General features: G+C 72.1%; 50 protein-coding genes and 2 riboswitches (2 of these 52 only partly in view). Of the genes, 28 read left to right on the top strand and 22 right to left on the bottom strand.

The window, feature by feature from the left end:
* Positions 1-183 carry the 5' portion of a C40 family peptidase gene (locus C6N31_RS02505; protein ID WP_306664929.1) on the bottom strand. 870 nt of this gene lie to the left of the window's left edge, so 183 of the gene's 1,053 nt are visible here — the first part of the coding sequence; it begins with the start codon at positions 181-183; its stop codon lies beyond the left edge, outside the window.
* Positions 182-346, bottom strand: a riboswitch (cyclic di-AMP (ydaO/yuaA leader). (Overlaps the previous gene by 2 nt.)
* A 203-nt stretch (positions 347-549) precedes the next feature.
* The gene (locus tag C6N31_RS02500; RefSeq protein ID WP_198357073.1) at positions 550-1,704 is read right to left on the bottom strand and encodes a C40 family peptidase; all 1,155 of its coding nucleotides are present in this window, start codon (positions 1,702-1,704) and stop codon (positions 550-552) included.
* Between the two features lie 6 nt (positions 1,705-1,710).
* Positions 1,711-1,884, bottom strand: a riboswitch (cyclic di-AMP (ydaO/yuaA leader).
* Between the two features lie 233 nt (positions 1,885-2,117).
* On the opposite strand from C6N31_RS02500, the gene pcrA reads away from it, so the two are divergent.
* On the top strand, positions 2,118-4,571 hold the full coding sequence (gene pcrA, locus C6N31_RS02495; protein ID WP_138352973.1) for a DNA helicase PcrA: 2,454 nt from the start codon (positions 2,118-2,120) through the stop codon (positions 4,569-4,571).
* 54 nt (positions 4,572-4,625) lie between these two features.
* Here the strand turns inward: pcrA and C6N31_RS45870 are convergent, their stop codons facing one another.
* A complete protein-coding gene (locus C6N31_RS45870) occupies positions 4,626-6,161 on the bottom strand; it encodes a M23 family metallopeptidase (protein WP_198357072.1) in 1,536 nt (511 codons plus the stop codon).
* Positions 6,162-6,289: 128 nt separating this feature from the next.
* Complete coding sequence (locus C6N31_RS02485) at positions 6,290-7,183, bottom strand: esterase/lipase family protein (RefSeq protein WP_164294976.1); 894 nt, start codon at positions 7,181-7,183, stop codon at positions 6,290-6,292.
* Positions 7,184-7,485: 302 nt separating this feature from the next.
* On the opposite strand from C6N31_RS02485, the gene icmB reads away from it, so the two are divergent.
* Positions 7,486-7,899 (top strand): coenzyme B12-dependent isobutyryl CoA mutase small subunit, encoded by a 414-nt coding sequence (icmB, locus tag C6N31_RS02480; RefSeq protein WP_138352976.1) that lies wholly within the window; start codon positions 7,486-7,488, stop codon positions 7,897-7,899.
* Positions 7,900-7,966: 67 nt separating this feature from the next.
* Here icmB and C6N31_RS02475 read toward each other — a convergent pair whose 3' ends face one another.
* Together C6N31_RS02475 and C6N31_RS02470 are read right to left on the bottom strand one after the other, a co-directional pair.
* Positions 7,967-9,583: a DUF5691 domain-containing protein gene (locus tag C6N31_RS02475; protein WP_138352977.1), complete on the bottom strand. Its 1,617-nt coding sequence runs from the start codon at positions 9,581-9,583 to the stop codon at positions 7,967-7,969.
* A 54-nt stretch (positions 9,584-9,637) separates the two neighbouring features.
* On the bottom strand, positions 9,638-10,954 hold the full coding sequence (locus C6N31_RS02470; protein ID WP_198357071.1) for an SWIM zinc finger family protein: 1,317 nt from the start codon (positions 10,952-10,954) through the stop codon (positions 9,638-9,640).
* Between the two features lie 127 nt (positions 10,955-11,081).
* Here C6N31_RS02470 and C6N31_RS02465 point away from each other — a divergent pair, with 127 nt between their 5' ends.
* From C6N31_RS02465 to sucD, 5 genes are all read left to right on the top strand, one after another.
* Complete coding sequence (locus C6N31_RS02465) at positions 11,082-12,224, top strand: ATP-binding protein (RefSeq protein WP_138352979.1); 1,143 nt, start codon at positions 11,082-11,084, stop codon at positions 12,222-12,224.
* The gene (locus C6N31_RS02460) at positions 12,221-14,701 is read left to right on the top strand and encodes a DUF5682 family protein (RefSeq protein WP_381585520.1); all 2,481 of its coding nucleotides are present in this window, start codon (positions 12,221-12,223) and stop codon (positions 14,699-14,701) included. Before C6N31_RS02465 ends, C6N31_RS02460 begins: the two co-directional genes overlap by 4 nt.
* Positions 14,698-15,873 (top strand): VWA domain-containing protein, encoded by a 1,176-nt coding sequence (locus tag C6N31_RS02455; protein ID WP_198357070.1) that lies wholly within the window; start codon positions 14,698-14,700, stop codon positions 15,871-15,873. Before C6N31_RS02460 ends, C6N31_RS02455 begins: the two co-directional genes overlap by 4 nt.
* A 210-nt stretch (positions 15,874-16,083) precedes the next feature.
* The gene (sucC, locus tag C6N31_RS02450) at positions 16,084-17,259 is read left to right on the top strand and encodes an ADP-forming succinate--CoA ligase subunit beta (protein WP_138352981.1); all 1,176 of its coding nucleotides are present in this window, start codon (positions 16,084-16,086) and stop codon (positions 17,257-17,259) included.
* A 19-nt stretch (positions 17,260-17,278) separates the two neighbouring features.
* Entirely contained in the window at positions 17,279-18,163 is an 885-nt protein-coding gene (sucD, locus tag C6N31_RS02445) for a succinate--CoA ligase subunit alpha (protein ID WP_138352982.1), read from the top strand.
* 131 nt (positions 18,164-18,294) lie between these two features.
* Here the strand turns inward: sucD and C6N31_RS02440 are convergent, their stop codons facing one another.
* Entirely contained in the window at positions 18,295-19,167 is an 873-nt protein-coding gene (locus C6N31_RS02440) for a SigE family RNA polymerase sigma factor (protein ID WP_138352983.1), read from the bottom strand.
* A 779-nt stretch (positions 19,168-19,946) separates the two neighbouring features.
* Here C6N31_RS02440 and C6N31_RS02435 point away from each other — a divergent pair.
* Entirely contained in the window at positions 19,947-21,425 is a 1,479-nt protein-coding gene (locus C6N31_RS02435) for a cell division protein PerM (RefSeq protein WP_232484752.1), read from the top strand.
* A 582-nt stretch (positions 21,426-22,007) separates the two neighbouring features.
* Here C6N31_RS02435 and C6N31_RS02430 read toward each other — a convergent pair.
* Entirely contained in the window at positions 22,008-22,733 is a 726-nt protein-coding gene (locus C6N31_RS02430) for a hypothetical protein (RefSeq protein ID WP_232484672.1), read from the bottom strand.
* Between the two features lie 241 nt (positions 22,734-22,974).
* On the opposite strand from C6N31_RS02430, the gene purN reads away from it, so the two are divergent.
* Both purN and purH read left to right on the top strand, forming a co-directional pair.
* Positions 22,975-23,598: a phosphoribosylglycinamide formyltransferase gene (purN, locus tag C6N31_RS02425; protein WP_138359403.1), complete on the top strand. Its 624-nt coding sequence runs from the start codon at positions 22,975-22,977 to the stop codon at positions 23,596-23,598.
* Complete coding sequence (gene purH, locus C6N31_RS02420; RefSeq protein ID WP_198357068.1) at positions 23,595-25,157, top strand: bifunctional phosphoribosylaminoimidazolecarboxamide formyltransferase/IMP cyclohydrolase; 1,563 nt, start codon at positions 23,595-23,597, stop codon at positions 25,155-25,157. Before purN ends, purH begins: the two co-directional genes overlap by 4 nt.
* A 58-nt stretch (positions 25,158-25,215) precedes the next feature.
* On the opposite strand, the gene C6N31_RS02415 is transcribed toward purH, so the two are convergent.
* Positions 25,216-25,848, bottom strand: a complete 633-nt coding sequence (locus C6N31_RS02415) for an RDD family protein (RefSeq protein ID WP_138359407.1) — start codon at positions 25,846-25,848, stop codon at positions 25,216-25,218.
* Positions 25,849-26,054: 206 nt separating this feature from the next.
* On the opposite strand from C6N31_RS02415, the gene C6N31_RS02410 reads away from it, so the two are divergent.
* The 5 genes from C6N31_RS02410 (at position 26,055) to C6N31_RS02390 (ending at position 30,071) form a co-directional block, all read left to right on the top strand.
* Entirely contained in the window at positions 26,055-26,921 is an 867-nt protein-coding gene (locus tag C6N31_RS02410; protein WP_138359409.1) for a bifunctional methylenetetrahydrofolate dehydrogenase/methenyltetrahydrofolate cyclohydrolase, read from the top strand.
* Positions 26,911-27,348 carry a DUF3017 domain-containing protein gene (locus tag C6N31_RS02405; RefSeq protein ID WP_138359411.1) on the top strand — a complete coding sequence of 146 codons (438 nt, stop codon included), beginning with the start codon at positions 26,911-26,913 and terminating at the stop codon, positions 27,346-27,348. Before C6N31_RS02410 ends, C6N31_RS02405 begins: the two co-directional genes overlap by 11 nt.
* 181 nt (positions 27,349-27,529) lie before the next feature.
* Positions 27,530-28,519 carry a malate dehydrogenase gene (locus C6N31_RS02400; protein ID WP_138359413.1) on the top strand — a complete coding sequence of 330 codons (990 nt, stop codon included), beginning with the start codon at positions 27,530-27,532 and terminating at the stop codon, positions 28,517-28,519.
* 183 nt (positions 28,520-28,702) lie between these two features.
* On the top strand, positions 28,703-29,068 hold the full coding sequence (locus tag C6N31_RS02395) for a hypothetical protein (RefSeq protein ID WP_138359415.1): 366 nt from the start codon (positions 28,703-28,705) through the stop codon (positions 29,066-29,068).
* A gap of 13 nt (positions 29,069-29,081) precedes the next feature.
* Positions 29,082-30,071, top strand: a complete 990-nt coding sequence (locus tag C6N31_RS02390; protein WP_198357067.1) for a serine/threonine kinase C-terminal domain-containing protein — start codon at positions 29,082-29,084, stop codon at positions 30,069-30,071.
* Here the strand turns inward: C6N31_RS02390 and pdxR are convergent, their stop codons facing one another.
* Positions 30,072-31,523 carry a MocR-like pyridoxine biosynthesis transcription factor PdxR gene (gene pdxR / locus C6N31_RS02385; protein WP_198357066.1) on the bottom strand — a complete coding sequence of 484 codons (1,452 nt, stop codon included), beginning with the start codon at positions 31,521-31,523 and terminating at the stop codon, positions 30,072-30,074.
* Between the two features lie 49 nt (positions 31,524-31,572).
* On the opposite strand from pdxR, the gene C6N31_RS02380 reads away from it, so the two are divergent.
* A complete protein-coding gene (locus C6N31_RS02380; RefSeq protein ID WP_138352266.1) occupies positions 31,573-32,046 on the top strand; it encodes a carboxymuconolactone decarboxylase family protein in 474 nt (157 codons plus the stop codon).
* On the opposite strand, the gene C6N31_RS02375 is transcribed toward C6N31_RS02380, so the two are convergent.
* Together C6N31_RS02375 and rocD are read right to left on the bottom strand one after the other, a co-directional pair.
* The gene (locus tag C6N31_RS02375) at positions 32,043-32,888 is read right to left on the bottom strand and encodes a DMT family protein (RefSeq protein ID WP_187144986.1); all 846 of its coding nucleotides are present in this window, start codon (positions 32,886-32,888) and stop codon (positions 32,043-32,045) included. The two genes, C6N31_RS02380 and C6N31_RS02375, sit on opposite strands and share 4 nt — an antisense overlap.
* Positions 32,889-33,158: 270 nt before the next feature.
* Positions 33,159-34,364 (bottom strand): ornithine--oxo-acid transaminase, encoded by a 1,206-nt coding sequence (gene rocD / locus C6N31_RS02370; protein WP_138352265.1) that lies wholly within the window; start codon positions 34,362-34,364, stop codon positions 33,159-33,161.
* 179 nt (positions 34,365-34,543) lie between these two features.
* On the opposite strand from rocD, the gene trpS reads away from it, so the two are divergent.
* Both trpS and C6N31_RS02360 read left to right on the top strand, forming a co-directional pair.
* On the top strand, positions 34,544-35,611 hold the full coding sequence (gene trpS / locus C6N31_RS02365; RefSeq protein WP_138352264.1) for a tryptophan--tRNA ligase: 1,068 nt from the start codon (positions 34,544-34,546) through the stop codon (positions 35,609-35,611).
* A 184-nt stretch (positions 35,612-35,795) separates the two neighbouring features.
* Positions 35,796-36,380 (top strand): 2'-5' RNA ligase family protein, encoded by a 585-nt coding sequence (locus C6N31_RS02360; protein ID WP_138352263.1) that lies wholly within the window; start codon positions 35,796-35,798, stop codon positions 36,378-36,380.
* A gap of 62 nt (positions 36,381-36,442) precedes the next feature.
* On the opposite strand, the gene dprE2 is transcribed toward C6N31_RS02360, so the two are convergent.
* Together dprE2 and dprE1 are read right to left on the bottom strand one after the other, a co-directional pair.
* A complete protein-coding gene (gene dprE2, locus C6N31_RS02355; RefSeq protein WP_138352262.1) occupies positions 36,443-37,198 on the bottom strand; it encodes a decaprenylphospho-beta-D-erythro-pentofuranosid-2-ulose 2-reductase in 756 nt (251 codons plus the stop codon).
* Between the two features lie 84 nt (positions 37,199-37,282).
* Positions 37,283-38,647, bottom strand: coding sequence for a decaprenylphosphoryl-beta-D-ribose oxidase (dprE1, locus tag C6N31_RS02350; RefSeq protein WP_198357065.1), 1,365 nt, complete (start codon positions 38,645-38,647; stop codon positions 37,283-37,285).
* A gap of 161 nt (positions 38,648-38,808) precedes the next feature.
* On the opposite strand from dprE1, the gene C6N31_RS02345 reads away from it, so the two are divergent.
* Genes C6N31_RS02345 through C6N31_RS02330 form a run of 4 tightly spaced genes read left to right on the top strand, consistent with a single transcriptional unit; the run spans position 38,809 to position 41,791 of the window.
* Positions 38,809-39,369, top strand: a complete 561-nt coding sequence (locus C6N31_RS02345; protein ID WP_244809356.1) for a phosphatase PAP2 family protein — start codon at positions 38,809-38,811, stop codon at positions 39,367-39,369.
* Positions 39,362-40,333 carry a decaprenyl-phosphate phosphoribosyltransferase gene (locus C6N31_RS02340; RefSeq protein ID WP_138352259.1) on the top strand — a complete coding sequence of 324 codons (972 nt, stop codon included), beginning with the start codon at positions 39,362-39,364 and terminating at the stop codon, positions 40,331-40,333. The genes C6N31_RS02345 and C6N31_RS02340 overlap by 8 nt, the downstream gene beginning before the upstream one ends.
* 56 nt (positions 40,334-40,389) lie before the next feature.
* On the top strand, positions 40,390-40,830 hold the full coding sequence (locus tag C6N31_RS02335; RefSeq protein ID WP_232484747.1) for a GtrA family protein: 441 nt from the start codon (positions 40,390-40,392) through the stop codon (positions 40,828-40,830).
* A gap of 34 nt (positions 40,831-40,864) precedes the next feature.
* A complete protein-coding gene (locus C6N31_RS02330) occupies positions 40,865-41,791 on the top strand; it encodes a YihY/virulence factor BrkB family protein (RefSeq protein ID WP_138352258.1) in 927 nt (308 codons plus the stop codon).
* A gap of 24 nt (positions 41,792-41,815) precedes the next feature.
* Here the strand turns inward: C6N31_RS02330 and C6N31_RS02325 are convergent, their stop codons facing one another.
* Positions 41,816-43,090, bottom strand: coding sequence for a D-alanyl-D-alanine carboxypeptidase family protein (locus C6N31_RS02325; RefSeq protein WP_244809358.1), 1,275 nt, complete (start codon positions 43,088-43,090; stop codon positions 41,816-41,818).
* Between the two features lie 138 nt (positions 43,091-43,228).
* On the opposite strand from C6N31_RS02325, the gene C6N31_RS02320 reads away from it, so the two are divergent.
* Both C6N31_RS02320 and C6N31_RS02315 read left to right on the top strand, forming a co-directional pair.
* On the top strand, positions 43,229-43,573 hold the full coding sequence (locus C6N31_RS02320; protein ID WP_232484671.1) for an SCO4848 family membrane protein: 345 nt from the start codon (positions 43,229-43,231) through the stop codon (positions 43,571-43,573).
* Positions 43,573-44,847 carry a metallophosphoesterase gene (locus tag C6N31_RS02315; RefSeq protein ID WP_198357063.1) on the top strand — a complete coding sequence of 425 codons (1,275 nt, stop codon included), beginning with the start codon at positions 43,573-43,575 and terminating at the stop codon, positions 44,845-44,847. The genes C6N31_RS02320 and C6N31_RS02315 overlap by 1 nt, the downstream gene beginning before the upstream one ends.
* On the opposite strand, the gene C6N31_RS02310 is transcribed toward C6N31_RS02315, so the two are convergent.
* The 4 genes from C6N31_RS02310 to C6N31_RS02295 all read right to left on the bottom strand — a co-directional run bounded on the left by C6N31_RS02310 (position 44,833) and on the right by C6N31_RS02295 (position 49,718).
* Positions 44,833-45,747, bottom strand: a complete 915-nt coding sequence (locus C6N31_RS02310) for a TetR/AcrR family transcriptional regulator (RefSeq protein WP_244809360.1) — start codon at positions 45,745-45,747, stop codon at positions 44,833-44,835. The two genes, C6N31_RS02315 and C6N31_RS02310, sit on opposite strands and share 15 nt — an antisense overlap.
* A gap of 10 nt (positions 45,748-45,757) precedes the next feature.
* On the bottom strand, positions 45,758-46,387 hold the full coding sequence (locus tag C6N31_RS02305) for a thiol-disulfide oxidoreductase DCC family protein (RefSeq protein WP_138352254.1): 630 nt from the start codon (positions 46,385-46,387) through the stop codon (positions 45,758-45,760).
* A gap of 5 nt (positions 46,388-46,392) precedes the next feature.
* Positions 46,393-46,803 carry a hypothetical protein gene (locus C6N31_RS02300; RefSeq protein ID WP_138352253.1) on the bottom strand — a complete coding sequence of 137 codons (411 nt, stop codon included), beginning with the start codon at positions 46,801-46,803 and terminating at the stop codon, positions 46,393-46,395.
* Positions 46,804-46,997: 194 nt separating this feature from the next.
* On the bottom strand, positions 46,998-49,718 hold the full coding sequence (locus tag C6N31_RS02295; RefSeq protein WP_198357062.1) for an MMPL family transporter: 2,721 nt from the start codon (positions 49,716-49,718) through the stop codon (positions 46,998-47,000).
* Positions 49,719-49,889: 171 nt separating this feature from the next.
* On the opposite strand from C6N31_RS02295, the gene C6N31_RS02290 reads away from it, so the two are divergent.
* Positions 49,890-50,591 carry a response regulator transcription factor gene (locus C6N31_RS02290; RefSeq protein ID WP_138352252.1) on the top strand — a complete coding sequence of 234 codons (702 nt, stop codon included), beginning with the start codon at positions 49,890-49,892 and terminating at the stop codon, positions 50,589-50,591.
* Here C6N31_RS02290 and C6N31_RS02285 read toward each other — a convergent pair.
* The gene (locus C6N31_RS02285) at positions 50,567-50,749 is read right to left on the bottom strand and encodes a hypothetical protein (RefSeq protein ID WP_187144988.1); all 183 of its coding nucleotides are present in this window, start codon (positions 50,747-50,749) and stop codon (positions 50,567-50,569) included. The genes C6N31_RS02290 and C6N31_RS02285 overlap by 25 nt on opposite strands.
* 75 nt (positions 50,750-50,824) lie before the next feature.
* On the opposite strand from C6N31_RS02285, the gene C6N31_RS02280 reads away from it, so the two are divergent.
* On the top strand, positions 50,825-52,270 hold the full coding sequence (locus C6N31_RS02280) for a sensor histidine kinase (RefSeq protein WP_138352251.1): 1,446 nt from the start codon (positions 50,825-50,827) through the stop codon (positions 52,268-52,270).
* Positions 52,271-52,297: 27 nt separating this feature from the next.
* Here C6N31_RS02280 and C6N31_RS02275 read toward each other — a convergent pair whose 3' ends face one another.
* Positions 52,298-53,551, bottom strand: coding sequence for an MFS transporter (locus tag C6N31_RS02275; RefSeq protein ID WP_187145317.1), 1,254 nt, complete (start codon positions 53,549-53,551; stop codon positions 52,298-52,300).
* Positions 53,552-53,619: 68 nt separating this feature from the next.
* Here C6N31_RS02275 and C6N31_RS02270 point away from each other — a divergent pair, with 68 nt between their 5' ends.
* Together C6N31_RS02270 and C6N31_RS02265 are read left to right on the top strand one after the other, a co-directional pair.
* Entirely contained in the window at positions 53,620-54,159 is a 540-nt protein-coding gene (locus C6N31_RS02270) for a MarR family winged helix-turn-helix transcriptional regulator (protein WP_138352249.1), read from the top strand.
* A 29-nt stretch (positions 54,160-54,188) separates the two neighbouring features.
* Complete coding sequence (locus tag C6N31_RS02265) at positions 54,189-55,040, top strand: carboxymuconolactone decarboxylase family protein (RefSeq protein ID WP_138352248.1); 852 nt, start codon at positions 54,189-54,191, stop codon at positions 55,038-55,040.
* 112 nt (positions 55,041-55,152) lie between these two features.
* On the opposite strand, the gene C6N31_RS02260 is transcribed toward C6N31_RS02265, so the two are convergent.
* On the bottom strand, positions 55,153-56,792 hold the 3' portion of the coding sequence (locus tag C6N31_RS02260) for a M4 family metallopeptidase (RefSeq protein ID WP_198357061.1). Its footprint extends 505 nt past the window's final position; only the last 1,640 of its 2,145 coding nucleotides appear in the window; its start codon lies beyond the right edge, outside the window; it ends in the stop codon at positions 55,153-55,155.

The raw sequence follows: 56,792 nt of genomic DNA, 5'->3' as shown, positions 1-56,792 counted from the left end.
GCGGAGGTCGTCGACCTGCGCCTTGACCTCGGTGATGGAGGGCTTCGCGGGCGCGGCGCTCGCGGACTCGCTCAGCAGAGTCACAGTGGCCAGCGCCACCGTCGTCAGGCCCACCACGGCACGCGGGCCGGTGGAGGCGAGTATTCGCGGGCGCGGTTTGCGGTGCGACGCCAAGGCAGACATTCCTTCCGTGGACCGCTTACCGGGTTAGCTGACGGGTTCGGGCGATGGAAGGCCGCCCTACGGTGCTCGCGTCCGTTGTGCGGACGTTCGCCCCGATTCACCCCAAGTCGTGCGCGTGGGTCCCCGGTTCCGGCCTTGCGGTCGGATTCAGCGGAGGCAGCTCGCCGTCGGCACTGCGCCGGCTTGTGGAACGAGCTGCCTAGCGGGCCACCGTAGTCAACTTGAGTGACTCTTGGGAAGTTTCCATCAGAAGGTGAGCGAAATCGCTTCGTTACCTTACCTATTGTGACCGTCCGTCCGAATGGCGGGCCGACAGCCGGGACCTGTCGGTCCGTCTGTCGATCCGTGACATTCGGGACGGGGGACTCAGGAAGGGCGGGAAGCGCCGTAAACCGGCATTTGGGTGATCGGTGCGATCTTGACGACCGTGCCGGTGTGCGGGGCGTGGATCATGTTGCCGCCGCCTATGTAGAGGCCGACATGGCTGATGTCGTCGTAGAAGAAGATCAGGTCGCCGGGCCGCAGGTCCGACATCGAGACGCGCTCGCCGGCCTTCACCTGGTCCCAGGTGGTGCGCGGCAGGGAGACGCCGGCCGCCTTCCAGGCCGCTTGGGTGAGCCCTGAGCAGTCGTACGAGTTCGGACCCGTCGCGCCCCACACGTACGGCTTGCCGATCGCGTTGCGGGCGAAGGCGATGGCCTTCTCCGCCTGCGACGCGGTGCTGTGCGAACCGGTTCCGCCGGTCCCCGGCGTCGTCCCGGAGCCGGTCTTCGCGGCCTCCTTGGCGGCGGCGTCCCGTGCGGCCTTCTCCTTCGCGGCGATCGCCGCGGCGCGCTTGCGGTCCTCCTCCGCCTTCTTGGCCGCCAGCGCCGCCAGCCGCGCCTTCTCCTGCGTGGTGAGGGTGTTGAGGAGGGTCTGCGCCGCCGCGAGCTTCTCCTTGACGGTCTCCTTCTCCGTCGCCAGCTTCGTCCGCGACGCGTTCAGCGCGTCGAGGCCCTTCACGGCCTCGGAGCGCTTCTGCGTCGTCGTGGCCTGCTGGGTGCGGAAGTTCTCGACGGCTTCCTTCTGGTTGCTGGTCATCCGCTTCATCTGGTGCGTCTGGTCGAAGAACTGCTGCGGATCGGCGGAGAGCAGGAACGTACTCGTCGTGTCGACGCCGCCGCTGCGGTACTGGGCGGCCGCGTACTGGCCCAGGACGCGCCGCGCGTCGTTGAGCGACTCGGTCCGCTGCGCGACCTGGCTCAGCAGCGCCTCGACCTTGGAGCTCTGCTGGTCGGCCTGCTCCTTCGCGCCGTTGTAGCGCTCGGTGGCGACCTCGGCGTCGTGGTTGAGCGCGTCGACCTTCGCCTGGACCTCTTCGATGGAGGGCGGCTGCGGCTGCGCGGGTGCCGCGCTCGCGGTCTCGCCGAGCAGGGTGACGGTGGCCAGTGGCGCCGCCGTGAGACCGACGGCCGCGCGGGGGCCGGTCGTGGTGAGCAGGCCGGCGCGTATGCCGGGGCGGGGTTTGCGGTGCGACGCCAAGGCGGGAAGTCCTTCCGTAAACCGCTTACCGGGTTAGCTGTCGGGTTCGGGCTGTCGGAAGGTCGCCCTACGGTTCGTGCGGAACGTCCTCTGCGGAACATCCGTGCGGACCGATTCACCCCAGTGGTTCCAGTGGGTCCCCGGCTGCGGCCTCTCGGCCGCACTCAGCGGAGACGGTCCGTGACGGCGTGTTGCCGAGGTGGAGGACGGACCGCCTGGCCGGCACGGTAGCCAACTCTCGTGTCCGGTGGGAAGGCCGGTGTCCGATAGGCCCGAAACCATTTCGTGATCTGTGCGCAGCGGTCGGATCCGGTCGCGGAGAGTGACGACTCTTTCAGGATCGGTCCACGTCCGGACGGACTCCGCCAAGCGGAGTGTGAGGTGTCAGTGGGGGCGCCTAGACTCGGGAAGCGATGAGCAGCCTCTTTGACGACAGCTTCCTGGCCGACCTCCAGGCCCCCGACCACGCGTCGGAATCCGTCCCGCCGCCCCCGGAGCACGGGTCCGCGCACCGGCCGGACGATGCCGCGGACGACCTCTTCGGCGGGCGCTTCAACGAGCCCCCGCAGGGTGGCCGGGACGCGTACTACCGGGACGGGGCCGCCCGCCCCGTCGTCGACCCCGCGCAGCTCCTGGAGGGGCTGAACGAGCAGCAGCGCGCCGCCGTCGTGCACGCGGGCGGGCCGCTGCTCATCGTCGCGGGCGCCGGATCCGGCAAGACGCGGGTGCTGACGCACCGCATCGCGCATCTGCTGGGTACCCGCGGGGCGCACCCGGGCGAGATCCTCGCGATCACGTTCACCAACAAGGCCGCGGGCGAGATGAAGGAACGCGTCGGCGACCTCGTCGGCGCGCGCGCCAACGCGATGTGGGTCATGACCTTCCACAGCGCGTGCGTGCGGATCCTGCGCCGCGAGAGCAAGAAGCTCGGCTTCACCTCCAGCTTCTCGATCTACGACGCCGCTGACTCCAAGCGGCTCATGGCGCTCGTCTGCCGGGACCTGGACCTCGACCCCAAGCAGTTCCCGCCGAAGGCGTTCAGCGCGAAGGTCTCGAACCTCAAGAACGAGCTGATCGACGAGGAGGACTACGCCCGGCAGGCGGAGAACCCCTTCGAGAAGCACGTCGCCGAGGCGTACGCGCTCTACCAGGCGAGGCTGCGCGAGGCCAACGCCCTGGACTTCGACGACATCATCATGACCACGGTGCACCTGCTCCAGGCGTTCCCCGACGTCGCCGAGCACTACCGGCGCCGGTTCCGCCACGTCCTCGTGGACGAGTACCAGGACACCAACCACGCCCAGTACACGCTGGTCCGCGAGCTGGTCGGCACCGGCGAGCACACCGCCGAGCTGTGCGTGGTGGGTGACGCGGACCAGAGCATCTACGCCTTCCGCGGTGCCACCATCCGCAACATCCTGCAGTTCGAAGAGGACTACCCGCAGGCGACGACGATCCTGCTGGAGCAGAACTACCGCTCCACGCAGACGATCCTCACGGCCGCCAACGCCGTCATCGAGCGCAACGCCGGCCGCCGCGCCAAGAACCTGTGGACCGACGCTGGCGACGGCCCGATCATCACCGGCTACGTCGCCGACCACGAGCACGACGAGGCGCAGTACATCGCCGAGGAGATCGACCGGCTGACGGACGCGGGCGACTCCCGCCCCGGTGACGTCGCCGTCTTCTACCGGACCAACGCCCAGTCCCGTGTCTTCGAAGAGGTCTTCATCCGCGTCGGGCTGCCGTACAAGGTCGTCGGCGGGGTGCGCTTCTACGAGCGCAAGGAGGTCCGCGACATCCTCGCGTACCTGCGCGTGCTGTCGAACCCCGAGGACACCGTCCCGCTCCGCCGGATCCTGAACGTGCCCAAGCGCGGTATCGGCGACCGGGCCGAGGCGATGATCGACGCCCTGTCGCTGCGCGAGAAGATCTCCTTCTCGCAGGCGCTGCGCCGGGTCGACGAGGCGTACGGCATGGCCGCCCGCTCCTCCAACGCGGTCAGGAAGTTCAACGAGCTGCTGGAGGAGCTGCGCACCATTGTCGAGTCGGGTGCCGGTCCCGCGACCGTCCTCGAAGCGGTGATGGAGCGCACGGGCTATCTGGCGGAGCTCCAGGCCTCCACGGACCCGCAGGACGAGACCCGTATCGAGAACCTTCAGGAACTCGCCGCCGTGGCCCTGGAGTTCGAGCAGGAGCGGGCCGCCGCCGAGGACGCGGAGCCCGGCACCCTCTCCGGGTTCCTGGAGCGCGTCGCGCTGGTCGCCGACTCGGACCAGATCCCGGACGACGAGGAGGGGGGCGGCGTCATAACGCTGATGACGCTGCACACCGCCAAGGGCCTCGAGTTCCCGGTGGTCTTCCTCACCGGCATGGAGGACGGGGTCTTCCCGCACATGCGGGCCCTGGGCCAGGCCAAGGAGCTGGAGGAGGAGCGGCGACTGGCGTACGTCGGCATCACACGGGCGCGCGAGCGGCTGTACGTGACGCGGTCGACGATGCGCAGTGCGTGGGGCCAGCCCTCGTACAACCCGGCCTCGCGCTTCCTGGAGGAGATCCCGCCCACGCTGATCGACTGGAAGCGGACCGGCCCGGTGGCCGCGCCGGGGGCCGCGATGTCGGCCGCCGCGTCGTCGCTGTCGTCCTCGCGCGCCAAGGCGGGCCCGAAGGGCTTCGCGACCCGGCGTGCCACGGACCGGCCGGTGATCGCGCTGACGGTCGGGGACCGGGTCACGCACGACCAGTTCGGCCTCGGAACCGTCGTCGGGGTCAGCGGTACCGGGTCCGACGCGCAGGCGACGGTCGACTTCGGCGAGGAGAAGCCGAAACGGCTGCTGCTGCGGTACGCGCCGGTCGAGAAGCTCTGACGGGGGGCCTCGCGCGCCTCCGGCGAGGGCCGGAGGCGGGTCGGGTGAGTGCGGTCAGCGGGGGTCGAGCCCGTGGGCCAGCAGCCACGGCAGCGGGTCGATCGGCGTACCGCCGTGCGGCCGGACCTCGAGGTGCAGGTGCGGGCCGGTGGTGTTGCCGGTGTTGCCCGAGTACGCGATGACCTGGCCGGCCTTGACCGAGCCGGAGCGGATCTTGGTGCTGCTGAGGTGGCAGTACCAGGTCTCGGTGCCGTCGGCGGCGGTCACTATGGCCATGTTGCCGTAGGAGCTGTTCCACTGCGTGCGGATGGTGCCGTCGGTCACGGACGACACGGGAGTGCCGGTGTCGACCGGGAAGTCGATGCCGGTGTGCAGCGCCATCCAGTTGACGCCGGACTGGCCGTAGTACGCGCTCAGTCCGCGCTCCGACACCGGCAGCAGGAACTTCGGCCGCAGGGCCTCCTTGCGCGCCGCCGCGTCGGCCTTCGCCTTCTTCGCTGCGGCCTCGCGGTCCTTGAGGTCGATCCGCTCCTGCGTACGGCTGGCGCGGGTCGCGAAGTCGTCCGCGTCGGAGGTGACTCCGGCGAGCTGCGTGTCGAGCTTCGAGACGGGCGCGTTCGTGGCGGTCTTGCCGGAGGCCTCGGTCTGCGTCGTCGCATGGGCGCCGGGCACGTCGCTGATGGCCGCGGCGGCACAGGCCGCCACACCCATGACCGCGACGGACGGCACCGCGATGGTCAGGAGCGCGGAGCGCTTCGCGGGCCGCTTGCGGCGGCAGCCGCTCCCGCCGCCGCGCGGGGCCGCCGGGACGTGGACCACATCGGTCTCGGTCTCGGACTCGGACCCGGTCTCGGACCCGGTCTCGGACCCGGTCTCGGCGTCGAGGTCGAGTGCGGGGTCCAGGTCGTGATCGAGGTGGAGGTCGGCGTCGGGTCCGGACTCGTGCGCGGGCGCCGTTTCCGGCTCGTACGCGAACTGAGTGGTGTAGTCGGCGCCGTACCCGTTCTCGTACTCGTTCCCGTTCCCGTAGTGCGGTGCTTCGGCCGACGGGCCGGCGTATCCGGGTACGGGCTCCGGTGCGTAGGTGTGCTCGACGGGCGCGGCCTGCGCGGGCACGGTGTAGACGCCGGTGTCCCAGGACATCGCGTCGTAGGTGCCGGTCGGGTAGCTGCCGGTGTCCTGACCAGGGGCGTTGTAGCCGTACGCCGGGTACTGGCCGGAGTCCCAGTTCTGCTGCGGCTGCTGCTGTTCCTGCTGGTGGAACTGCGGCTGCGGCTGGGCCGGGACGTGGGGCTGCTGCTGGGACTGCTCGGGGTACGTGGGGTAGCTGCCGGTCTGGGCCTGCCAGAAGCCGCTCGCGTCGTAGCTGCCCGTCTCGGAGACGGACGCGTCGTAGCCGTGCTGCGCCGGCTGCGGGACGAACGCATAGCTGCCCGTGGCGCCCGTGTCCGCGGTGCCGGTCATCGCTCCGAAGAGCGGATCGCCGTCCGCGAAGGTCGTGCCGATGTTCTGGTACGAGCCCGTTGAATAAGGGTCGTAGCCGTAAGCACCGTAGTCGGGGGCGTACCCCGACGGGTGACGATCGTTCACCGCCTACTTCTCTTTCGCCTCGGCAGCAGGAGAATTAGCGGTGACTGTAGCCCCCTACCCCCGACGGCGACAATCTTCGGCAGGCTCCGGATCCGGACAATGCCTTGTGTTCGAATTGAATTCGACGGCTATGCCGCGTTCTCGGCCCCCACCGCGAGCTCCTCGCCGGTCAGGGACTGCCGGATTCCGGCGGCCACGGCGGCGTGCACCGGCAGTGCGAGATGCCCGATTCCCGCGACTTGCACATTGTGTACCAGCAGGTCGGGATGGTCGATGCGGGCGGTTTCCACCGGGATCATCAATTGGTCCAGGTCGCTCCAGAAGGCGACGAAATGCGTGCGGCAACCGGGGGCCGGTTCCGTCAATTCGTTCATGAGATCGGAACCGGGGCGCATTTGCCGCACGATCGGGTGCGGCGTCAGCAGCGGGACGGCGCGGGTGCCGGAGTGCGGCGTTCCCAGCGTCACCACCGTGCGTACCCGGCTGTCACCACCGAGACGCTGTACGTAATAGCGGGCGATCAGACCGCCCAGGCTGTGGCCGACGATGTCCACCTGCCGCTGCCCGGTCTGTTCGCAGATCTGCTCGACATGACGGCCGAGCAACGCGGCGGCCGTACGGATGTCGCAGCTCAGCGGGGAGTAATTCAGAGCCTGGACGTGCGTCCAGCCGTGCTTTCGCAGGGAGCGGCGGAGAAGGGTGAATACCGAACGATTATCGACGAAGCCGTGCAGCAGCAGAACGGGAGGGTGTGCGGCCGCGACGGCCCGCAGTCGTGCCGTACCGGAATCCGCGTCCGTTTCCGTGTACGAGCCGCTGTGCGAGTCCGTGTGGGGGTCGTGGTCCGGGTCGGCGGAGGGGCCGGTGCCGGCGTCGGGCCGGTCGCGCTCGGGGAGGATGCCGGTCGGATAGAGGAAGAGATGGCCGGTCAGGATGACGAGCTCGAGAACCGCGGCGCGAATGGCCACCGCGCTGCGCAGCCAGCGGCCCGTGGCGACGGCTCCGAACGACAGGGCGCTCATGGCCCACCTCCCGTGCGGCACGACGGGAGACAGCTCCGTCCCCCGTGTGCCCTAGTCCGGAGAGCCGTACAGCGGACCCCGGCTCCCCGGGAACCCATCGGGCCCGCTGGCCACCTCCGGTGGAACGGAGGGCGGCGGCAGGCCCAACGTGTTGCGAACGTGTCCCACCGTGTGATTTCCCCCTCGCTCCGCACCGCGAAACTGTCGGGTGCGGGATGCTGGAGATAACGTTCGTTCACACTCGGTCCCACTTGAGGTCCCGCTCGGCCGGCGATGGCGCCGGCAATGTCATGGAGGCAGTGATGGGAGTGTCCGGTCCGATCCGCGTGGTGGTGGCCAAGCCGGGTCTCGACGGTCATGATCGCGGGGCCAAGGTCATCGCCAGAGCGCTGCGTGATGCCGGTATGGAGGTCATCTACACCGGCCTGCACCAGACCCCCGAACAAGTGGTCGACACCGCGATCCAGGAGGACGCCGACGCGATCGGGCTCTCCATCCTCTCGGGAGCGCACATGACGCTCTTCGCGAAGGTCCTGGACCTGCTGAAGGACCGTGACGCCCTGGACATCAAGGTCTTCGGCGGCGGCATCATCCCCGAGGCGGACATCGCCCCCCTCAAGGAACTCGGCGTCGCCGAGATCTTCACCCCCGGCACGCCCACCACGGACGCGGTGGCCTGGGTCCGGGCCAATGTCCGCCAGGGCGCCGAAGCCTGATCCCTCCCGGGAGCCGCCTCCCGGGAGGCGGCTCCCGGAAAGCCCGCCGCTCCGCCCCCCGGCCGGATCATGAGGCCGGGGCGGCCGGCGCCGGCGGTTCGAGCTCCGCGAGCATCACGGCCCGCAGCCGCAGCGTGCCGACCAGCCGCTGGAACGCCTCCGCCCAGTAGCTGCCCGCTCCGGGCGACCCGTCGTCCGGCTCTTCGGTCGCGGCGGTCAGGACGGTGAGCCGCTCGGCCTCCGCCGGGTCCAGACACCGTTCGGCCAGGCCCATCACCCCGCTGAAACTCCATGGATAGCTGCCGGCGTCCCGCGCGATGTCGAGCGCGTCGACCACGGCCCGGCCCAGCGGCCCGGCCCAGGGGACGGCGCACACGCCGAGCATCTGGAACGCCTCGGACAGCCCGTGGGTGGCGATGAACCGGGCCACCCACTCCGCGCGCTCCTCCTCCGGCAGGATGGAGAGCAGCTTGGCCGGGTCGCCGACCGCCGCGACCGGTGACGCGGGCGCCGGCGGGGGGCCGAGCAGGGCGCGGGCCCAGGCGGGGTCGCGCTGGCGCACCGCGGCCCGGCACCAGGCGGCGTGCAGATCGGGCTGCCAGTCGTCCGCCACGGGCAGCGCGATGATCTCCTCGGGATCACGGCCGCCGAACCGGGCCGTCCAGGTGGCCAGCGGCGCCGCCTCCACCAGCTGACCGAACCACCAGGCGCGCTCGCCGCGACCGGTGGGCGGATGCGGGGCGACGCCGTCCCGCTCCATCGCGGCGTCGCACTCGTACGGCGCCTCCACGAGGATGCCGATCCCCGCCACGTTCTCCCCGGTGCCGAGCGAGACGCAGCTGCGGGCCCGTTCGGCCATCCGGGCGGCCAGCGCGGAGCCGGGCAGCGCGGACAGCAGCTCGGCCGCGGTCGCCCGGACATTGCGGCTGCGGTCGGTCAGCGCCTGTTCCAGGAACGGCTCGTCGGCGGGTGACAGCCCGGCGCGCAGCGAATCGAGGAACATCAGCCGGTCCTCGGCCCGCTCACCGGTCCACGTCGACCGCAGCAGCGCGAGTGCGGCCGATGCGTCCTGGCCGCGCAGCCGGGTCAGCAGCGCCACCCTTTCGGCGAACAGGCCCTCGTCCCACAGCTGCCGGATCGCCGCGGGATCCCCGGCCGCCGGCTCCAGGCCCCTGACCCCGGCCCGCAAAGCGAACCGCCACTCCGGATTCAGCTCCGCCAGCCACAGCGCGCGGGGCCCGGCCAGCGCCAGGGCGTCGGCCCGCAGATCCGTTCTGGCGCGGGCGGCGTCCAGCAGGTCCGGGAGCAGGGCGGGCGGCGCGGCATAGCCGTACCGACCCGCCGCGGCGAGCCACTGCGGGAGCAGCTCGGCGAGGTTCGGGGCCGTGCCACGCCTTCCGGACGAGCCGCCGCCCGCCGAACGGTCCGCCAGCAGCAGCCCCAGCCTGCGGCGTGCCGCCTCGGGCAGCACCGGCCGCCCGTCCGGCGCGGCGGGCGCCGGCCGCTCCCGTGCCGCGGCCGGCCGTAGACCCGCACGACGGCTCACAGTGCCGATCGCCGCCGCGTCGAGCAGCTCGGTCGCCGGGTCCAGGGCCGGGTGCGGGCCGCCGGACGCCGGCGGTCTGCGGCGGTCCGTGCCGAGCAGTGCGCTCCCGACCAGGTCGGTCCAGCTGGCGTTCATCATTCCTCCGCGTTCCTCCTCGATGGCGCCCGCCGTGGGCCCGGACCGGGTCAGGCCCTACAACGGGACGGGGGTGGCGTCCGGGCCCCAGGCGGTGAGGGGGCGGACGCCGGTGTGGCCGAGCTCGGCGAAGAGCGTGACGGGGTGGCCGCCGGACACGGCGGCGAGCCGCCAGGGGCCGCGGCCGGCGATCGGCAGCGCGTCCTGGCCGTCGGCGTCGGCGAGCTGCCAGCCGCCGGCATCGGAGCCGGGTATGGGGACGACACCGGACAGGACGACCGGCCAGGCGTCGAGCCACGGGTCGTCCGCGAGGGCGGCCCCGTAGGCGGCGAGGGCGGGGCCGACCGGGACCCCGGCCGGCACCGGGCCGGGTGCGGCCGGGCCGTGGCTCTCGCCGAGCACGGCACGCAGCGGCCGGGCCGACGGGTGGAAGGCGAGCTCGGCGTCAAGGCTCAGCCCGAGCGGGAGCGCCAGTTCCGGTGCGCGGCCCGCGGCGCCGAAGGAGAGAAGCATCGCGACCCGGCCGGACCGGGCGCCGTGCAGCCAGATCCGACGGGTGGTCAGCCGGTCGTCCGACGTGTCGAGTTGGGAGAGCACCAGCCAGCGGTCCCGGACGGTAGGCCCGGCCAGCAGCTCGGCCGCGTCCGTGGTGAACCCGACGCGGGTGCGCACCGTGGCGGCCAGCGGGCCGGGCAGCCGCTGCTCGCCGAGGTAGCCCCGGGTGAGCAGATGGAGCAACGCGGACTCCTCCAGCAGCCGCGAGGGCCAGTCACCGCCACCGGCGGCGACGGCGCCCAACTCCCTGACCCGGGTGGCCAGTCCCGGTGCCTGGGCGTCCACCATCCGGGCCGCGATCTCGTCCCACTTCTGATAGCCCTCCCGGTCGGCGCCGGCCAGGCCGCCGCGCAGCAGGTCGGTCAGCCGCTGCTCCAGCTCCGTCACGCCCGCCGTCACCCGCTGGGCGCGCCGCTCGGCACGCCGCCGCGCGGCCTCCGGGTCGGCGGGTTTCGCCGGCCCGGCCGCGGCGGCCCTGGTCCGTTCCTGCCGGCTGTCGAGCCATTCGGTCACCCAGTCCGGCGCCACCGCCGGCCCGACGGCGCCGCCCGCCGCCTCGGACCACAGGAGCAGCAGCCCGAGCGCGTGCTTGCACGGGAACTTGCGGCTCGGACAAGCACACTGGTAGCCGGGGCCCTTCGTGTCCACGACCGTCCGGTACGGCTTGCTGCCGCTGCCTGCGCACAGACCCCACACCGCGGCCTCCGCCGTACCCGTACCGGACCAGGACGCGGGCATCGCGAGCCTGGCCCCGGCCTTCTGTGACGCTGCGTCAGGAGCGAGCGCCAGCACCTGATCCGTAGTCCACCGTTCCTCCATGACACGACCGTAGGTGCCGCCACTGACAATGCGTCCGACCTGCGGCTTCACCCGTTGTCAGTGGCGTGGTGCATGGTGGAAATCACCGCGGGACCGAGGGGTTCCGCGGGACTGGACAGGGGGATTCATGGCAGTCATGCCCACCGACATCGAGGATGCTCCGGAAGGTGCTCTGCGGCCGCACGCGGAGGAGGCCTTCGCCCATGAACTGAAGGCCCTCGCGGCGGCCGACGACCGTCCGCGGCCGTCCCGTTGGAATCTCTCGCCGTGGGCGGTGGCTTTGTACATCCTCGGTGGGACGCTGCCTGGGGGCACCTCCCGGACGAAGTCTGGGGGAGGCACCGTCATCACGCCCAAGTACGTCGGTCCCCGGCGCATCGTCGAGGTCGCCGTCACCACCCTCGCCACCGACCGGGCGCTGCTGCTGCTCGGTGTGCCGGGCACCGCCAAGACGTGGGTGTCAGAACATCTCGCCGCGGCGATCAGCGGTGACTCCACCCTGCTGGTCCAGGGCACGGCCGGCACGCCGGAGGAGGCCATCCGCTACGGCTGGAACTATGCGGAGCTGCTCACCAACGGCCCGAGCCGCAGAGCCCTGGTGTCCAGCCCGGTGATGCGGGCGATGGCCGAGGGGAGGATCGCCCGGGTCGAGGAGCTGACCCGGATACCGGCCGATGTGCAGGACTCCCTCATCACGATCCTTTCCGAGAAGACACTGCCGATACCGGAGTTGGGGTCGGAGACCCAGGCCGTCAGGGGCTTCAACCTGATCGCGACCGCCAACGACCGCGACCGTGGCGTCAACGAGCTGTCCAGCGCGCTGCGCCGCCGGTTCAACACCGTCGTGCTGCCGCTGCCCGCCTCGGCGGAGGACGAGATCGACATCGTCACCCGCCGGGTCGACCAGCTCGGCCGCGGACTCGACCTCCCGGCCGTCCCCGAGGGCGCCGACGAGATCCGCCGGGTCGTCACCGTCTTCCGGGAGCTGCGCGCCGGTGTGACCGCCGACGGCCGGACGAAGGTGAAGTCCCCGTCCGGCACGCTGTCGACGGCCGAGGCCATCTCGGTGGTGACCAACGGCCTGGCGCTCGCGGCGCACTTCGGCGACGGGGTGCTGCGGGCGGGCGATGTCGCGGCAGGCATCCTCGGCGCGGTCGTCCGCGATCCGGCCGCCGACCGGGTGATCTGGCAGGAGTACCTGGAGACGGTCGTGCGCGAGCGCGAGGGCTGGAAGGACTTCTACCGCGCCTGCCGGGAGGCGAGCGCATGAGTGCGCCGGACGTCATGACATCCGGCGCACCACTTGCGGTGCCGCCCGCCGCCGGGCCGTCCGGGGTCGCCCTGCTCGGGGTGCGGCACCACGGACCGGGCTCCGCGCGGGCGGTGCGCGCCGCGCTCGACGCGTACCGGCCGGGGACGGTGCTGATCGAGGGGCCGCCGGAGGCCGATCCGCTCGTCGGGCTCGCCGCCGAGGACGGCATGCGGCCGCCCGTCGCGCTGCTCGCGCACGTCCTGGACGACCCGGCGCGGGCCGCGTTCTGGCCCTTCGCGGAGTTCTCGCCGGAATGGGTGGCGATCCGGTGGGCCGCCGGGCACGGCGTACCGGTCACCTTCATCGACCTGCCCGCCGCACATTCCCTCGCCCTGCGCACGACACCGGACGAGCAGGACGAACCCCCCGGCGAGGGATCCCCGGACGACGGATCCCCGGATGACGGATCCTCGGACGGCGACGAGGCGGTCCAGGCGCTGCGTATCGACCCGCTGGCCGTGCTCGCGGAAACCGCCGGGTACGACGACCCGGAGCGCTGGTGGGAGGACGCGGTCGAACACCGGAGCAGCAGCGGTGCCGACCCACTGGCACCGTTCGCCGCGCTCGCCGAGGCGATGGGCGCGCTGCGCGAGCTGTACGGCGACGGCGGCCATGCGGACGACCCGGCGCGCGAGGCCCATATGCGGCTGCGGATCCGGGACGCCCGGCGGACGCACGACCGTGTCGCCGTGGTCTGCGGAGCCTGGCACGTCCCGGCGCTCGCCCGGCCGGTGACCGCCACCGCGGACCGCCAGCTGCTCAGGGGGCTGCCCAAGGTGAAGGTCGAGATGACGTGGGTGCCGTGGACGCACCGACGGCTGTCGCGGCACAGCGGATACGGCGCGGGGATCGACTCGCCCGGCTGGTACGGGCATCTGTTCGGGGCACGGGACCGGCCTGTCACCCGGTGGATGACCAAGGTCGCGGGGCTGCTCCGTGCCGAGGACCTGCCGGTCTCCTCCGCGCATGTCATCGAGGCGGTGCGGCTCGCCGACACCCTCGCGGCCATGCGGGGCCGCCCGCTCGCCGGCCTGAGCGAGACGACGGACGCGATACGGGCGGTGATGTGCGACGGCTCGGACGTACCGCTCGCCCTCATCAGGGACCGCCTCGTCGTGGGGGACGTCCTCGGCGAAGTGCCGGACAGCGCGCCCGCCGTGCCGCTGGCCAGGGATCTGACCCGGGAGCAGCGCAGGCTCCGGCTCAAGCCCGAGGCGCTGGAACGCGAGCTGGAACTGGACCTGCGCAAGGAGACCGACGCGGGCCGCAGCCGGCTGCTGCACCGGCTGCGGCTGCTGGGCATCGACTGGGGGGAGCAGGTCCGTTCGCGCGCCGGGACCGGGACGTTCCGGGAGAGCTGGCGGCTGCGCTGGGAGCCGGAACTGGCGATCCGGGTCGCCGAGGCCGGGGTCTGGGGCACGACGCTGCTCTCCGCGGCGACGGCGAAGGCCGAGGAAGGGGCGGTGCACGCCGCCGCACTCGCCGACGTGACCGCGCTCGCCGAACGCTGCCTGGTCGCGGGGCTACCGGACGCGCTGCCGGTCGTGATGCGGGTGCTGGCCGACCGCGCCGCCCTGGAGACCGACGTCGGCCATCTCGCCCAGGCGCTGCCCGCCCTCGTACGGTCCGCCCGCTACGGCGATGTGCGCGGTACGGACTCCGCGGCGCTCCACAAGGTCGCCGAGGGGCTGGCGGAACGGGTCTGCATCGGGCTGCCGCCCGCCTGCGTCGGGCTGGACGCGGACGGCGCCGCCGAGATGCGCGGCCACGCCGAGGCGGCGCACCGGGCGATCGGCCTCTTGCAGGCCGACGGCCTCCTCGACCGGTGGGCGGTGATGCTGCGGGGCATCGCCGAGCGCGACGGGGCGATACCGGGGCTGCTGCGTGGCAGCGCCACCCGGCTGTTGACGGACGACGGACGGCTCGACGAGGAGGCCGCCGCCCGGCTGATGGCGCTCGCCCTGTCACCGGGGACGCCGTCGGCCGAGGCCGCGGCGTGGCTGGAGGGCTTCCTCGCGGGCGGCGGCATGCTCCTCATCCACGACGAGCGGCTGCTCGCGCTGGTCGACAGCTGGCTCGCCGCGGTACCGACCGCCGCGTTCAACGACGTACTGCCGCTGCTGCGGCGCACGTTCGGCGAGTTCGAGTCCGGCGTCCGCCGCACCGTCGGCGAGCTGGTCAGACGCGGCGGCTCCGCGGGCCGGTCCGCGGCCGCCGCGGGGGAGGCGGTGCCGGGCTTCGGCGCCGGGTTCGACGAGGAGCGGGTCGCGGCGGCACTGCCGGTGCTGCGGCTGCTGCTGGGGCACACGGACGAAGGGCTCGCAGACGATGCCGGGCGGTCCGACCGGTCCGGCACGACGGGGTCCGGCACGACGGGATCCGACACGACGGGATCCGGCACGACGGGGTCCGGCACGACGGGGGAGAACGGATGACCGACGACACGACGACCGGTGGGACGACGGCCGCCGATGAACGGCTGCGCCGCTGGCGGCTGGTGCTCGGTGGAGGGGCCGCCGACGGGACCGGCCGCGACCTCACCGGACGGGACGCGGCGATGGACCGCACTCTCGGCGCGCTCTACGGCGGGGACAGCGGCGGCGCGGACGGCAAGGCCGGCCGGACGGCCGGTCTCGGCGGCTCCGCGCCGCAGGTCGCCCGGTGGCTCGGCGACATCCGTACGTACTTCCCGTCCTCCGTCGTCCAGGTGATGCAGCGGGACGCGATCGACCGGCTCGGGCTGGCGGCGCTGCTTCTGGAGCCGGAGATGCTGGAGGCCGTCGAGGCGGACGTGCATCTCGTCGGCACGCTGCTGTCGCTGAACAAGGCGATGCCGGAGACGACGAAGGAGACGGCGCGGGCCGTGGTCCGCAAGGTCGTCGAGGACCTGGAGAAGAAGCTCGCCACCCGCACCCGCGCGACCCTGACCGGCGCCCTCGACCGGTCCGCGCGGATCAGCCGCCCCCGGCACCGTGACATCGACTGGGACCGCACCATCCGCGCCAACCTCAAGCACTACCTCCCCGAGCACGGCACGATCGTGCCCGAGCGGCTGATCGGGTACGGCAGGGCGTCGCAGGCGGTGAAGAAGGATGCGGTGCTCTGCATCGACCAGTCCGGTTCGATGGCCGCCTCCGTCGTCTACGCCTCCGTGTTCGGGGCCGTGCTGGCCTCGATGCGGAGCATCGACACCAAGCTGGTCGTCTTCGACACCGCGGTGGTCGACCTGACGGACCAGTTGGACGATCCGGTGGATGTGCTCTTCGGCACACAACTCGGTGGCGGCACCGACATCAACCGCGCTCTGGCGTACTGCCAGTCCCTGATCACCCGGCCGGCGGACACGGTGGTCGTCCTCATCAGCGATCTCTACGAGGGCGGGATCCGGGACGAGATGCTCAAACGGGTGGCAGCCATGAAGGGCGCGGGAGTGCAGTTCGTGGCCCTGCTGGCGCTGTCGGACGAGGGCGCGCCGTCCTACGACCGCGAGCACGCGGCCGCGCTGGCCGCGCTCGGAGCCCCCGCTTTCGCCTGCACACCGGACCTGTTTCCCGAGGTGATGGCGGCCGCGATAGAGAAACGGGCGCTGCCCGTACCAGAAGCCTGACGCGAGCCTGACAACGCGCTCTGTGACCGTTCTCACCGCTCACATGTGACCTGCGATTTAGGGACCTACGTCCCACGGGGATAACCTGCGAGACGGACATGCCGCGTACTTCGGTGACCGTGTGCGCCCTCCTTGTGACCGCGTAGTCACGCTTCCCGTATCGGCACGTTCGCGTAGAAAACAAACCGCGATCACCAAGGACGGACGCGCGTGGACCTGTTCGAGTACCAGGCGAGGGATCTCTTCGCCAAGCACGGTGTACCGGTGCTGGCCGGTGAAGTCATCGAGACGCCCGAGGCGGCTCGTGAGGTGACCGAACGTCTGGGTGGCCGTGCGGTCGTCAAGGCGCAGGTCAAGGTCGGTGGCCGAGGCAAGGCCGGCGGCGTGAAGCTCGCCTCCGACCCCGCAGACGCGGTCGCGAAGGCCGACGCCATCCTCGGCATGGACATCAAGGGCCACACGGTCCACAAGGTGATGCTTGCCGAGACCGCGGACATCGCGGAGGAGTACTACGTCTCCTTCCTGCTGGACCGCACCAACCGCACCTTCCTCGCCATGGCGTCCGTAGAGGGCGGCGTGGAGATCGAGATCGTTGCGGAGGAGAACCCGGACGCGCTGGCCAAGATTCCGGTCGACGCCAACGAGGGCTGCACCCCGGAGAAGGCCGCCGAGATCGTCGCCGCGGCCAAGTTCCCGGCCGAGATCGCCGACCAGGTGGCCGACGTTCTGCAGAAGCTGTGGACCGTCTTCATCAAGGAGGACGCCCTCCTCGTCGAGGTCAACCCGCTGATCAAGTCCGGTGACGGCAAGATCATCGCGCTCGACGGCAAGGTCTCGCTCGACGAGAACGCCGAGTTCCGCCAGCCGGACCACGCGGCCCTTGAGGACAAGGACGCCGCCAACCCGCTGGAGGCCGCGGCCAAGGCCAAGAACCTCAACTACGTCAAGCTCGACGGTGAGGTCGGCATCATCGGCAACGGCGCGGGTCTCGTCATGAGCACCCTCGACGTCGTCGCGTACGCCGGTGAGAAGCACGGCGGCGTCAAGCCCGCCAACTTCCTCGACATCGGTGGCGGCGCCTCCGCCGAGGTCATGGCGAACGGCCTGGAGATCATCCTCGGCGACCCGGACGTCAAGTCCGTCTTCGTCAACGTCTTCGGTGGCATCACCGCGTGCGACGAGGTCGCCAACGGCATCGTCCAGGCCCTGGAGCTGCTCAAGTCCAAGGGTGAGGTCGTCAGCAAGCCGCTGGTCGTCCGCCTGGACGGCAACAACGCGGAGCTGGGTCGCAAGATCCTGACCGACGCCAACCACCCGCTCGTGCAGCGTGTGGACACCATGGACGGCGCGGCCGACAAGGCCGCCGAGCTCGCGGCTGCGAAGTAAGGGACAAGGTCACCACACCATGGCTATTTTCCTGACCAAGGAAAGCAAGGTCATCGTCCAGGGGATGACCGGCGCCACGGGCATGAAGCACACCAAGCTCATGCTTGCGGACGGCACCAACATCGTTGGCGGCGTCAACCCGCGCAAGGCCGGCACGAACGTCGAGTTCGACGGCACCGAGGTGCCCGTGTTCGGTTCCGTCGCCGAGGCGATCGAGAAGACCGGTGCCGATGTCACCGTCATCTTCGTGCCGCCGAAGTTCGCGAAGGACGCCGTCGTCGAGGCGATCGACGCCGAGATCCCGCTGGCCGTCGTGATCACCGAGGGCATCACGGTGCACGACTCCGCCTCGTTCTGGGCGCACGCCGGCGCCAAGGGCAACAAGACCCGCATCATCGGCCCGAACTGCCCCGGTCTCATCACCCCGGGTCAGTCCAACGCCGGCATCATCCCGGGCGACATCACGAAGCCGGGCCGTATCGGCCTGGTCTCGAAGTCCGGCACGCTCACGTACCAGATGATGTACGAGCTCCGTGACCTCGGCTTCTCGTCCGCCGTCGGCATCGGTGGCGACCCGATCATCGGCACCACCCACATCGACGCGCTGGCCGCGTTCGAGGCGGACGCCGACACCGACCTGATCGTCATGATCGGTGAGATCGGTGGCGACGCCGAGGAGCGGGCCGCGGACTACATCAAGGCCCACGTGACGAAGCCGGTCGTCGGCTATGTCGCGGGCTTCACCGCCCCCGAGGGCAAGACCATGGGCCACGCGGGCGCCATCGTCTCCGGTTCGTCGGGCACCGCCCAGGCGAAGAAGGAGGCCCTCGAGGCCGCCGGCGTCCAGGTCGGCAAGACCCCGTCGGAGACGGCTCGCCTGGCGCGCGCCATCCTCGCGGGCTGACGTTCGTCTGCTGACGGCTGAGAGGCCGTCACGCGTGACGACGCGGGCCCGTCCCCTTCGGGGGGCGGGCCCGCGTTTGCTTTGTGCGGCCGGTGCCGCCGCCGGTGCGACCCTGTGCGGCCCTGGGCGGCTCAGCGCTCAGGGGGCAAACGGGGGGCTTGTGCGGGAGATTCGGCCGGTTTGTTGGGCTTGGTGGGCTTGACGGGTTTGCTGGGTGCGGTCGTCTGCTGGGTGGGCTTGGCGGGGCCCGGTCGGCCGATGCGGCCCGCCTCCGGTACGCCCTGCCCCGGAGTGGCGGAGGGCGGTGCGGTCACCGGCGTCGGCTGGGTACGGTGCGGCAGTTCGCCGACGCGGTCGTACGTCACCACCAGCGCGGCGCCCGTCGCCCCGGCGATCAGCGCGGTCAGTGCCACCGCGGACAGCGTCCTGCGGCGCACGCCCCGCTCGCTCGCAACGCGTACCCGGGCCGCCGGGACCTCTTGGGTGCCAGCCGTTCCCGTACCCGTCTTCGGGTCTGGTTCCGCGTCCTGCTCCGGCTCCGTGAGGATGGCCTTCAGCCGTGCCGGTGCCTGGTCGCCCAGCTCCGGGACGGCCGCGCTCAGCGCCGCCCGCGCCTGAGTGATCCGGCTCGCCGTCGCGACCGTGCTCGCCTCGCTCTCGGCCGCGGCCACGGGCAGATCGAGCCCCAGCCCGTCGTAGAGCACGAGTGCCTGCCGCTGCGAAGGCGACAGCCGCAGCACCGCCGCCCGCACCGCGCCGTCCCGTTCGGAGCCGCGCAGCGTCCGCGCGGCGGCCCGTGGATGCGTACGGTGCCCCGGCACCCACTGCTGCCACGGCGCGAGCGCGTACTCGTACGCCGCCGCGCGCACCCAGCCGACCGGATCCGGATCCGCCGCGACCTCCGGCCACCGCTGCCACGCGAGATCGAACGCGCGGCGCACGGCATGCCGCGCGAAGCCCGGATTCCCGGTGATCAGGTCCACCTGCCGCACGAGGCCGCTCACGCTGTGCGTGTACAGACTGTCGAAGGCGGCCTCGGGATACAGGGCTGGTGAGGTCGGTGCGGTCGGTGCCGGTGGGATCGGTGTGGTCGGTGCCCGCGGAGCGGTAGGTACGGGTGGCGGGGGTGGTGATGGCTTGGGCTTCGGCGTCCGCGGTGGTGCCGGCGGTGGCGGAGGCGTCGGGTCGGCGGCCACAGGGATCGCCGGTGGGCGCGCCTTCGCACGCCGCTGGGGGGTGTTGGCCGGCTTGGGAGCGCGCTTGACGGCGACTTCCGGGCGCTCGGGGAGGGGCGCGATGGGCGCCGGCTCGGCAGGGGAAACGGCGGGCCGGGCCGCGCGGGTGACGAGGTGTGAAGACTCGGGAGCATTCGTCCTGGGTGCGGAGGGGGGTGGAGACGGGGACGGGGAGGCGGGCTGGGACGGGGACTGTCGGGACTGGGACTCGGGCTGGGGATCCGGCTTGGGCTGGGGCTTGGGCTGGGGTTTTGGTTGGGGCTTGGGCGCCGGTGAGCCGGCGCGTGTGCGGGTCCTGGCGCGCTGGGGACGTTCTTCGGCCGAGGTCTTCACCGTCTTCGCGGCCTTCTTGGCGGTAGAGGCCTGCTTCGCCGCCTTCCGCGCCGTCACGTGCCCGACCTCACACAGCCGCTCCGACCGCCTTCGAATCCCCGTACGCACGATTGTGTGAAAAGACGCATAAAGTCATATTGCGCGACACGGCGGGCGTTCGCCCGCTACCGCCTCAAATCGGCGTGTTCTTGGCACCATGGGTCGACGTGACCCACATGACGGACCACCTTCCCGGCCTGCCCGAGCGTGCCGCGAACTCCCGCCGCGCATCCGCGGCGGCCGCCGCGTTCGGTGGCGGGGTGGTCGCGGCCGGTCTCGGGCTCGGGGCCCTCGCCGTCACTGTTCTCTTCCTGTGGATCAGCGCACCGTTCCCGGACAGCGGACTCGACGGCGCTCTGCGTATCGCCGCGGATCTGTGGCTGCTGGCCCACGGCGCGAGCCTGTCGCGGACCGACACGCTGTCCGGGCTGCCCGCCCCGATCGGCGTCACGCCCCTGCTGCTCACCGTGCTGCCCGGGTGGCTGCTGTACCGGGCCGCGGCGCATGCGGCTGCTCCTCCCGAGGGGTCGGGGGAGGGTGACGTCGGTGACGGTTCCGGTGCGCGGACGGAGCCTCGGGTCGCGGCTGCCGCCGCGGGCTGGCTCGTCGCCGGATATCTGCTGGTCGGCGTCGCCGCCGTGCTCTACACGTCCTACGGGCAGGTGCGCAGCGTTCCGCTCAGCGCGCTGCTCCATCTGCCGGTCGTGGCCGCGTTGGCGGCCGGGGCCGGCGCGTGGTCCGGGTGCGGGCGACCTGCGGTCGCGCTTCCCCGGGCGGTACGCCGTTGGCTCGACGAACTCTCGCTGCCGCGGTGGCTGACCCTTCCGGAAGGCGGCCTGCCGGCCGCCCTCCGCGCCGCCGCGGCTTCCACCGCCGTGCTCGTCGGGGGTGGCGCGGTGCTCGGCGGGGCCTCGCTCGTCTGGCATGAACGATTGGTCGGACATTCGTTCGCGCAGCTCAGCGCTCCGCTCTCGGGGCGGTGTGCGGTGCTGCTGGTCGCTCTGGCGCTGGTGCCGAACATGGCTGTGTGGGGTGCGTCGTATGCGCTGGGGCCGGGGTTCGCCGTGGGCGCCGGGAGTGTGGTGGCTCCAGCCGGATTGGGCGCGTCCGGGTTCGGCGCGCTCGGGCCGGGGCCCGGATCCGGGCCTGACGTTCTGCCGAACTTTCCGCTGCTGGCGGCGCTTCCGGCGCCCGGCGCGACGCCGCTGAGCTGGGCGGTGTTCGGTCTTCCTGTGCTGGCCGGGGTCTGTGCGGCCTGGCTCGTCGGCGGCGCCGCCGCGGCGGGCTCCTGGCGCCCCGCCCGCACCGCGCTGGTCGCCGCCCTCGCCGCGCTCGGCTGCGGCGCGGCCACCGCGTTGCTCGCCGGCTGGTCGGCGGGCCCGATGGGCTCGGCCGTCCTTGCGGACTTCGGGCCGCGGTGGTGGGCGGCGGGGGGTGCGGCGCTCGGGTGGACGCTGGTGGTGGGGGCGGCGGGGGCGGTGGGGGTGCGGTGGTGGCATGTGCGGGATCCGGCGGAGCCGGTGTCTTGGGGGGAGCGGTGGGGGAGCGTGCGGGGGGTTTTCCGGTGGCGGTGGTCGTGGTCGCGGTCTGAGCCGGAGGTTGCGGCCGAGGTGGCGGAGGTTCCGCCTATGCCGCTGGTACCGCCGGCGGAGTAGCTGGGTCGGTGCCCGGGCCCTGCGGGGCGGCGGTTCGAAATCGACTGTTCAGGGCCTGGCGGCCCACAAATAGCTCGGCAGCATTTCGAAGTACCCCTCCCCCAACCTCCGGCCGGGGGTGCCCCCAACGGCCCCGGTCCCCTCGCGTAACAGCCCCGGGGCGGGCGGGAAGTCCGCTTCGACCGCGGGCCCGCAGCAGTCCGGCCCCGCCGGTAGGCGAAGGGGTGGGTGGGAAAAGCCCGCCGCAGGCGCAACGGTGCTGCGGGTGCCCGAGGGCCCGCGCCTCCGCCGGTAGGCGAAGGGGTGGGTGGGGCAAAGCCCGCCGCGGGCGCAACGGCGGGGCGGGTGTCGACGTGCCCCAATCCCCGCCGGCACGCGTTTCTCGGGGCGCAGGGCCCGCACCCCCGCCGGTAGGCGAAAGGGCGGGTGGGTGGGGAAGAGCCCGCCGCAGGCGCAACGGTGCTGTGGGGGTCCGCGGCCCGCACCCCCGCCGGTAGGCGAAAAGCCCGCCGCAGGCGTGACGGGGCGGGGGGGTTCACGGGCCCGCGCCCCCGCCGGCAGGCATTCCGCCCGTCCGGAGGACTACCCGTCGTTGCCCAGGAAGGAGCGGACCGGCTTCGGGAGGAGGTCCTTGCAGGATTCGCTCGACGGGGTGGTGAGGGCGTCGCGTTTGCAGGTGTAGTAGTCGTTGTAGACGAACTGGAGGGTGAAGCTCGCGGCGACGATCGCCAGGGCGACCGCGCTCGTGATGATGCCGCTCCAGGCCGCCGCCGCGAAGGACCGCTGGGAGGCGGGGTTCGCGGAGGGGTTGGGGCGGGGGGTGTCGGCGCCGGATGCGGCGAGGGCCGCGGCCGCTTCGGCGCGGGCGGCGGCGCGGGTCTCGGGCTTCATGCGCAGGGCGCTGATGCCCCAGTAGAGGGCGAGGGCGCCGAGCAGGAGGCCGAGCTCGGTCCAGTGGAGGATCGCGAAGATCAGCGCCCAGCCGCCGCAGACCAGCGCGTAGCGGGAGCGGCGCTGGGCGGGGTCGGTGGGGTCGAAGCGTGAGCCGTTGGGCTGCGGCGGGGTTTCGGGGCCGCTGGGGCGATGGCCGAAGCCGTCCTGGCGGCCGGGCTGCTGGTTGCTCCACTGGCCGCCCCAGCCGGGCGGCGGCGGAGGCGGCGGGGTGCTGTCGCCGTCCTCGGGCGTGCCTTCGGGGCGCCGGGGCTGCCAGGGCTGTTCGGGGGCGCCTTCGGGCGGCGGGGCGAACGGGTTGTCCTGCTGATCGCCCTCGGGCGCACGCAGCGCGATAGTGATCTGTCGGCTGCTCATGATTGGTAGCGCCATCCCCTTGCCGTCGACTCCTCATGTCGTATGCGTCACGCGCAGGGCGCGCGATTGCTGTTCCTCCGGAAGACGCTACCGTCCGCGCGCTCCCCCGTCCCGTGGGGGGACCTTCGCGTGCCGGTATCGTTGCTGACGGTCGACGGCCTCGTAGGGTTCCCCGAATCGTGGGATCCGTCGGCTCATACGATCCTCCAAATCCGCACGGTCTCGAGAGAGAGCCCCGCCAGTGGCTGCGCAAACCCCGGCTCGTCTAGTCGTCCTCGTCTCCGGTTCGGGGACGAATCTGCAGGCGCTGCTCGATGTCATCGAGAGCGATCCCGCGTACGGCGCGCGGATCGTGGCGGTCGGTGCCGACCGGGACGGCATCGCCGGCCTGGAGCGGGCGGAGCGAGCCGGGCTGCCGGTTTTCGTGGTGAAGGTGAAGGACTACGCCGACCGGGCGGGATGGGACCTGGCGCTCGCGGAGGCGACGGCGGAACACCGGCCGGACCTGGTGGTCTCGGCCGGCTTCATGAAGATCGTGGGGAAGGAGTTCCTCGCGCGGTTCGGGGGACGGTTCGTCAATACGCATCCCGCGCTGCTGCCGAGCTTCCCGGGCGCCCACGGCGTCAGGGACGCGCTCGCGTACGGCGCGAAGGTGACGGGCTGCACCGTGCACTTCGTCGACGACGGCGTCGATACCGGCCCGATCATCGCCCAGGGGGTGGTGGCCATCGAGCCGGATGACACGGAGGAAGCGCTCCATGAGCGCATCAAGGAAGTCGAGCGAGGGCTGCTCGTCGACGTCGTGGGGCGGCTGGCTCGCGACGGGTATCGCATTGAGGGACGAAAGGTATTGATTCCGGCATGAGCGCCGAAGGTACGAAGCGGCCGATCCGCCGCGCGCTGGTGAGTGTGTACGACAAGACCGGGCTGGAGGAGCTGGCGCGCGGACTGCACGAGGCGGGCGTCGAACTGGTGTCGACCGGGTCGACCGCCGCGCGCATCGCCGCCGCCGGGGTGCCCGTCACGCCGGTCCAGGACGTCACCGGCTTCCCGGAGTGCCTGGACGGCCGGGTCAAGACCCTGCACCCCAAGCTGCACGCCGGGATCCTCGCGGACCTGCGTCTTGACGACCACCAGCGGCAGCTGGCCGAGCTCGGCATCGAGCCGTTCGAGCTGGTGGTCGTGAATCTGTACCCGTTCAAGGAGACGGTCGCCTCGGGCGCGTCGCCCGACGAGTGTGTCGAGCAGATCGACATCGGCGGTCCTTCGATGGTGCGCGCCGCCGCCAAGAACCACCCCTCGGTCGCGGTCGTCACCAGCCCCGGGCACTACGCGGACGTCATCGCGGCCGTCAAGGACGGCGGGTTCGACCTGACGCAGCGCAAGCGGCTCGCCGCCGAGGCGTTCCAGCACACCGCCTCGTACGACCTGGCGGTGGCGATCTGGTTCGCCGAGGGGTACGCGGCCGACGAGAGCCCGTTCCCGGACTTCACCGGCGTCGCCCTCACCCGGCAGCACGTGCTGCGCTACGGCGAGAACCCGCACCAGCCCGCCGCGCTCTACAGCGACGGCAGCGGCAAGGGCCTCGCGGGCGCCGAGCAGTTGCACGGCAAGGAGATGTCGTACAACAACTACACGGACACCGAGGCCGCGCGCCGGGCCGCGTACGACCACACGGAGCCGTGCGTCGCGATCATCAAGCACGCCAACCCGTGCGGGATCGCGGTCGGCGCGGATGTCGCGGAGGCGCACCGCAAGGCGCACGCCTGCGACCCGCTGTCGGCGTTCGGCGGGGTCATCGCGGTCAACCGCCCGGTGAGCGTGGAGCTCGCCGAGCAGGTCGCGGAGATCTTCACCGAGGTCATCGTCGCGCCGGCGTACGAGGACGGCGCCGTCGAGGTGCTGGCCCGCAAGAAGAACATCCGGGTGCTGCGCTGCGCGGACGCGCCGATCGGCTCGGGCGAGTACCGGCCGATCGAGGGCGGGGCGCTGGTCCAGGTCAAGGACCTGCTGCAGGCCGAGGGCGACGACCCGGCGAACTGGACGCTGGCGACCGGTGAGGCGCTGGACGCCGCCGAGCTGGCGGACCTGGCCTTCGCCTGGCGCGCCTGCCGCGCCGTGAAGTCCAACGCGATCCTGCTCGCCAAGGGCGGCGCCAGCGTCGGCGTCGGCATGGGGCAGGTCAACCGGGTGGACTCGGCGAAGCTCGCGGTGGAGCGGGCGGGCGAGGAGCGGGCGCGGGGTTCCTACGCGGCCTCCGACGCCTTCTTCCCGTTCCCCGACGGGCTGGAGATCCTGCTGGCGGCGGGCGTCAAGGCCGTGGTCCAGCCGGGCGGTTCGGTCCGTGACGAGCTGGTCGTCGAGGCGGCGGAGAAGGCCGGCGTGACGATGTACCTCACCGGGACCCGGCACTTCTTCCACTGACGCAGACGCAGAGCCGAACGCGGCCCGCACCCCCGAGGGGGTGCGGGCCGTCGCCGGTCTACGGGCGCTTCACCACGACGGTGTGCATGATCTTGTCGGCGAAGGTCTGGTTCTTCTCGTCCCACAGCGGCCACAGGTAGCCGATGTAGCAGGCCATCCCGTCGAGGGCGTGGCACAGCCGGCGGACGAACGCCATCCCGAAGCCCAGCACCTGGCCGTCGGCCTCGCGCAGCAGGTGGATCCCGGCGATCTTCTTGCCCGGGGTCTGGCCGGTGGAGCCTTCCCGGTAGCAGAGCCACAGGGTGCCGGCGAGGCTCAGCATGCCGCCGATGGCGATCATCGCGAGGGCGCCGCCCGGCATCGAGGGGGTGGGGCAGGTGCTGGTGCCGCTGGTGTTGCACCGGTCGGCCGCGTCGAAGAGCACCTTGGCGAGCTGGACGTAGCCGACGATGATCAGGATGAACGGCACCAGGCTGACGATCAGGAAGTCCAGCAGCGTGGCGCCGGCGCGCGCGCCCCAGCTCGCCAGCGGGGGCATCCCCGGCGGCAGGCCGCCCTGCGGGTACCCGTACGGGCCCTGGTTCTGCTGCGGGAACTGCGGCTGCTGCTGCGGGTAGCCGTACCCCTGCGGGGACTGGGGCGGCTGCTGCGGCTGGTCGTAAGGGTTGTTGGGGCCGGGCGGATAGCTCACGTGCGGTTTCCTCCGAGCGGGGACGTGGAGCGTGGGGACGCAGGGGCACATCGTCGTGGCCACGGTGGTGGCAGCGCAAGGCGCGCGGTGGCGGCGGATCGGCCACGGAGTCAAGGGCGCGTCAGGGCGCGGCCGAGTGCGGGCATCGGGTAACGATCCGAGGCCCGGATTCGTCGGCGGGACCCCCCATCCGGAAAGATGGGGTCATGACCGCCCAGATTCTCGATGGCAAGGCCACCGCAGCCGCGATCAAGTCCGATCTCACGTCCCGCGTGGCGTCGCTCAAGGCCCGGGGCATCGTGCCCGGTCTTGGCACCCTGCTGGTCGGTGAGGACCCGGGCAGCAAATGGTATGTCGCGGGCAAGCACCGCGACTGCGCGCAGGTCGGCATCGGCTCGATCCAGCGCGAACTGCCCGACACCGCCACCCAGGAGGAGATCGAGGCGGTCGTCCGGGAGCTGAACGCGAACCCGGAGTGCACCGGCTACATCGTCCAGCTCCCGCTGCCCAAGGGCATCGACACCAACCGGGTCCTGGAGCTGATGGACCCGGAGAAGGACGCCGACGGCCTGCACCCGATGAGCCTCGGCCGCCTCGTGCTCAACGAGACCGGTCCGCTGCCGTGCACCCCGAACGGCATCGTCCAGCTGCTGCGCCACCACAAGGTGGAGATCAACGGCGCGCATGTGGTCGTCGTCGGCCGCGGTATCACCGTGGGCCGCTCGATCGGGCTGCTGCTGACCCGCCGCAGCGAGAACGCCACCGTGACGCTGTGCCACACCGGCACCCGTGACCTGAGCGGGCTGCTGCGCCAGGCGGACATCATCGTGGCGGCGGCGGGGGTCGGGCACCTGGTCAAGCCGGAGGACGTCAAGCCCGGCGCGGCCGTGCTGGACGTCGGTGTCAGCCGCGACGGCGAAGGCAAGATCGTCGGCGATGTGGACCCGGGGGTGGCCGAGGTCGCCGCCTGGATCTCCCCGAACCCCGGCGGCGTCGGCCCGATGACCCGCGCGCTGCTGCTGGCCAATGTCGTCGAGGCTGCCGAGCGCGCGGCTGCGGGCCATGGCGGCTGAGCCGGAGCCCGGAGAGGTGGCGGCGGGCGAGGCGGCCGCTCCCCGGCCGCACCGGTACGCGCTGTGGACGCGGACCACCGCCCGCCCCGAGGGCGGCGGCCGGGCGGCCGGCCGGGACGCCTCCGCGCCGGCCCGGCAGTGGCCCATCCTGGTGGTGCTCGGCGGGGTCGCGCTCGGCCTGGTGCTGACCGCGGCCGACCACTTCCGGGCGGGAACGGTGATCGTCGGGGCGGCGCTGCTGGTGGGCGGTGCGATGCGGTTCACGCTGCCGTCGGTCGGCATGCTGGCCGTGCGCAGCCGGTTCACCGACGTCATCACGTACCTGGTGCTCGGTACCGCCATCGTGCTGCTGGCGCTGATGGTGCAGCCGGATCCGATCCTGGACGTGCCGTTCCTCGAGGACATCATCCGCTTCTCGGTGCGCTGATCCCGCCGCCGGCCCGGAAATCGCGAAGCGGTGACCGGGGCCACACCGGGGCGGGTCAACTGTTCCGCCGTGGCGCGATAGCCTGACGGCGGGTCTCTTGATGCCGAGAGACCCACGTTCCGGGGCTAGGGACGCTGCCGGGGCGGCCAGATTTCCCGCAGGAAAAGGCCAGGAGAAGGCAATGACTCGCACCCCCGTCAACGTCACCGTCACCGGAGCGGCGGGCCAGATCGGCTACGCGCTGCTCTTCCGCATCGCGTCGGGCCATCTGCTCGGCTCGGACGTGCCGGTGAACCTCCGCCTCCTGGAGATCCCGCAGGGTCTCAAGGCCGCTGAGGGCACCGCCATGGAGCTCGACGACTGCGCGTTCCCGCTGCTGCGCGGCATCGAGATCACCGACGACCCGAACGTCGCCTTCGCCGGTGCGAACGTCGCCCTGCTCGTCGGCGCCCGCCCGCGGACCGCCGGCATGGAGCGCGGTGACCTGCTCTCCGCCAACGGCGGCATCTTCAAGCCGCAGGGCAAGGCGATCAACGACAACGCCGCGGACGACATCAAGGTCCTCGTCGTCGGCAACCCGGCGAACACCAACGCGCTCATCGCGCAGGCCGCGGCCCCGGACGTACCGGCCGAGCGCTTCACCGCGATGACCCGCCTGGACCACAACCGGGCGCTCTCGCAGCTGGCGAAGAAGACCGGCACCACGGTCTCCGACATCAAGCGCCTGACGATCTGGGGCAACCACTCGGCGACCCAGTACCCGGACATCTTCCACGCCGAGGTCGTCGGCAAGAACGCCGCCGAGGTCGTCAACGACGAGCAGTGGCTGGCCGACACCTTCATCCCGACCGTCGCCAAGCGCGGCGCCGCGATCATCGAGGCCCGTGGCGCCTCCTCGGCCGCCTCGGCCGCGAACGCCGCGATCGACCACGTGCACACCTGGGTCAACGGCACCGCGGCCGGCGACTGGACCTCGATGGGCATCGTCTCCGACGGTTCCTACGGCGTTCCGGCCGGTCTGATCTCGTCCTTCCCGGTCACCACCAAGGACGGCGCCTTCGAGATCGTCCAGGGCCTGGACATCAACGAGTTCTCCCGCGCCCGCATCGACGCTTCGGTGAAGGAGCTCGAGGAGGAGCGCGACGCGGTCCGCGCCCTCGGCCTCATCTGAGCCCCGCGCACAGCGCACGACGGCCCGCCGCCGGTCCCCGAGAGGGGCCGGCGGCGGGCCGTTGCCGTGTACAGGAATATGACGCCGGAACCATCCGGGCAGCGGGCGTGTCCTTTATCCTGAGAACTCCGGATTACGTTCAACTCGCGTTGATCGGACGTGAGTTCGACGATCGGGGGGCGAATGTCCGGTCCCGTGCGCCGTGGCTCCCGCACGGAGGCCACCCGCCTGCTGTGCGCGGGTGTGTACCCCGACATCGACTTCCGCGGCCAGGTCATCGAGCAGCTGGTCTTCGCGTCCCCCGAACTGATGACGGCCGTCAGACTCCTGCGCGCGCAACTGCCGCTGCCGGCACGGTCGGAGGACGATGGTCTCGACGAGGTCGAGGGGGAGCTCGCGGACGTCGCGGGCGAGATCGACCGGACCGGGCGGGCCGAGCGCGGCCGGCTGGAGCGGCTGCGGTCGCTGCTGATCAGCGGCAGCACCGCGGCCGGCGGACTGGCGTCGGCCTTCGCCGTCGTCCAGGCCATCGCCCAGCCGCTCGGATGAGGAGGGGGCCGACATGAGCCATTGGGACGCGGACCGGCAGCAGTGGGTGCGGGGCCCACAGACCGGACAGGCACCGGAGGAGCCGTACGAGCCCCCGGTGTACCCGCCGGAGGAGCCCTACGAGCCTCCGGTGTACCCGCCACCGCCGGCCTACCGGCCGACGATGCACGGCATGACGCACGACGCGACACGGTACGAACCGGTCCTGGGGCCCGCGTTCGGCCCGCCGCCCGGCCCGCCCCCGGGCCCGCCCCCGGGACCGCCGCAGCGCTGGTCGCGCGCGACCGTGCTGACGGCCGTCGTCGCGTCGGTGGTGCTCGTGGCCGGGCTCGGATTCGGCGGCTGGGCGCTGCTGCGCCACCACGATGGGAACAAGGACGCCCGGCCCGGGTCGAGTTCGCCGCCCTTCGACCAGCCGTCGACCGACAGCACGACCGACAGCACGACCGACAGCACGACCGACGGTACGACCGATACGGGGGCCCCGTCGGAGTCGACCGCCGACTCGCCCTCGTACAGCCCGAGCACCGAAGGACCGAGCCCGGCGCCGTCCGGCTACGTCCGGACGTCCGACCCGGCCGGTTTCTCCCTGGACGTTCCCGAGGGCTGGCAGCGCAGCACGGAGGGCGACAGCGTCTTCTACAGGACGGCGGACGGCAACAGCCTGATCCAGGTGTTCGCGCTGCGGGGTCCCGAGACGACGCCGTACGAGTCCCTGGTGGCGACCGAGCAGACGGTGTCGAAGAACCCCGGGTACCACCGGATCCGGTTGGTGCAGCTCGGTTCCGGCGCGGGTGACGCCGCCGGACTCGAGTACACCTACGTCCGCACCGACGGCACCGTCCGGCACGTCGTCGTCCAGGCCTTCACCGATCCCAGCACCGTCCAGTACGCGCTGCTGGTGGCGGGCCCGGACGGTGACTGGACCGCGCACCAGGAGGTCTTCAGGAACCTGCTCTCGTCGTTCTGCACGACCGGCCACTGCCCGTCCGACAGCGGCTGATCAGCGGCCGTTGCCGGTTGCCTCGGCGAGCAGCGCGCACAGTGCGTCGAGCGCGCCGTTGAAGGCGTGTTCCGGCGGCGTGCCGAAGCCGACGACCAGGGCGCCGGGACCGTCCGCCGGGCCGTTGTAGGCGTCGAGACCCGCGAGGGCGAGGCCCGCCCGGCCCGCGCGGGCGACGAGGTCGCTCATCGGGGCTGAGCCGGGCGGCAGTTCGAGGACGGCGTGCAGCCCGGCCGCGATGCCCGACACCCGCACCTGGGGGGCGTGGGCGGCGAGCGCCGCGACCAGCCGGTCGCGGCGCCTGCGGTAGTGCAGCCGCATCCGCCGCACATGGCGGTCGTAGGTGCCCGAGCGGATCAGTTCGGCGAGCGTGAGCTGGTCCATGACGGGGGAGTGGCGGTCGGCGGACCGCTTCTCGGCGACCACCGCGTCGAGGAGGGCCGGCGGGAGGACGAGCCAGGCGAGCCGTATGCCGGGCGCCAGGCTCTTGCTGGCGGTACCGGCGTAGACGACCTGGCCGGGGGCGAGCCCCTGGAGCGCGCCGACGGGCTGCCGGTCGTAGCGGAACTCGCCGTCGTAGTCGTCCTCGATCACGGTCCTGCCGGTGGCCCGCGCCCACTCCACCACCGCGGTGCGCCGCTCGGGCGAGAGCGACGCCCCGGCCGGGAACTGGTGCGCCGGCGTCAGCAGCACCGCGTCCGCCGCGGGGCGGTGGTGCGGGCCGAGCTCTTCGAGCCGGGCGCCGCTGCAGTCCACGGGCAGTTCGACGGTGCTGAGGCCCGCCGAGCGCAGGATCCGGCGGGTGTCGGGGAAGCCGAGCGCCTCGACGCCGATCCGGCGGGCGCCGCGGTCGCGCAGCGCGCGGGCCAGCAGCCCGGTCCCCTGGACGAACCCCGAGCAGACCAGGATCAGCTCGGGGTCGGCCCGCACCCCGCGCACCCGCGCCAGGTACTCCGCGAGCGCCTCCCGCAGCTCGGGGCGCCCGCGCGGGTCCGAGTAGCCGAAGGCCTCGTTGGGCGCGGCGGCCATGGCGCGGCGGGCCGCCGCGAGCCAGGCGCCGCGCGGGAACGCCGACAGGTCGGAGGAGCCGGGCCGCAGATCGTAGGGGTAGCCGTCGGCGGCCGGATTCCCCAGCAGCAGCCCGGTCTGCTCGGGCACGGCCCGGCGGCGGGCCGGGCGGGGCGGCGGCGCACTGCCCGCCACCTGCGTGCCGGAGCCCTGCCGGGCGGCCAGCCAGCCCTCCGCGACCAGCTGGCCGTACGCGTCGGCGACCGTGTTGCGGGCCAGGCCGAGGTCCTTGGCCAGCGCCCGCGACGACGGCAGCCGGGTCCCCGCGGTGAGCCGGCCGTCCCGTACCGCCTCGCGCAGCGCCCGCTCCAGACCGGCCCTCGCACCGGTGCCGGCGGTCAGGTCGAGATGGAGGTCGACCCCGGAAATGGCCCAGTCGTTCATCTCTCAAGTGGACCATGCGACGGGGCCACTGTCCGCTTAGCGTGGAGCCATGACTTCGAACGACCAGACCCTTGTCCCCGCTCCCGCCCAGCGCATCAACCTGATGAAGGCCGCCCCTGACGTCTACGAGGCGATCCTGGCGCTCAACAAGGCCGCCGCCCACGGCCTCGACCCGGTCGTCGCCGAGCTGGTCAAGATCCGCGCGTCCCAGCTCAACGGCTGTGCCTTCTGCCTGGACATGCACACCCACGACGCGAGCAAGCTCGGTCTGTCCGAGCAGAAGCTCCACGGCATCGGGGCCTGGCGCGAGACGCCCTTCTTCACCGCCCGTGAGCGCGCCGCCCTCGCCCTCTCCGAGGCCGTCACCCGCCTCGGCGAGCACGGCGTCCCCGACGACGTCTTCGACGAGGCCGCCCGGCACTTTGACGAGGCCGAGCTGGCACGTCTGATCGCCATGTGCATCACCATCAACGCCTGGAACCGGGTCGGCGTCACCACCCGGCTCTCGCCCGCCGCCCGCTAAGCGCTCTCCGGCGGCGCGCCGCCCTCCCCGAACCGGGCCAGCACCAGCGCGCCGAGCACCGCCAGGGCGAAGCCCGCGAACGCCAGGGGCTCCAGCCCCGGCCGGGTGCGGTCGCCGAGCGCGATCACCCCGACCAGGGCGGGCCCGACGGTCTCGCCGATCACCATCCCGGCGGTGGCGGCGGTGACCGAGCCGCGCTGCAGGGCCGAGGTCAGCAGCAGGAAGGCGGCGCCGCCGCCGATGAGCAGCGCGTAGGCCGCCGGATTGGCGAGCACGGCGCCGGGCGACAGATCGTCGACCAGCCGCACGGCGACCTCGACGACCCCGAACCCGATCCCCGCGCCGAACCCCAGCGCGGCGGCCCGCGCCCGGTCCGGCAGCCGCCCGGCGAGCACGCCGAGCCCCAGCACCGCGAACGAGGTGGCCAGCACGCCCCACCGCAGCGCGGTGCTCCCGACTCCGTCGCCCTCCGGCCCGGACGCGAGCCCCAGCATCCCCAGCCCGCCGCACACGGCGGCCACCGCGCCCCACTCGACGCCCTTCAGCCGCACCTTCAGCGTCCGCGCGGCGGCGACCGCGGTGACGGCCAGGCTGGCCGCCAGCGCGGCGCCGACGGCGTAGATCGGCAGCACCCGCAGCGCCACGAGCTCGAGCGCGAACCCGGCGGTGTCGAGCCCGAGCCCGGCCACGTACCGCCACTGCCGCAGCGCCCGCACGAACAGCCGGGCATCCACCCCGGACCCGCTCCCCGGCGTAGCGGCCCGCGCCGCGACCGCCTGGAACACCGAAGCAACCCCGAAACACACGGCTGCGCCGAGCGCGCAGAGCATTCCCACGACCATGCGCCGACCTTAGGTCCGCCGGACGGGATACGACGGGAGGACCCGGCCCCGCCCGGACCGGCCTCAATCGCCGGCCGGGCTGAAAGATCGCCTCAAACGCCGGCGGGCTGAACGACACCCGCCCATGCCGTCCGGACGTGAGGGGGACGGGTCCGCAGGGGTGGGGTTTCGAAATGCTGCCGAGCTATTTGTGGGCGGCCACGCCCGTAAATAGTCGATTTCGAAGCCCCGCCCCGGAGGGCCCGGCCCCCGACCCCCACGCCCTGGCGGTCAGCCCGCGAGCACCGCTCGCAACTGCTCCAGCCCCCAGTCCAGATCCTCCTTCGAGATCACCAGCGGCGGCGCCAGCCGGATCGTCGACCCGTGCGTGTCCTTCACCAGCACCCGCCGGTCCATCAGCCGCTCCGACACCTCGCGCCCCGTCCCGTGCCCCGGCGCGATGTCGATCCCCGCCCACAGCCCGCGCCCCCGCACCGCCGCGACCGGCCCGGAGCCCGTGAGGAGGCCGAGCTCGTGGTGCAGGTGGTCGCCGAGTTCGGTGGCGCGCTGCTGGTACTCGCCGGTGCGCAGCATCGCGATGACCTCCAGCGCCACCGCGCAGGCCAGCGGGTTCCCACCGAAGGTGGACCCGTGTTCGCCGGGCCGGTAGACGCCCAGCACCGCCGCGGACGACACGACCGCCGACACCGGCACCACACCGCCCCCCAGCGCCTTCCCGAGGACGTACATGTCCGGCACGACACCCTCGTGCTCGCACGCGAAGGTGCGGCCGGTCCGCCCGAGCCCCGACTGGATCTCGTCGGCGATGAACAGCACGTTCCGGTCCCGGGTGAGCGCCCGCACTCCCGCCAGATAGCCCGGCGGCGGCACCAGCACCCCCGCCTCCCCCTGGATCGGCTCCAGCAGGACGGCGACCGTGTGCTCGTCGACGGCCGCCTCGATCGCGGCGAGGTCGCCGTACGGAACGATCTCGAACCCGGGCGTGTACGGCCCGAAGTCGGCCCGTGCCTCCTGGTCCGTGGAGAAGCTGATGATCGTGGTGGTGCGCCCGTGGAAGTTGCCGTCCGCGACGACGATCTTCGCGCGCCCGTCCGGGACGCCCTTGACCTTGTAGCCCCACTTCCGGGCGGTCTTGACCGCCGTCTCGACCGCCTCGGCGCCGGTGTTCATCGGCAGCACCATCTCCATGCCGCACAGCTCGGCGAGCTGCGTACAGAAGTCGGCGAACCGGTCGTGGTGGAAGGCGCGGGAGGTCAGCGTCACACGGTCGAGCTGGGCCCTGGCGGCGTCGAGCAGCCGCCGGTTGCCGTGGCCGAAGTTGAGGGCCGAGTAGCCGGCCAGCATGTCCAGGTACCGGCGGCCTTCGACGTCCGTCATCCACGCGCCTTCCGCGGTGGCGACGACGACCGGCAGCGGATGGTAGTTGTGCGCGCTGTGGGCCTCTGCGGCGGCGATGCTGGTGTCCGTTGTCGTCACGTACGTGCTCCGTTCGTGGTGCGTCGGGAGTTGTTGCCTCGGGGCGGGGTGACGCCCCTTTCTATCGTCGGTCGGCCGCAATGCGATGAAACCTTGCGGCATCCGCTGTTCGGGGCGCACCCCCGCAGCGGTGCCGGGGAGGGGGTGATCGGGGCCGGGGGACCTGAGAGAATGACGGCATGGCCAACGACCGCCCGCCCGTCACCCACCACCACCCTCAACCGAGGGACTTCGCCCCGCCCCTTACACCGCGCGCCCTCTCCGGTATCCAGCCCACCGCAGGCTCCTTCCACCTGGGGAACTACCTGGGTGCGATCCGCCAGTACGTGGCGCTCCAGGAGACCCACGACGCGTTCTACATGGTTGTGGACCTGCACGCCATCACGGTGCCGCAGGACCCCGCCGAGCTGCGCTCCAACACCCGCCTCGCGGCGGCGCAGCTGCTGGCCGCGGGCCTGGACCCGGACCGCTGTACGCTCTTCATCCAGAGCCACGTGCCGGAGCACGCGCAGCTCGGCTGGGTGATGAACTGCCTGACCGGGTTCGGCGAGGCCGGCCGGATGACGCAGTTCAAGGACAAGTCGGCGAAGCAGGGGGCGGACCGGGCGACCGTCGGCCTGTTCACGTACCCGATCCTGCAGGTCGCGGACATCCTGCTGTACCAGGCGAACGCCGTGCCGGTCGGTGAGGACCAGCGCCAGCACGTCGAGCTGACCCGCGATCTGGCGGGGCGGTTCAACAGCCGCTACGGCGACACGTTCACCATCCCGGCGCCGCATATCGTCAAGGAGACCGGGAAGATCTACGACCTCCAGGACCCGACGGCGAAGATGAGCAAGTCGGCGTCGTCCCCGAAGGGCCTGATCAACCTTCTCGACGAGCCGAAGGTCTCGGCGAAGAAGATCAGGAGCGCGGTCACCGACACGGACACCGTGGTGCGCTTCGACGAGAAGGACAAGCCGGGCATCAGCAATCTCCTCACCATCTACTCCACTCTCACCGGTACCGGAATCCCGGAACTGGAGCAGCGGTACGCGGGCAAGGGCTACGGTGCGCTGAAGACGGACCTCGCGGAGCAGTTTGTGGAGTGGGTCACACCGTTCCGGGAGCGCACGCAGGAATACCTGGGCGACCCGGAGACGTTGGACGCTGTCCTGGCCAAGGGTGCGGAGAAGGCGCGCGCCGTGGCCGCCGAGACCCTGGCCAGCGCGTATGACCGGATCGGCTTCCTGCCCGCGAAGCACTGAAACGCACCGGAGCACCGGCGCAGCGCCGCACCGGGAGGGCCCGGCCGGGGCGGTACCAGAGTCAGAGGTCCCGGCAGAGTGTGTCCGACGACGCTCGCGGCGCGACCCGCGCACGCGTCACACTGAGAGCAGACCGAACAGCGCCCGCGAGGCGCCCGTGATCCGGGGAAGAGGGGTGAACGCAGTGGGGACCAGCACGATCGGAGTCTCGATCGCGGTCCCGGAGCCCTACGGCCGCCTGCTCCAGGAGGCGCGCGCCGGCTTCGGTGACCCGGCCGCGTACGCCATCCCCACGCACGTCACGCTGCTGCCGCCGACCGAGATCGACTCCGGTGACCTCCCCGCGCTGCGCCGCCACCTCGCGAAGGTCGCGGCGGCCGGCCGGCCGTTCCCGATGCGGCTGGACGGCACGGACACCTTCCGCCCGCTGTCCCCGGTGGTCTACGTGCACCTGGCGGACGGCACCCGTGAGTGCACCGAGCTGCAGGGCGAAGTGCGCTCGGGACCGGTCGTGCGTGAGCTGCAGTTCCCGTACCACCCGCATGTGACCGTCGCCCACGGCATCGCCGAGGAGGCGATGGACCGGGCCTACGCGGCGCTCGCGGACTTCAAGGCGACCTGGACGGCCACCGGGTTCGCCCTGTACGAGCAGGGCGGGGACGGGGTCTGGCGGAAGATGCGTGAGTACCCTTTCGGCGTCGACACCTGTGGTGCCGTTCCGCACCAGCAGGGCGCCCGCGCCACCCATGACGCCCCGCTGATCCCCTGACCCGCTGATTCCCTGGTGTCCTGAAGAGGTCGCCGGCCCTCGGATGAAGCGGCCGCCGGCCCTCAGACCGGCAGCTTCCTGAAGAGCGCGCGCGGCACGTGCCGCAGTGCCGACATGACGAAGCGCAGCGCGCCCGGCACCCACACCGTCTCCGCGTGCCGCCGCAGGCCCGTCTCGATGGCCTCCGCGACCGCTTCGGGAGTGGTGGCCAGCGGCGCCTCCGGCAGCCCCGCCGTCATCTTCGTGCGGACGAAGCCGGGCCGGACGACCATCACGTGCACGCCCGAGCCGTGCAGCGCGTCGCCGAGGCCCTGGGTGAAGGCGTCCAGGCCCGCCTTGCTCGACCCGTAGATGAAGTTGCTCCGCCGGGCCCGCTCGCCGGCCACCGAGGAGAGTACGACCAGCGAGCCGTGCCCCTGCCGTTGCAGCGCGCTCGCGCACACCAGCGACGCGGACACCGCCCCGGTGTAGTTGACCTGCGCGACATGGACGGCCGACAGCGGCTCCTGCTCGTCGCGCGTCTGGTCGCCCAGTACGCCGAAGGCGAGCAGCACCATGTCGAGGTCGCCCTCCGCGAAGAGCTTGCCGAGCACCTCCTCGTGGGACGCGGTGTCCAGCGCGTCGAAGGGCACCGCATGCGCGTCCGCGCCCAGCGACCGCAGGTGCTCGGCGGCGGCGTCGAGGGCGGGGGAGGGGCGGCCCGCCAGATGGACGGTCCTGGTGCGGCGGCCGATGAGGCGGCGGGCGGTGGCGAGCGCGATCTCGGAGGTGCCGCCGAGGATCAGCAGGGACTGGGGGGTGCCGAAGGCGTCTTTCACTGCGGAGCTCCTGGTGGGCCTAGGGGGCCTGGGGGCCTGGGGCGGTCTGACGGGCCCCGCTGCGGGGGCCCGCCCGGGACCGTCCTAGAGGGCGAGGCGGCGGGCGAGGTCCGAGGTGAAGACCCCGCGGGGGTCGAGCTCGGCGCGCAGCCGCCGGAAGGCGTCGAGCCGCGGGTACATGCCGGGCAGCAGTTCGGGGCGCAGCCGCGAGTCCTTGGCGAGGTAGACGCGGCCGTCGGCGGCGGCGACCTCGTCGTCCAGGACGTCGAGGAAGGTGGCCAGCCCCGGCATGGTCGCGGGGATGTCGAGGGCGAGGGTCCAGCCGGCCATCGGGAAGGACAGCCAGCCCGGGTCGGCCTCGCCGAACCGCTTGAGCACGGCGAGGAACGACGGGATGCCGCGGCGGCTGATCCGCTCCACGATGCGGCGCAGCGCGCTCTCCTGCCCGTTGCCGATGACGAACTGGTACTGGACGAAACCGCTGCGCCCGTAGATCCGGTTCCAGTCCGGCACCCCGTCGAGCGGGTGGAAGAACGTCGAGATCTTCTGCAGCTCGCCGTGCCGTTCGCGGGGCGCCTTGTGGTACCAGAGGGCGTTGAACAGCCCGACGCTGCCGCGGCCGAGCAGCCCTTCCGGTACGAAGTTCGGGGCGCCCGGCAGCCGGCCGGGCCGGAAGTCGAGCGGGTCGCGGCGGGCGCGCGGCGGCAGGGCGTCGAGCGGGGCGTGGTCGCCGCGGGTCAGGACGGCGCGGCCGGTCCTCGCGCCGCGCGCGAGCAGGTCGATCCAGGCGACCGAGTAGCGGTAGCGGTGGTCGTCGGCGGTCAGCCGGGCCATCAGGTCGTCGAGGTCGGTGGCCCGTTCGGTGTCGATGCTCATCAGCGAGGTCTCCACGGGCAGCAGCTGGATCGTCGCGGCGAGCACGACGCCGGTCAGTCCCATGCCGCCGGCCGTCGCCCAGAACAGCTCGGGCTCGTCCTCGGGGGTGACGAGGCGGGTGCCGCCGTCGGCCGTCAGCAGCTCGATGGCGCGTACGTGGCGGGTGAACGACCCGGAGAGGTGGTGGTTCTTGCCGTGGATGTCCGTGCCGATGGCCCCGCCGACCGTGACGTAACGGGTCCCGGGGCTGACGGGGACGAACCAGCCGAGCGGCAGCAGGACCTGCATCAGCCGGTGCAGGCTCACCCCGGCGTCGCAGACCACCAGGCCGTTGATGGCGTCGATCTCGTGGATCCGGTCCAGGCCCGTCATGTCGAGTACGGCGCCGCCGGCGTTCTGCGCGGCGTCGCCGTACGCCCGGCCGAGCCCGCGGGCGATGGCGCCGCGGCCCCCGCAGTCCCGGACCGCCTCGGCGGCCTCCTCGTAGGTGCGCGGGCGGAGCACATGCGCGGTGGTGGGCGCGGTGCGGCCCCAGCCGGAGACGGGGGTGGTCAGGGCGGAGGGAGCAGGCATACGGGTGACGTTATCGCCCGAGAGGTGTTGATTGCCCGTATATGCCGGTTCTCTCACTGAAACGGGTGACTGATGGTGAGTCAAAAGTCAATAGTGGGCATATTAACTCATTGCCCCTTTTGTTCTGGAAGGGCGAACCACGAACGAAGGAGAACCCGCCGGTGCGAACTCCGGACTCCGCCGCGTCACGTGTGTCAGAAGTGGACCGCCGGCTGCTCACCGCGCTGCGCCGGTGCGGCGACGGACCGCACGTCGCCCGCACCGCGCGGGCCCTGTCCTGGAGCGGTGAGCACGCCGCGCTGTGGCTCGCCGCCGGGGTCGCGGGCGCGTCCGTGGACCGGCGGCGCCGCCGCGCCTGGCTGCGCGCCACCGCCCTGGTCGGCGCCGCGCACGTCGCGAGCATGGGCGTCAAGCGGGTCGTCCGCCGGCCCCGTCCCCGACTGCCCGGCGCGCGGCCCCTGGTGAACACCGCGGGCCGGCACAGCTTCCCCAGCTCCCACGCGGCGTCGTCGGCCGCCGCGGCCGTCGCCTTCGGGGCGCTGCTGCCGGGACCGTTCCGGCTGTTCGGCCCGTTCCCGCCGCTGGCCGCCGGGATGTGCGCGGCACGGCTGGTCGTGGGCGTGCACTACCCGAGCGATGTCGCCGCCGGCGCGATGCTGGGCGCCGCCACCGCCCGGATGGGCCGGGCCTGGTCGCTGCGGGGCGGAGGACTCGATGGCTGAGCCCACCTCGGCGGTACTCGACGACGTACCCAGGCCACCGCGCGCCGTCCCCGCCGCCGGGATGCTCCGTACCGTCGCGGGCCTGCCGGGCGGTCTGGTCCGAACGGCCCGGCCGAGGCAGTGGGTCAAGAACGCCCTGGTGCTCGCCGCCCCCGTCGCCGCCGGGCGGCTGCTCTCCCATCACGGGCTGGTCCAGCTCGGCATCGTCTTCGTGCTCTTCACCGCCTGCGCGTCCGCCGTCTACCTCGTCAACGACGCACGCGACGCCGACGCCGACCGGGCGCACCCCGTCAAGTGCCACCGTCCCGTCGCCAGCGGCCGGCTCCCGGTGCCGGTCGCCTACGCGGCGGGCGCGCTGCTCGGCGTCCTCGCGCCGGTCGCCGCGTACGTGCTGTGCAACGCGGCGACCGCCGGGCTGCTCGCCGCGTACCTCGTCATGCAGCTCGCGTACTGCCTGCGGCTCAAGCACGTCCTCGTCGTGGACCTCGTCGTCGTCACCACCGGCTTCCTCATGCGCGCCATGGCCGGCGGTTTCGCCCTCGACATCGACCTGTCCCGCTGGTTCCTGATCACCTCGGGGTTCGGCGCGCTCTTCATGGTCGCCGCCAAGCGCTACTCCGAACTGATCCTGATGTCCGGCACCGAGGGCGAGGCCGGCGCCTCACGGTCCCTGCTCACCGCGTACACCACCGGCTATCTGCGGTTCGTCTGGCAACTGGCGGCCGGCGTCGCGGTCCTCGCGTACGGCATGTGGGCGATGGAGACCGGCGCCGCCGCCACCGGCTCGCTGCCCTGGCGGCAACTGTCCATGATCCCCTTCATCCTCTCCGTGCTCCGCTACGCCGTCTTCGCGGACGCGGGTGCGGCCGGCGCGCCGGAGGACGTGGTGCTGCACGACCGCCCGATGCTCGTCATCGCCCTGGGCTGGGCGGCGCTCTACGCCCTCGCGGTGGCCGAGCTGTGACGGACGGGCCGCGGCGCGGAGCGGAGCACGGCACCGAGCGCGGCACCGGTTCCGTCCTGCGCTCCGAGATCCTCGGATTCGCGCTGGCCGGCGCCGCCGCCTACGCCGTCGACCTCGGGCTGTTCATCTGGCTGCGCGGCCCCGGCGGCTTCGGCCCGCTCACCGCCAAGGCGCTGTCCTTCCTCGCCGGTTGCACGGTCGCCTACGCCGGCAACGCGCTGGGCACCTACCGCGGCCGCCCGCCGTCCGTGAGCCGCGCCCGGCAGTACGGCATCTTCTTCGCGTTCAACGTGGCGGGCGCGGTGGTACAGCTCCTGTGCCTGGCCCTGTCGCACTACGTCCTCGGGCTCACCACCCCGCGCGCGGACGTGATCTCGGGCGCCGGCATCGGCATGGCACTGGCCACCGCGCTGCGTTTCTGGGGGACGCGGACCTTCGTCTTCGGACGGCCGGGACCGTCCGCGGCCCCGGCCCCGTCCCGGGAATGCGCGCGCTGACGGAGGGTAGGCGCGCAGACATGGAGTGGATCACATGGAGTGGCTGACGAAACTGCGGTGGATCGGCCCGTGGATCGCCCGGCTGATGCGCACCCACGCCTGGCGTTCCTTCGAGCACCTCCAGGAGGTGCACTGGAGCCGGCTGGCCGCGGCCGTCACGTTCACCAGCTTCCTCTCCCTCTTCCCGCTGATCACCGTCGCCGCGGCGATCGGCGCGGCCCTGCTCTCCGACCAGCAGCTCCAGGACCTCCAGAAGCAGGTCTCCGAGCAGGTCCCGGGCATCTCCGACCAGCTGAACATCAACGGCCTGGTCGAGAACGCCGCCACCGTCGGCCTCATCGCGGGCGCGCTGCTGCTCTTCACCGGCCTCGGCTGGGTCGCGTCGCTCCGCGACTGCCTGCGCGCGGTCTGGGAGAAGGACGACGAGGACGAGAACCCGGTCATCGGCCGGCTCAAGGACGGCGGGATCCTGCTCGGCCTCGGCGCCGCCGCCATCGTGTCGCTGGCCTCCTCCGCCTTCGCGACCGCCGCCGTCGGGTGGGCCGCCGACGCGCTCGGTCTCGAACACAGCAGCCCCGGCCGGTTCCTCCTCACCGCCGCGGGCTTCTGCATCGCCGTCGTCGCGGACTTCGTGCTCATCGTCGTCCTGCTCACCCTGCTGCCCGGCGTCGAACCCCCGCGCCGCCGGGTCGTCGTCGCGGGTCTCATCGGCGCCTTCGGCTTCGAGATCCTCAAGCTGGTCCTCAGCGGCTATCTGCAGAACGTCGCCGCCAAGAGCATGTACGGCGCCTTCGGCGTCCCCGTCGCGCTGCTCCTCTGGTTCAACTTCATGGCCAAACTGCTCCTCTTCTGCGCCTCCTGGACAGCCGTCCCGCCCAAGGACGACCCCGCGACGGCGCCGGAGCCCGCCACCGAGCCGAAGCCCACGGAAGACCACCCCGGAGCCGTCCACCCCGCCTGAACCCGGACGGTGGTCCGGGTTCGGTCAGTCGGTGGTTCCGTCGCGCGACTTGCGGCGGGAGGGGCGGGAGTCGTCCGGGAGGGTCAGGGCCGGGGTGGCGCGGCGGCGGCGTACCAGGAGGACGGCGGCGGCGATCAGGGCCAGCGCGCCGGCGGCGATGCCGGCGAAGGTCCACATGCCGTGCGAGCTGGACGTGCCGGCGACCGTGGCCTGCGCGGGGCCCTTCGTGTCCGGGTCCGGGGCGGGGGCGTTGGCCTTGGCGGCGCTCCGCGTCGGGACCAGGGTGCCGACCGGCTTCACGGTGGGGGCGGCCTTGAAGCCCCAGTCCAGCAGGGCGGCCGTCTCCTTGTAGACCTCGTTGCTGCCCGCGGCCGGGTGCATCACGGTGACCAGCAGGGTGCGCCCGTCGCGTTCGGCGGCGCCGGTGAAGGTGTTGCCCGCGTTGGTGGTGAATCCGTTCTTCACCCCGAGCAGGCCCGGGTAGCGGCGGACGCCCAGGCCGGTCAGCAGGCGGTCGGTGTTCTGTATGTCGAAGGTCGAGCGCGTCTTCGACGGCTTGCCCGTCTTGAGGTCCTTGTACTCGCCGGGGAACTTGGCGACGGCCGTCGCGCAGTACTCGCGGAAGTCCGGGTTCTTCAGCCCCGACCGGGCGAAGAGCGTGAGGTCGTAGGCGCTGCTGACCTGCCCCGGCATGTCGTAGCCGTCGGGCGACACGACATGCGTGTCGTCGGCCTGCAACTCCTTGGCCTGGGCGTTCATCTCCTGCACGGTCTTGTCGACGCCGCCGTTCATGGTGGCGAGGACGTGCACGGCGTCGTTGCCCGAGTGCAGGAAGACCCCGAGCCACAGGTCGTGGACCGTGTAGCTGAGCTTCTCCTTGATGCCGACGAGGCTGCTGCCCTCGCCCATGCCGCTCAGGTCGGAGTCGGCGACCGTGTGCACCTGGGTCTTCTCGAATTTGGGCAGCACGGTGTCGGCGAACAGCATCTTCAGGGTGCTGGCGGGAGCCAGTTGCCAGTGCGCGTTGTGCGCGGCGAGCACCTCACCGGTCTTCGCGTCCGCGACGATCCACGAACGGGCGGTGAGCTTCGGCAGCGGCGGGCTGCCGGCGTCCGGTTCCACCTGGGTGCCGGGCACCCCGAGCCGGTCGCCGCCGACCTTCGACATAGTGGCAGGAGGCACCGGCTCCTTCGTTCTGCCGTCCGCGTGGGCAGGGGACGCGAGGAGCGGGCCGGACACCAGCGCGGCGGCGCACAGGACCAGCAGGGAACGGCGGAAGGCGGGTGCAGGCTTGGACACCAGGCGAACGTACAGTCCTGGTGGCGGAACGCGCGCCCTTCGGTTGTCCTGCGGACGGGTGAGGATTCGCACGCCCCTGACGTGGAACCATCCGGACCCCGTCGGCCGTTGCCGTGCGGGAGTCTCCATACTGGGTGTATGAAGCTCAACCGCCCCGTCTCCTGGTTCCTGGTCGCCTTCGGCGTGTGGTCCTGGATCGTCTGGACCACCTTCGTCAAGAACCTGTGGAAGGACGTCAGCGGGCTCGCCTTCGACAACGGCTCCCCGACCGCGTACTTCTGGGTGCATCTGACGCTCGCGATCACCTCGTTCCTGCTGGGAACGGCGATCGGCGCGCTCGGGCTGCGGTCGCTGCGGATCCTGAAGCGCGAAGCCGCCGGGACCACGGCCGGGACCGATGCCGGTACGGCCGCCGGGACCGATGTGGGTACGGCCGCCGGGTCCGATGCCGGGCGGCACCCCTCCGACACGGCCGCCGTTTAGTGATCGTCGTCTTCGTCCTGGGCGGGCTGGCCGTCCTGGCGCTCTTCGCCGCCCTGCACCGTTACCTGTGGCGGCGCCTGGTCCGCGATGTGTCGGCACCCCGCGGCCGGTACCGGCGGATCGGGACGGTGCTCGCCTTCGTCCTCCCGCTGACCAGCCTGGGCGCGCTGATCGGCGGCCGCGCCCTGCCGCTGGCGGGCGAGCGGTGGCTGGCCTGGCCGGGCTATCTGTGGCTCGCGGTGCTGATCTATCTGACGTTCGCGCTGCTGGTGGGCGAGGCGGTACGGCCCCTGCTGCGGCGCGCACTCGACCGCCGGGCGGCCCGGACAGCACCGGAGGAAGCGGTTCTGGTGGCGGTACCGGCAACGGCAACGGCAACGGCACCAGCACCGGAAGCGACGGCCACAGCTCCACCGGCGGTCCCGGCAGCAACCGACGAGCCCGCCGCCGCCACTCGGCGGCAGTTCGTCGCCCGCACCGTCGCCGTCGCGGCCGGTGCCGCGGCCGCCGGAACCGTCGGCTACGGCACGTACGGCGTCCTGCGCGGTCCCCGGCTGAAGAACGTGACCGTACCGCTCGCGAAGCTGCCCGCACGGGCGGACGGTTACCGGATCGCGGTGGTCAGCGACATCCACCTCGGCCCGATCCTGGGGCGGGCGCACACCCAGCGGATCGTCGACACGATCAACGGCGCGCGCCCCGACCTGGTGGCGATCGTCGGCGACCTGGTCGACGGGACCGTGGCCGACCTGGGGCCGGCCGCCGAGCCGCTCGCCCAGCTGCGGGCCCGGCACGGCTCGTTCTTCGTCACCGGCAACCACGAGTACTTCTCGGGCGCGGCACCGTGGGTCGACTTCGTCCGGGAACTGGGCGTCCACCCGCTGGAGAACGCCCGGGTGGAGCTGCCCGGCTTCGACCTCGCGGGCGTCAACGACATCTCCGGCGCGGACCACCACGCCGCGCCGGACTACGGCAAGGCGCTCGGTGACCGGGACCGCACCCGGGCCGCCGTCCTGCTGGCGCACCAGCCGGTGATGATCCACGAAGCGGTGAAGCACGGCGTGGACCTGCAGCTCTCGGGACACACGCACGGCGGCCAGCTCTGGCCCGGCAACTACATCGCGGAGCTGGCGAACCCCACGGTGGCGGGGCTCGACCGGTACGGCGACACCCAGTTGTACGTGACCCGCGGCGCGGGCGCCTGGGGCCCGCCGGTACGGGTCGGGGCGCCGTCGGACATCACCATCGTGAAGCTGGTGTCACTGCGCGCGTGACGCCCGCTTCGCGGCGCGCTTCGCCGCCCGCTTGACGGGTGCCTTCGCGACGGGTTCGGCGGCTGCGGGTCCGGTGCCGGCCGCGGGAGCTTCGGTGCCGGCCGTACCGGAGGTCTTCGCGTCCCCGCCGCCTCCCGACGACTTCTGGGCCGAGATGAACGTCGGCAGGATGAAGTCGTGGATGAGCCCCTTGGCGTCCCTGACCAGCGGCCGGAACACCCGGTAGCGCGAGAGGCTGACGACCTTCGCCACCAGCGGGGTGCACCGCTTGACGAAGTTCCGGGTGCGTTCGGTGTCGTCGGTGCGGTCGAAGACCCAGTACAGCACCACGATCATGAGGTGCAGCCACAGCAGGTCCGGGAGGAGTTCGGCCAGTTCGGCGTCGAGCTTGGGGGCCAGGTCCGAACCGTTCAGCACCTCGTCGAAGATGGCGACGGCGGTGGCGCGGGCCGGGTGCGACTCGTTCGAGAACGGGCTGAGCGGGCTGTCCGGGTCGGCCGCCGTGCGGAAGAACTGCGACGCGAACTCGTGGTACGGCGCCGCGCAGTCCACCCACGAGGTGAGGGCGATCTCCAGGCGCTTGGAGAAGTCGGTGACGCCGGCCATCTTGGCGTGGGCGTCGGCCGCGTGCTCGTGCGTCATCCGGTCGTAGAAGCCCTGGATCAGGTATTCCTTCGACGCGAAGTAGTAGTAGGCGTTGCCGACCGACACCCCGGCCTCGGTTGCGATCGCCCGCATCGTCGTCTTGTTGTAGCCCCGCTCCTGGAACATCCGCATCGCGGTGTCCAGGATGAGCGCCCGGGTCAGCTCGCTCTTGTCGGTCTTCGGTCGCGCCCGGCCGCCTGGCAGTTCGGCGGCCGGGGCGGCGTCGTCGGACGGGCGGCGGTCAGTTTCTTCCACGAGGGTGAGCCTAACCGCCGTGCCGGCACGCATCGCCGCAGTCCTCGTGGGCCGGCATGACCGGCCTTCCGGTGCTGGGGTTCCGGGCCCGCCCCCAGTCCGTCCTGGGCGGTGCCCAGGCGGTCCTGGCCGGTCCCCAGCCGTTCTGGGCAGGGCCCGGGCCGTTCTGGGCGGGGCCCCAACCGGCGTACGGGCTGGTCGCCGCCCGGTACTTGGCGGCCGCCAGGACCGCGGCCCGGGCGAGCGGCGCCCCGACCGGGGTGCTGAAGCGGTGCGCCATCGGCCGGTACTCGGAGAGCGCCCACAGGATGACGATCCAGGCGGCGTCGCCGGTGTAGAGCTGCCCCTGGTCACCGATGACGGTGATCCGGCTCAGGGTCGAGGCGTGGTCGAGGTCCGGGTACCGGCCGCGCGCCTCGGGGGAGCAGGCCGGGACGAGGTCCAGCGGGACGAGCTGCCGCTGCCGTACGAGCCAGCCCCGTACGAAGGTGCAGAGCCTGCAGTCGGCGTCGTACAGGACGGTCAGCCGGCGGACCGGGACACGGGCGTCCCGGCGGACCGGTGCGGGGGCCGCCGCCCCTTGCGGGGCGGCTTCCGCGGCGTGGGTGGTGCGGGCGCCGTGGGTGGCGTCGGCGGTCATGGTGGTCAGAGCGCCGGGGTGGCGGGGGTGGCCCAGCCCTGCGGCGGCACCGGCGGCATCTGCTCCTTCTCCATGATGCCCCGGCGGCGCATCTTGTTGAGGATGAAGACGTTGCCGAGGTGCAGGACGCCGAGGACGAGCAGGACGACCCCGAGCTTGACCGACAGTGCCTCGAAGAGCCCGCGGGCGTCCTCGACCGCGTCGGCGCTCTTGAGGTAGAGGGCGACGAACCCGAAGTTGACGAGGTAGAAGCCGACCACCAGGAGGTGGTTGACGGCGTCGGCGAGCTTCTCGTTGCCGTGCAGCACGTCGGCGAGGAAGATCCGCCCGTTGGTGCTGAGGGTGCGCGCGACCCAGATGGTCAGCCCGATGCTGATGAGCAGGTAGACGACGTACGCGACGACCGTGAGGTCCATGGTCCATCCCTTTGCGAGAGACTTGAACGTGTTCAAAACTTCTGACAGGCATGACTGTAGACCTATTTTTGAACGTGTTCAACCACGAGTTCCGGCGCAACGAAGAACGCCGGGCGGGCCTGAGGAATCAGGCCCGCCCGGCGTTCGGCGGAGAGGTTCTGCGGAAAGGTTCTACGAGAGAGGAGAGGGGCCGGTCAGTCGCGCGAGTGGCTCAGCTCCAGGTCGAGGTTGTCGTCGCCGTCGCCGTCCTCACCACTGCCCACCGTGACCGTGGCCGGGAAGGGCGGGTAGCCCATCGTCAGCAGGGTGTAGCGGCCCGGGTAGAGGTCGGCGAAGGCGTAGCCGCCGTCCTTGCCCGTGTGGACGACGCCGACCTCCTTGCCGTCCGCGTCCTGGAGCACGACCCGCGCGTCGTCGACGGGTTCGCCGTTCGCGGTGCGCACCGTGCCGGTGAGGGTCCCGGTGCCGCTGAGCCGCAGATCGCACTCGACCGGACGGTCGGACGTCATGACGCTCGCTGTCTGCGGGTGGTGCCCCTCGGCGTTGGCGACCAGGACGTACGAACCGCTGCCGGGCGTCGACAGGCTGTACGTACCGTCCTCCTCCGCCGTGATCCGGCCGACCTGGCGGCCGTCGGCGGCGATCAGGGTGAGCTCCGAGCGCGGGATCGGCAGTCCTGAGGACCCGCGGACGGTGCCGCGCACGGACGGGCCGCCGGCCTTCTGCAGCGGGACGACGACACCCGCTCCCGGAGCGTCGGGGGCTTCGTCCGGCGCACCTTCGACCGCCAGGTGCGGCAGCCGCTTGTCGAGCCACTCCGGCAGCCACCAGTTGGCGTTGCCGAACAGGTGCATCAGCGAGGGGACGAGCACGGTCCGCAGGATGAACGCGTCGAGCGCGACCGCTCCCGCCAGGCCGACGCCGAACATCGCGATGACGCGTTCCCCGTTGAGGACGAAGGCGGTGAAGACGCAGATCATGATGACGGCCGCCGAGTTGATCACCCGGCTGGTCTCGGCCAGGCCGACGCGTACCGCGCGCGCGTTGTCCTTGGTGTGCACCCACTCCTCGTGCATCCGGCTGACCAGGAAGACCTGGTAGTCCATGGAGAGACCGAAGAGCAGCGACAGCATGATGACCGGGAGGAACGCCTCGATCGGCCCCTCGCGGCTGGCGAGCAGCAGATCACCGCCCCAGCCCCACTGGTAGGCCGCGACCAGGACACCGAAGGACGCGGCGGCCGCGGCCAGGTTCATCACCGCGGCCGTCAGGGGAACGACGAGGCTGCGGAAGGCGATCAGCAGCAGGACGAAGCCCAGCGCGATGATCACCGCGACGAAGACCGGCAGCTTGCCCATCAGCACCGAGGCGAAGTCCTTGTACATCGCCGTCTGGCCGCCGACGTACGCCTGCATCGTGCTGCCCTTCTCGGCAGCCGGTACGACGTCGTCGCGCAGATGGTCGATCAGGTCCGAGGTCGCCTTGTCCTGCGGTGACGTGTCCGGCACCGCCTGGATGACGGCGATGTCGGCGCCCGGCTGCATCGGCAGCGCCGCGGCGAAGGTGATGCCCTTGGTCGCGTTGAGCTTGCCGACCAGGGTCTGTACGGCGGCCTTGTCGGTGTCCGACTTCACTTCGGCGAGGATCGTCAGCGGACCGTTGAAGCCCGCGCCGAACCCGCCGGCGAGGAGGTCGTACGCCTTGCGGGTCGTCGTCGTGTCCTTGTTGTTGCCCTGGTCGGAGGAGCCGAGGCGCAGGGAGAGCACCGGCACGGCCAGGGCGACCATCATCGCGATCGCGATCACGGAGAGCACCCGCGGGTGCCGCTCCACGAATGACGACCAGCGGGCGGCGGCGCCGGTGGCCAGCTTCGCCTCCGGGCCGTTGGCGGCCAGCTTGCGCCGCTGGCGGCGGGAGAGCACCCGGTTGCCGAGGACGCCGAGCATCGCGGGCAGCAGGGTGATGGCCGCGGCGACGCTCAGGACGACGGTCAGCGAGGCGGCGATGGCGACGCCGTTGAGGAAACTCAGACCCATCGCGAACATGCCGAGCAGCGCGATGCAGACCGTGCCGCCCGCGAACAGCACGGCGCGCCCCGAGGTGTTGACCGCCGTCACGGCGGCCTCCTCCGGGGTCAGCCCGCGCAGGATGCCCTTGCGGTGCCGGGTGACGATGAACAGCGCGTAGTCGATGCCCACGCCCAGGCCCACGAGCATGGCCAGGACCGGTGCGAAGTCGGCGACGGCCATGCCGTGGCTGAGCAGGAGGATCGCGGACGAGGCGGTGAAGATGGCGAACAGCGCGGTGATGATCGGCATCAGCATGCCGAGGACCGAACCGAGCGCGAGGAAGAGGACGACGGCCGCGGCCGCGACACCGACCAGCTCGCTCAGCCCCTGCGGAGGCTGTTCGGCCATCTGGATCGCCTGGCCGCCGGCCTCGACCTCCAGGCCGCTGCCCCCCGCGTCGTGCACGATGTCGACGAGCTGCTTCACCTCCTCCTTGTCCAGCTCGTTGCCGAGCTTGGTGAAGGTGACGGCCGCGTAGGCGGTCCTGCCGTCCTTGCTGATCTTCGCGGCGCCCTCCGGCGCGTACGGACTCGCGATCGTGCCGACGTCGGCCACGTCGCTCTTGATCCTCTGGAGAGCGGCGGTCATCTTCTGCTGGACCGCGGCGTCCCGCACGGAGCCCTGGTCCACGTGCCAGACGATGTTGTCGGTCTCGCCCGCCTGAGCGGGGAAGGCCTTGTCCATCAGCTTCAGAACCTGCGCGGACTCGGTACCCGGCAGCTCGAAGACGTTGGCGTAGGCGCTCCCGGCGGCGCCGCCCGCGCCGCCGAAGCCGGCCATGACGAGCACCCACAACCCGATCACCAGCCACTTGCGCCTAAAGCACCATCGTGCCAATGAGGCCACGGTCCCAGCTCCTTCACTCGCTGCCGACGTCCACCGCCGGAGTTGGATCTCCCGCAGTCTGTTCAGCCTCCGTGCCGGGACCGGGCCGTTACAAGGTGAATCGGGATCTCTCAGGGAACTCCCAAGTTGTCTCCAGTGGGTCTGTGGGCCGGCACTGCTGATAATCGAGTCATGGAGAACCCCGAGAGCCCGGCCACCGTACTGATCGTCGAAGACGAGCCGGGCATCGCGGACATTCTCCGAATTACCCTGAAATACCATGGCTTTACGGTGCACACCGCGGCCACCGGCCGACAGGCCGTCATCGCCGCCCGCGAGCACCGGCCCGATCTGGTGCTGCTCGATGTGATGCTGCCGGACGGCAACGGCTGGGAGGTCTGCCGCACGCTGCGCGCCGAACGCGACGACCTCGCGGTGATCTTCGTGACCGCCCGGGACGCACCGCGCGACGTCGTCGGCGGGCTCGCCCTCGGCGGCGACGACTACATCACCAAGCCGTTCGGCGTGGACGAGGTCGTCGCCCGGGTGCACGCGGTGCTCCGCAGGACCCGGCGCGAACCGGAGGCCGTCGACCCGGTGCTGCGCCACGGCGACCTGGAGATGGACGAGGCGACGTACAGCGTCCGCCGTGCGGGCGAGCCGGTCGACCTGACCCCCACCGAGTACAACCTGCTGCGGCACCTGCTGCGCAACGCCGGGCGGATCGTCACCAAGGAGCAATTGCTGCAGCACGTCTGGCAGTACGACACGGTCGTCGAATCGACCGTCGTCGAGACGTACATCAGCTACCTGCGGCGCAAGCTCGACCGGCTCGGGCCGCCGCTGATCGAGACCCGGCGCGGCATCGGCTACGGGCTGCGGGCGCTGGCATGAGACTCGGGTTCGGGACGTTCGGGTTCGGCGCGGGCGAAGCCGGAACGCGGCGCGGATACGGCACGTACGACGGTGGAGGCGGCCGTGGGCGTGACGGTGGACGCGACGGTGGAGGTGGTGGTCACGGCGGTGGACGCGACGGTGGAGGTGGTGGTCACGACGGTGGAAAGCCGCGCCTGGACGGCAAGCGCTGCTTCTGGCCGCGCCCCCGCTCGCTGCGCGGGCGGTTCACGATGGCCAACGTCACGTTCCTGGCCATCGGCCTGGTGATGGCGGGCGCCGCCAGCCTCATCGGCATGTACACCATGCTGATCGGCGAGATAGACGACTCGCTGAAGACCTCCCGGAAGGCGCTGTCCTCCACGCCGTTCACCAGCGGCGGTCTGCAGCAGCTCTGCACGATGGCCGGCATGCTGCAGACCAACGACGGGAACAAGGTCGTCGCCCAGGCCTTCGACCAGGACCTCTTCCTGGTGCTCGACCCCCAGGGCCGGATCTCCACGGTGTGCGAGGGCAACGTGGCGAACCTCGGCGAGGAGCGCCGCAGTCTCGCGGTGGCCATGCCGGACCCGAAGGCCCTCGCGGCGTCCGGCGACGCCGCGACCGTGCACAGCGACGGCAGCTACTACCGGGTGATGGTCTCCCGGCTCGGCGACGGCACCATGGTCGTCAAGGGGATGCGGCTCAACGGGGTGCGGCGCGCGGTCGGCCATCTCCTCATCGTCGAGGTCATCGACAGCGTCGTGCTGCTGGGCCTGCTCGCCATGGGCTCGCTGACCGCCGCCCGCCGGCGGCTGCAGCCGCTGGAGGACATGGTCGAGACGGCGTCCGCCATTTCCGAGGGCGACCTCTCCCGGCGGATCGCCACCGCCTCGCACGGCAGCACCGAGGTCGAGCAGCTCAGCGCCGCCCTCAACGCGATGCTCCAGCAGATCGAGACGGCGCTCACCACCAGCGAGCGCGCCACCGCCCAGCTCCGGCAGTTCCTCGCCGACGCCTCCCATGAGCTGCGCACACCGCTCGCCTCCGTCCGCGGCTATCTCCAGCTCTACGAGAAGGGCATGCTCGACCCCGACGAGAAGGACCGTGCCCTGACCCGGGTCTCCGCCGAGGCGTTGCGGATGAGCCGTCTCGTCGACGAGCTCCTCGCCCTCGCCCGGCTGGAGGACCGGCCGGCGCTCGTGCCGCGCCCTGTCGACCTCACGCAGCTGGTCAGGGACGGTGTCGCCGACCTCGCCATGCAGCAGCCGCAGCGGCCCATCGCACTCATCCTGCCGGGCTGTGTGGAAGTGCTGGGGGACGAGGCGCAGTTGCGGCAGATCCTCGGCAACCTGCTCAGCAACGTCCGCGTGCACACCCCCGCGGACTCCCCGGTGACCGTGGAGGTCATCCGCCGGGACGAGGACGTCCTGCTGCGGATCACCGACTCCGGCCCCGGTCTGTCCCCGCAGGACGCCGCCCGGGCCTTCGACCGCTTCTTCCGCGCCGACCCCGACCGGGCCCGGGACACCGGCGGCGCCGGCCTCGGCATGTCGATCGTCCAGGCCGCCGTCGACGCCCACCACGGTTCCGTCCGCCTCGACACCGCCCCGGGCACCGGCCTCACGGTCCACGTCACCCTCCCGTCGGCCCGGCCGGCCGAACTCGTGGTGGAGAGCGAGGCGGCGCCGGGACGCTAGGTCCTGTCGCCGAAGGCCCGCTCCGGCTCACCCGGCCGTCGAAGGGACCGGCTGCACGGCCGTCGCCGGGGCCCGGCCGACCCGCCGCACCCCCGGCACCAGCGCCGTCCCCAGGCAGGCCGCCGCCACCAGGCCGGCCGCGACCGCCAGCGGGGTCGCCGTCCCCCACGCGTTGGCGGCGAGCGGCGCGGCGGCGTAGCCGACCGGCATCGCGGCCAGTGAGAGCAGCCAGTCGTAGGACGTGACGCGGGCCAGCACCCCGGCCGGCACGGCCTGCTGGACGGTGGTCTCCCAGACCGGATTGAGGAAGCCGAGCGCGCAGAGGGCGAGGCCGTAGGAGGCGATGAGCAGCGGGGCGGGCGCGGCCAGGGCGAGCAGGATCAGCGGCAGCGCGTAGGTCGCGAGGCCGAGGTTGGCCACCAGGACGGGGCGGGAGAGCTTGGCGCGGCCGGCCAGCAGGGAGCCGACGACCAGGCCCGCGGTACCCGCCTGGAGCAGATAGATCCAGACGTCGTCCCCGCCGAGCCGCTCGCGGGCGACGATCGGTCCGAGGGTGGCGAGGACGGCGGCGGCGCCGTTCCAGGTGGCGTGCGCGATCAGGCTCGTCCAGTACCAGTCACGGGACCGCACCTCGGACCAGCCCTCGACCAGGTCGGCGCGCATCGAGCGGCGGGGGATGGGCGTGCGCCGGACCCGGATCGCGGCCAGCAGCGCCGCACTGGCCGCGAAGGTCGCCGCGTCCAGGACGAAGGCCCAGCCGGGCCCCGCGGTGAACACCAGCAGCCCGGCGACGCCGGGCCCGCCGAAGAAGGCGGCGTTGCGCGCGGCGGCCATCAGGGAGTTGGCCTTCTGCCGTTCCGGTCCTTCGGTGGTGCCGGTGATCAGCGGCGACGCGGTCGGCATGGCGAACGCGGAGGCGATGCCGCCGACCACTTCGGCGGCGGCTATGTGCAGCAGCTGCGGGTCGCTGCCGATGAGTTCGGCGCCGACGAAGAGCTGGGCGGCGCACCGGACGAGGTCGGTGGTCAGCGCGACCTTGCGGACGTCGAAGCGGTCGCCGAACACGCCGCCGAGGGGGAGCAGGAGCAGCTTCGGGACCATCGAGCAGCCGAGGACGACGGCGAGCGCGGTGGCCGATCCGTCGGTCGCCCGGGTGATGGCGATGGCCAGCGCGGCGGGGACGACGGCGTCGCCGAGGGCGGACAGGGTGCGGCCGATGAAGAGCAGCCGGAAGGCGTGCAGGCGGAGGGGGTGCGTGGGTGGTTGGGTCACGCGGAGAATGTATTTCGGTACCGAACCTTTCGTCAACGAATAATTCGATGCCGACGGAACGGGCGTAGAGTGACGACATGAGCCCTAGTGACGCCGGCGGCGGCAGCGGTCGCAGTGGAGACCGGGACCGGACCGACGAGCACGTCGAGCGCTGGCTGCCCGTCCTCCCCGACCTCGACCCCGACATCGAGGGCGCGGTCACCCGGATGAAGATGATCGCCCACCATCTGCGCCGTTTCCGGGACCAGTCGCTCGCCGACTACGACCTCCAGCGGCACGAGTTCGAGACCCTGCACGCGCTCGCGGGCCGCGGCGGCAAGGCCAGCCCCTCCGAGCTCGCCAACGACCTGGACATGGCGCCCGCCTCCGTCACCGGACGGCTCGACACGCTCGCCCACCGCGGCTTCGTCCGCCGCACCCCCTCCGCCACGGACCGCCGCCGGGTCGACATCGAACTGACCGAGGAGGGCCGGGCGACCTGGCTCGGTTCGATGGACGTGCTCGGCCACGAGGAGTACCGGCTGCTCGGCGCGCTCGACGCCGGCGAACGCCGCACGCTGTCCGACCTGCTGCGCCGGATCCTGTTGGCGGCGGAGGACGTGCAGAGCTTGCGTTAGAGCCCACTCCAACCCGTACGTTCGATGCCATGGCCACCACAGACAAGAACACCGCCGCCGCCGACGCCCCCTCCGAGCGCTACGCGCGCGGCCTCGCCGTACTGCAGCAGATCGCCGGCACCGAGCGGCCCGCCGTGCTCGACAGTCTCGCCGACATCGCCCCCGACCTGGCCCGGTTCACCGTCGAGTTCGGCTACGGCGACATCATCTCCCGCCCCGGCCTGACGCTCCCGCAGCGCCAGCTGGCCACCATCTCGGCCCTTGCCGCGATGGGCAACGGGGCTCCGCAGCTGCGCTTCCACATCGACGGCGCGCTCAACGTCGGCATCAGCCGGCGGGAGATCGTGGAGACCTTCATCCACGCCAGCGTCTACGCGGGCTTCCCGGCCGCCCTCAACGCCCTCACGGTCGCCCGCGAGGCGTTCGCCGCGCGCAAGGAGTCGGACGACCCGGCCGCCGGCCCCGTCGCACCGGCCACCCCCAGCGAGCCGGGCACCACCCGCTACGAGCGCGGCCTGGAAGCGCTGGCCCGCATCGACGGCCACGCCGGCGAAGCCGTCGTCGCCTCGCTCCAGGACATCGCCCCCGACCTGGCCCGATACCTGATCGAGTACAGCTTCGGCGACATCTACTCCCGCACTGGCCTCGACCTCAAGTCCCGCGAGCTCGCCAGCGTCGCCATGTGCACCGCCCTGGGCAACGCCGCCCCGCAACTCCGCGTCCACCTCCACGGCTTCCTCAACGTCGGCGGCACCGAGGACGAAACCGTCGAGATCATCACCCAGATGGCCGGCTACGCGGGCTTCCCCGCCGCCCTCAACGGCATCGCCGCCGCCCGCGAGGTCTTCGCCGACCGAGCGGAGAACAACCCGGAGCACTGAACGCGCCGTTCGTCAGGTGCCCGTCCGGCTGCCGGAAGCGGAAACGGCGGCGGCCCGGGCGGAAGGCCTATGCCGTTCCGTCCGGGCCGCCACCCCGTGGGGGGCAGTTGGGTCAGCCGTTGGTGACGGCGGTGTCGTCGATCAGGAAGCTGGTGGCCGCGGAGGAGTCCTCGGCGCCCAGGAACTTGATGGTGACCGTCTTGCCCTTGAAGGCGGACAGGTCGAGGGTGCGCTGGACGTAGCCGCTCGGGGTGACGTTGGAGTACGTCGCCAGGGTGGTCGTCGTGGTGCCGGAGACGACCTGGGCCTTGAGGGTGTCGTAGACCGTGGAGCCGGTCTCCTTGGTGGTGATGCCGAGCCAGAAGCTGAGCTTCGGGGCGGCGGCGGTGGCCGGGATGGTCACCGACTGGGACAGGGTGTCGGTGTGGGTGGTGCCGTAGCCGTTGAGCCAGGCGTAGTACGAACCGGCGTGCGGGGTGGCGCCGGTCTCATTGGTGATGACGCCGCTGGTCTGGGCCCAGGTGGTCGCACCGGACTCGAAGCCCGGGTTGGCCAGCAGGTTGGTGCCGTCCGGCGGCGGGGTGGTGCCGGTGCCGCCGCAGGTGGTGGAGGTCGCGGCGACGGCGGCTGCCGTCCAGGCCTTCTCGACCGCGGCGCACTGGGCGCTGCTGCCGCCGAAGAGGTCCTTGGCGGCCTTGATGCTCGCGGTGCGGGCGCCCGGGTAGTCGGTGGCGGCCGTCATGTACGTGGAGAGCGCGCGGTACCAGATCTTGCCCGTGTCGGCGTTGCCGATGCCGGTGACGGCCGGAGCGCCGCCGCAGGTCGGGCTGTTGCCGTACGTGGAGGAGCCGGAGCCGACGGCCAGCAGGTAGAAGAAGTGGTTGCCGACGCCCGACGAGTAGTGCGGGTCGAGGTTCTTGGTGCCGGTGGTCCAGCAGGACTGCGAGACGCCGTCCTTCTTCGGGTCGTCCATGTACCGCAGCGGCGTGGAGCTGATCTTCTCGCCGATGAGGTAGTCGGGCTTGTCCGCCGGGCTGTTGGCGTTGAACTCGACCAGGGTGCCGAAGATGTCGCTGGTGGACTCGTTGAGGCCGCCCGCGTCGCCGAAGTAGTTCAGGCCGGCGGTCGCGGCGGTGACGCCGTGGCTCATCTCGTGGCCGGCCACGTCCAGCTCGGTGAACGGCTTGTCGCCCACCGCGCCGTCGCCGTAGATCATCGAGAAGCTGTCGTCGTCCCAGCCGGCGTTGCCGTAGTTGACGCCGTAGTGGACGAAGGAGCGGGCGCCGACGCCGTCGTTCTTGATGCCGTTGCGGCCGTGCACGTTCTTGTAGTAGTCCCACGTGGCCTGGATGCCGTAGTGGGCGTCGACGGCGACGGTGGCGCGGTTGGTGAGGGTGCCGTCGCCCCAGACGTTGTCGGTGTCGGTGAACGCGGCGCCCCAGCCGGCCGGCGGCGAGTCGTTGGTCGTCGTCTTGTTCTGGGCGTCCCGCGTCTCCCCGTTACCGCGGGTCGGGTCCAGCAGCTGGTAGCCGCCGCTGACGCTGCTGGTGCCCAGCGTGACGTCGCCGACCTGGTAGCCGTGACCGGTGCCGGAGGCGGCGGCGCCCGCGACGGTCGTGGCGGGGGCGGTCGCCTGGTTCTGGCCCGCGACGGCCGTGCTGATGAAGCTGTTCCACGACTGGCCGGCGGCGCCGGTCTGCGCGTTCACCAGGACGTGCAGGTGGCTCGGCGACTGGTCGGGGGCGGTGCCGT

The sequence above is a fragment of the Streptomyces fildesensis genome, assembly GCF_016107395.1.
In the GTDB taxonomy this organism is placed as follows: Bacteria; Actinomycetota; Actinomycetes; order Streptomycetales; family Streptomycetaceae; genus Actinacidiphila; species Actinacidiphila fildesensis.
This window is presented reverse-complemented; position numbering and strand designations above follow the sequence as displayed.

Coding starts and splice junctions, on each gene's coding strand:
- pcrA (WP_138352973.1), top strand. CDS start 2,118: ATGAGCAGCCTCTTTGACGACAGCTTCCTGGCCGACCTCCAGGCCCCC.
- C6N31_RS02485 (WP_164294976.1), bottom strand. CDS start 7,183: ATGAGCGCCCTGTCGTTCGGAGCCGTCGCCACGGGCCGCTGGCTGCGC.
- icmB (WP_138352976.1), top strand. CDS start 7,486: ATGGGAGTGTCCGGTCCGATCCGCGTGGTGGTGGCCAAGCCGGGTCTC.
- C6N31_RS02475 (WP_138352977.1), bottom strand. CDS start 9,583: ATGATGAACGCCAGCTGGACCGACCTGGTCGGGAGCGCACTGCTCGGC.
- C6N31_RS02470 (WP_198357071.1), bottom strand. CDS start 10,954: ATGGAGGAACGGTGGACTACGGATCAGGTGCTGGCGCTCGCTCCTGAC.
- C6N31_RS02465 (WP_138352979.1), top strand. CDS start 11,082: ATGGCAGTCATGCCCACCGACATCGAGGATGCTCCGGAAGGTGCTCTG.
- C6N31_RS02460 (WP_381585520.1), top strand. CDS start 12,221: ATGAGTGCGCCGGACGTCATGACATCCGGCGCACCACTTGCGGTGCCG.
- C6N31_RS02455 (WP_198357070.1), top strand. CDS start 14,698: ATGACCGACGACACGACGACCGGTGGGACGACGGCCGCCGATGAACGG.
- sucD (WP_138352982.1), top strand. CDS start 17,279: ATGGCTATTTTCCTGACCAAGGAAAGCAAGGTCATCGTCCAGGGGATG.
- C6N31_RS02435 (WP_232484752.1), top strand. CDS start 19,947: ATGACGGACCACCTTCCCGGCCTGCCCGAGCGTGCCGCGAACTCCCGC.
- C6N31_RS02430 (WP_232484672.1), bottom strand. CDS start 22,733: ATGAGCAGCCGACAGATCACTATCGCGCTGCGTGCGCCCGAGGGCGAT.
- purH (WP_198357068.1), top strand. CDS start 23,595: ATGAGCGCCGAAGGTACGAAGCGGCCGATCCGCCGCGCGCTGGTGAGT.
- C6N31_RS02410 (WP_138359409.1), top strand. CDS start 26,055: ATGACCGCCCAGATTCTCGATGGCAAGGCCACCGCAGCCGCGATCAAG.
- C6N31_RS02405 (WP_138359411.1), top strand. CDS start 26,911: ATGGCGGCTGAGCCGGAGCCCGGAGAGGTGGCGGCGGGCGAGGCGGCC.
- C6N31_RS02400 (WP_138359413.1), top strand. CDS start 27,530: ATGACTCGCACCCCCGTCAACGTCACCGTCACCGGAGCGGCGGGCCAG.
- C6N31_RS02395 (WP_138359415.1), top strand. CDS start 28,703: ATGTCCGGTCCCGTGCGCCGTGGCTCCCGCACGGAGGCCACCCGCCTG.
- C6N31_RS02390 (WP_198357067.1), top strand. CDS start 29,082: ATGAGCCATTGGGACGCGGACCGGCAGCAGTGGGTGCGGGGCCCACAG.
- pdxR (WP_198357066.1), bottom strand. CDS start 31,523: ATGAACGACTGGGCCATTTCCGGGGTCGACCTCCATCTCGACCTGACC.
- C6N31_RS02380 (WP_138352266.1), top strand. CDS start 31,573: ATGACTTCGAACGACCAGACCCTTGTCCCCGCTCCCGCCCAGCGCATC.
- C6N31_RS02375 (WP_187144986.1), bottom strand. CDS start 32,888: ATGGTCGTGGGAATGCTCTGCGCGCTCGGCGCAGCCGTGTGTTTCGGG.
- trpS (WP_138352264.1), top strand. CDS start 34,544: ATGGCCAACGACCGCCCGCCCGTCACCCACCACCACCCTCAACCGAGG.
- dprE1 (WP_198357065.1), bottom strand. CDS start 38,647: ATGCCTGCTCCCTCCGCCCTGACCACCCCCGTCTCCGGCTGGGGCCGC.
- C6N31_RS02340 (WP_138352259.1), top strand. CDS start 39,362: ATGGCTGAGCCCACCTCGGCGGTACTCGACGACGTACCCAGGCCACCG.
- C6N31_RS02330 (WP_138352258.1), top strand. CDS start 40,865: ATGGAGTGGCTGACGAAACTGCGGTGGATCGGCCCGTGGATCGCCCGG.
- C6N31_RS02320 (WP_232484671.1), top strand. CDS start 43,229: ATGAAGCTCAACCGCCCCGTCTCCTGGTTCCTGGTCGCCTTCGGCGTG.
- C6N31_RS02305 (WP_138352254.1), bottom strand. CDS start 46,387: ATGACCGCCGACGCCACCCACGGCGCCCGCACCACCCACGCCGCGGAA.
- C6N31_RS02300 (WP_138352253.1), bottom strand. CDS start 46,803: ATGGACCTCACGGTCGTCGCGTACGTCGTCTACCTGCTCATCAGCATC.
- C6N31_RS02290 (WP_138352252.1), top strand. CDS start 49,890: ATGGAGAACCCCGAGAGCCCGGCCACCGTACTGATCGTCGAAGACGAG.
- C6N31_RS02280 (WP_138352251.1), top strand. CDS start 50,825: ATGGCCAACGTCACGTTCCTGGCCATCGGCCTGGTGATGGCGGGCGCC.
- C6N31_RS02270 (WP_138352249.1), top strand. CDS start 53,620: ATGAGCCCTAGTGACGCCGGCGGCGGCAGCGGTCGCAGTGGAGACCGG.
- C6N31_RS02265 (WP_138352248.1), top strand. CDS start 54,189: ATGGCCACCACAGACAAGAACACCGCCGCCGCCGACGCCCCCTCCGAG.